Origin of the sequence: Streptomyces sp. NPDC126499, from assembly GCF_040302485.1 — a bacterium.
In the GTDB taxonomy this organism is placed as follows: domain Bacteria; phylum Actinomycetota; class Actinomycetes; order Streptomycetales; family Streptomycetaceae; genus Streptomyces.
The window spans coordinates 113,514-167,679 of sequence record NZ_JBEOUO010000013.1 but is presented as its reverse complement, the minus strand read 5'-3'; the positions used below and the strand labels follow the sequence as shown (position 1 = coordinate 167,679).

Here is a 54,166-nt window from a genome sequence, read left to right as displayed (position 1 = left end):
TCGGTGGCGGCGCTGGTGCACGGCTTCGCCTCGTGGGACCCGGAGGTGCGGCTGGGCGGGGTGATCCTCAACAAGGTCGCCACCGACCGGCACGAGGCGCTGCTGCGGGAGGCCCTGGAGGAGTCGGGCGTGCCGGTCCTCGGTGTGCTGCGGCGGGCGCCGGCCGTGGAGACGCCGTCGCGGCACCTGGGTCTGGTGCCGGTGGCGGAGCGGCAGGCGCAGGCCGTGGAGGCGGTGGCGGCGCAGGCGGAGCAGGTGCGGGCCGGGTGTGACCTGGACGCGCTGCTGGCGCTGGCGCGGAGCGCGCCGGAGCTGGGCGGCGCGCCGTGGTCGGCCGCCGGCGAGGTGCCGGCGCCGGTCCAGGGGGCGCCTCGGATCGCCGTCGCGGGCGGTGCGGCGTTCACGTTCTCGTACGCGGAGCACGCGGAGCTGTTGACGGCGGCGGGCGCGGAGGTCGTCACCTTCGATCCGCTGCGGGACGAGGCCCTGCCCGAGGGGACGAGCGGGCTCGTCGTCGGCGGTGGTTTCCCCGAGGTGTACGGGGAGGAGCTGTCGGCCAACGAGCCGCTGCGCAAGGCCGTGGCGGAGCTCGCCGCGGCGGGGGCTCCTGTCGCGGCGGAGTGTGCCGGGCTGCTGTATCTGGCGCGGTCGCTGGACGGGCGGCCGATGTGCGGGGTGCTGGACGCCGACGCGCGGATGTCGTCCCGCCTCACCCTGGGCTACCGGGACGCGGTGGCGGTCAGCGACAGCGTGCTGGCGGCGTCCGGGACGCGGATGCGGGGGCACGAGTTCCACCGGACGGTGATCGAGCCGGGTGCGGGCGAGCGGGCGGCCTGGGGGCTCTGGCAGCCGGAGCGCCGGGTGGAGGGCTTCGTGCGGGGCGGGGTGCACGCGAGTTATGTGCACACGCACTGGGCTGGGGCTCCGCAGGCCGCCGTGCGGTTCGTGGCGCACTGCGCGGGCGGGCCGGTCGCGTGAGCTCAGCCGCCGGACAGGCCCACCACGAGCCAGATGAAGGCCACGCCCGCGACCGTGCACAGCAGGGTGGTGCGGGCGGGGTGGTCGTGGTGGGCCTCGGGGAGGATCTCGGTGGCCGCGAGGTAGAGCAGGGCGCCGCCGAAGAAGCCGAGATAGCAGCCGAGCAGTTCCTCCGGAAGGGTGAACAGCAGGGTGGAGGCGGCGCCGGCGATCGGGGCGAGGGCGTCGGCGACGAGCATGGCGACGGCCTTGCGGCGGGCGTTCCCGTACAGGCTGGTGATCGTGTACGTGTTGAAGCCGTCGGCGAAGTCGTGGGTGATGACGGCGACGGCGACGGTGGCGCCCATGCCGCCGCCGACCTGGAAGGCGGCGCCCAGCGCGATGCCGTCCATGAGGCTGTGCAGCACCATGGCCGCGGCGGCGGTGAGTCCGACCTGCGGGACCCTGTCTCCGGCCTCGGCGCCGTGTGCGGCCTGGCGGGCGGCGAGGAGGCGTTCCACCACGTGGGCGAAGAGGAAGCCGCCGGCGAAGAGCAGCAGGGCCTCCGGGACGCCGAAGACGGGCGTGCCCGCGGCCTCCAGGGCCTCGGGCAGCAGGTCGAGTCCGACGACGCCGAGCATGAGGCCGCCGGCGAGGCCGAGGACGAGGTGACGACGGTCGGTGACGCGCTGGGCCGTCCAGCCGCCGAACAGCGTCATGAGGAACGCGCCGAGCGCGACGACGACAGCCATGGGGCTTTGCTATCGGATCGCGGTGCCCGCGCGCGCCTCGGCTCGGCGGTGGTGGTGGTCGGAGTCGGGGCCCGTTCGGGGGTCGCGGCCCGGGAGGTGCTCGGTCTGGTGGGCTCGGCCCTGCGGGAGGCGGGGCTGACCGGCGGGGACGTGGCGGCGCTCGCGACGCTGGACGCGCGGGCGGCGGAGCCGGGGATCGTGGCGGCGGCGGAGCGGCTCGGGGTGCCGGTGCGGGCGTTCGCGAGCGCGGAGCTCGCGGCCGTGGCCGTACCGCATCCCTCGGCCGCCGCGCTGGCGACGACGGGGACGGGTTCGGTGGCGGAGGCGGCGGCGCTGCGGGGGGCGGGGCCGGGGGCGGTGCTGGTGGTGCCGAAGCGGAAGACGCGGCGCGCTACCTGCGCTATCGCCCGTTCCGTACCGCTTTATCCGAACGAAGTTGCGCACACCACACGGTTGTTGCCCTCGACCCACGGGTACATCGCTGGCAAGCTCACCTCTCCCCCCACGTGCACCATCCCCATCCCCACCCCCCACACGACGGCGGCCATGGACACCCCAACATCTGCTGACGCGCACGATCTGAGACACCACGGCGACGCCGAGGTGCGGGACGAGAAGCTGATCGACCTCGCGGTCAACGTGCGGACGAACACGCCGCCGGAGTGGCTGCGGGCCCGTATCGCCGCTTCGCTGACCGGTCTGGCGGCCTATCCGGACGGCCGGGTGGCGCGGGCGGCGGTGGCCGAGCGGCACGATCTGCCGGCCCGGCGGGTGCTGCTGACGGCGGGTGCGGCGGAGGCCTTCGTGCTGCTCGCGCGGGCGCTTCCGGCGCGGCGGCCGGTGGTGGTGCATCCGCAGTTCACCGAGCCGGAGGCCGCGCTGCGGGACGCCGGTCACGAGGTGGAGCGGGTGCTGCTGCGCGAGGAGGACGGCTTCCGGCTGGATCCGGCGGCGGTGCCCGAGGACGCGGATCTGGTGGTGATCGGCAATCCGACGAATCCGACGTCGGTGCTGCATCCGGCGGCCGGAATCGCCTCCCTGGCCCGACCGGGGCGGACGCTGGTGGTCGACGAGGCGTTCATGGACGCGGTGCCGGGCGAGCGGGAGTCGCTGGCCTCGCGGACGGACGTGCCGGGTCTGGTGGTGCTGCGCAGCCTGACGAAGACCTGGGGTCTCGCGGGCCTGCGGATCGGCTATGTGCTGGCCGAGCCGGAGACGATCGAGGCGCTGGAGCGCGTGCAGCCGCTGTGGCCGGTGTCGACTCCGGCGCTGGTGGCGGCCGAGGCGTGCATGTCGCGGGCGGCGCTCGCGGAGGCGGAGGACGCGGCGCACCGGATCGGGGTGGAGCGGGCGCATCTGCTCGCGGGGCTCGCGGAGTTCGACGAGGTGCGGGTGGTCGCGGCGGCGGAGGGCCCGTTCGTTCTGGTCCGCATCGAGGGCGCGGACGCGGTACGGGACCGGCTGCGGGCGCTCGGCTTCGCGGCCCGGCGCGGTGACACCTTCCCGGGGCTCGACCGGAACTGGCTGCGGCTCGCGGTGCGGGACCGGGTGACGACGAATCGCTTCCTCCAGGCCCTGGACCAGGCGCTGTTGCTGCTGGGCTGAGCCGGGGCCGTGGACGCGCGCGGGGGGCGGTGCCGGGCCGGCACCACCCCCCGCGCCCCTTGCTTCTCCCCCTGGCGTTCCCCCTCGGGCCGGTCAGCCGCGGGCGCGGGCCCGGCCGCGGGCCAGGACGAGCGCGCCGCCGCCCGCGCCGAGGAGCAGGACCGCGCCGCCGGCGAGGTACGGGGTCAGGGAGCTGCCGCCGGTCTCGGCGAGGTTCTCGGTGGGCGCGCCGGTCTGGGGCCGCACGCCGGTGCCGCGGCTGGGCTCGGCGGTCGGCTCCTTGGTGGGCGGCTCGGAGGGCTGCTGCGAGGGCCGCTCGCTGGGGCGCTCGCTCGGCCGGGTGCCGGCCGGGGTGACGCAGGTGGCCTCGGCGAGGGTGACCTTGCCCTTGACCTCGGCGACGTTGAGTTGGAGCGGGTTGACCTCCACCGTCAGTTCGAGGGCGGTGGCGGCGGCGGTGCGGGAGGTGGTGGAGGTGCGGGAGAGGTCGAGGACGACCTCGCCGACACCGGGCACGGTCACCTTGGTCTGTCCGCCGGTCGACAGGGTGGTCTTCTTGCCGAGGACGGTGACGTGCCCGAGGAGGTTGGATGTGGCGACGGGCCGCTTGCCGGCCTCGCAGACCGCCTTGGAGGTGACCTTCTCCAGCTCGACGAGGGACAGCAGCGGCAGGCCGGGGACGTGGAGGCGGGCCTTGGCGAGGTTGACGTGGCCCTTGGCCGTGCCGCCCTCCACGGTCGCCTCGGCGGTGGCGACGTCCGCCTTCAGGATGTCGACGGGCTGCCCGCCCTCGGCTCCCTGCACCTTCACGCTGAGCGCGGTCTTCTCGGCGCTGGCCGGGGCCTCGACCTCGTTGAGGGAGGCGCGCACCGGCACGCTCACGGCCTTGTTCAGGAGGTGGACGTCGAGGGAGGTGCGCAGGACGACGGCGGTGGCGCGGCCTTCGCCGCCCTGGCCGTTCGTACCGCCGGTGCCGCCCGTGGCGTGGGCGGCGGGGGCCGCGAGGACCAGGGGTCCGGCGGTGAGGGCGGCGACGGCGGCCGCGGCGGCGGTGCGGCGTGCGGGCAGGCGGAAGGTGTTGCTGTTCAAGGTGGTGGAACCCCCACAGGAGACATGGCGTCGCCGGCCGCTCGCCACGGGGACTGCGGGTCACTGCGGCGTCGGCGACTCGAGACACCGGAATCTTTACGCACTGTGGGTGAACTGGCGGGCACCCGGCGTGAGTTCACTCCAAAGGGTGGTTTCCGCGTTCATATTCGAATCTTTCGGCACAGGCGTTCCCGCGCGCCTCGTGCGTTGCGGAGCGGGCGGGCGCGAAGGCACTCACCTGGGAGGGGGTGAGGAGGGTGAGAACGACCCGCACCCGACGGCGGTAACGGCTCGTCAACCCGCCGCGATCCCGATCCCCACGATCCTGTAGATTAATTTAGGTCAGCCTAACCTAAGAAGCGATGAGCGGATCGGGGTCGTACGCAGTGAGCATCGAGGTCTTCCGGGACGCCTTCGGCGTCCCGCATCTGCGCGCCGCCGACAGCCTCGAACTGGCCCGCGCCCAGGGCCTCGTGACCGCCCGGGACCGCGCCTGGCAGCTGGAGGTCGAGCGGCACCGGGCGCAGGGCACCACGGCCGCCTTCCTCGGTGCGGCGGAGACCGGCTGGGACACCTTCGCCCGGCAGGCCAGGCTGGCCGACACCGCGCGCCGCTGCCACGACCGGCTCGACCCGGAGACGGCGGCATGGGTGCGGGCGTACACGGACGGGGTCAACGAGGGCCTCGCGGACGGGGCCCGGCGGGCGCCCGAGTTCGCCGCGACCGGTCTGGAGCCGGGCCGCTGGGAGCCGTGGACGCCGCTCGCGGTGTGGTTGTCCACCCACATCCTCTTCGCCGGCTTCCCCACCAAGCTGTGGCGGGACCGGGTCGCGCGGACGCTCGGCGAGGAGTGGACGGAGCTCTTCGCCACGGACGGCCCCGGGACGGCCGGCTCCAACGGCTGGGTGGTCTCCGGCGCGCGGACGGCCAGCGGCGCGGCGATCGTCGCGGGCGACCCACACCGCTTCATCGAGGCGCCCGGCGTCTACCAGCAGATCCGCCTGTCCTGCCCCGAGTACGACGTGCTGGGCCTCGCGGTCCCCGGCGTGCCCGGCCTCGCCCACTTCGGCCACACCGGCCGGGTCGCCTGGGCCATCACCAACGCGATGGCCGACTACCAGGACCTCTACCGCGAACGCCTCCGCCGCCTCCCCGACGGCCGGGTCGAGGCCCTCGGCCCGGACGGCTGGGAACCGGCCACGGCGCACACGGAGACGGTCCACGTGAAGGGCCTGCCCGAGCCGGTCGCGATCGAGGTGATCGAGACGGCCCGCGGACCGGTGATCATCGGCGCGGAGGGCCCGGCGGGCGGGGCGCCGGGCGGCACCCCGGACGTCGCCCCGGTCGGGGACGCGGACGGGGACGGAGCCGCCGACGGGGGCCGGGTCCCGAGCGGAGCGGGCGCTCCGGAGGCCGGGCCGGTCGCCTCGCCGGCCACCTTGTCGGAGGCCGAGGGTGCCGGGGGTACCGGGGCCGCCGGGGACGCCGAAGGCATCCAGGATGCCGAGGGTACCGCGTACGCCGAAGGCGTCCAGGACGGCGAGGGGGCCAAGGCCGCCACGTACACCGAGGGCGTCCAGGATGCCGAGGGTGCCGCGTACACCGAGGGCATCCAGGGCGTCGAGGGTGCCCCGGGCGTCCCGGGTGGTGCCCCGGGTGCCGAGTGGGAGGCGATCAGCCTGCGCTGCCCGCCCCGGGTCACCGGTGAGCTCGGCTTCTCCGTGCTGCCCGCGCTGCTGCGGGCGCGCCGCGTCGAGGACGTCGACCGGGCGCTCGACCGCTGGGTCGAGCCGGTGAACGTCGTGCAGGCCGCCGACGTCGACGGCGGCCTGCTGCACCGGGTCGCCGGATACGTGCCCGTACGCGACCGGGCCAACCAGCTGCGGGTCGTACCGGCGTGGGAGGCGGACCACGCGTGGGAGCCGCGGGGCCGGGAGATGCCGAGGGCCGAGGTGGACGGCTACGCCGTGATGGCGAACGCGCGCGGGCTCGCCGCACCGCTGGGCGTCGAGTTCGCGCCGCCGCACCGGGCCGGGCGGATCGCCGCGCTGCTCGACGCCTCCTCGTCCTGGACGCCCGCCGCGACGGCCGCCGTCCACACCGACACCGACAACCCGTCCGCGCGCCGGCTGCTCGACGCGGTGCGGAGGACGGGGGACGGCGAGCTGTCCCCCGCCGCCCGCGCGGTGCGCGAGCGGCTGCTCGGCTGGGACCGGCGGATGGCCGCCGACAGCACCGACGCCGGGCTGTACGCGGCGGTGCGCGGGGCGGTCGTACGGCGCCTCGCAGGGCACGAGGTCTTCGCGGAGCTGCGCCAACCGGCCCCGTACCCCGCCCTGTTCCAGCCCTGGCTGGCCCTCGGCCCCCGGGTCGCGTTCGCCCTGGAGACGCTGCTCGTGTCCGGGCCGGTGCCGGCCGCGGACGTGGCGCGGATCGTCGGTGAGGCGCTGGAGGAGATCGGCGCGGAGGTCACGGCCGGCCGCACCCCGCCCGCGTGGGGGGTGACGCACCGGCTGGCGCCCTGGCAGGCCCTGCCGGACGAGGACGACGACCAGTGGCCGGGGCTCGGCGGCGACCACGACTGCGTGCTGTCCACCTCCAGCGTGCCCGGGTTCACCGACCGCAGCGCCCGCGCCTCGGCCGCCCGCTACGTCTGGGATCTCGCCGACCGCGACCGGAGCCTGTGGGTCGTGCCGTTCGGCGCCTCCGGAGTGGCCGGCGACCCGCACCACCGCGATCAGCTCCCCCTGTGGCTGCGGGGCGAGCTCGCCCCCGTCACCACCGACTGGAACCACCTCACCAAGGAAACCGCATGAGCAGAACCGAGTACGTCCGGACCGTCGAGGGCTTCGGCACCGTCCGGGTCGACCGCGTCGACCCCGAGCGCGACGCCCCGCTCCTCCACGCCTGGGTGAACGAGGAGCGCGCCCGCTTCTGGGGCATGAACGGCACCACCGTCGAGCAGGTGCGGGAGATCTACGCGCACCTCGACTCGCTCACCACCCACCACGGTTTCCTGGTGCACCGCGACGACGTGCCGGTCGCGCTCTTCCAGACGTACGACCCCGAGGCCGACCGGGTCTCCGAGTGCTACGAGGTACGGCCGGGGGACATCGGCGTGCACCTGTTCGTCGGGCCGTCGTCCGCGCCGGAGCGGGGCTTCACCGAGAGCCTGCTCACGGCCCTGATCGACTTCGCGCTGACCGGCCGCACCCGGATCGTGGGCGAGCCGGACGCCGCCAACGACAAGGCGATCGCCCGGCTCGTACGGGCCGGGTTCGAGCTGGGTCCGGAGGTCGTGCTGCCGGAGGTGGACCTGCCGGAGGTCTTCATCCCGGAGAAGAAGGCGCGCCTCGCGTTCTTCTCCCGCGCCTGAGGGGCGTCTCTCCTCGCGGGTCCCGCCCCCGCCCGGCGGCCGACGAGGGCGGGACCTAGCCGATCACCCGGCCGTTGACGATCACGCGGCGGGGTGCCGCGAGGACCCGGACGTCGGCGCGCGGGTCCTCGCCGTAGACGACGAGGTCGGCCGGCGCGCCCTCCTCCAGGGCGGGGCGGCCCAGCCAGGAGCGGGCGCGCCAGGTGGTGGCGGAGAGGGCGTCGAGGGCCGGGATGCCGGCCTTGGTGAGCTCCTCGACCTCGGCGGCGACCAGGCCGTGCGGCAGGGAGCCGCCCGCGTCGGTGCCGACGAAGACCGGGATGCCGGCGTCCCAGGCGGCGCGGACCGTGTCGTAACGGCGGGCGTGGAGCCGGCGCATGTGGGCCGACCAGCGCGGGAACTTCTCCTCGCCGCCGTCCGCGAGGTGCGGGAAGGTCGCGATGTTGACCAGGGTGGGCACGATGGCGACGCCGCGCTCGGCGAAGAGCGGGATGGTGTCCTCGGTGAGGCCGGTGGCGTGCTCGACGCAGTCGATGCCCGCCTCGACCAGGTCGCGCAGCGAGTCCTCGGCGAAGCAGTGCGCGGTGACGCGGGCGCCGAGCCGGTGGGCCTCGGCGATGGCCGCCTCGACCTCGGCGCGGGGCCAGGACGGGGCCAGGTCGCCGAGGCCGCGGTCGATCCAGTCGCCGACCAGCTTGACCCAGCCGTCGCCGCGCCGCGCCTCCCGCCCGACGTAGGCGACGAGCTCGTCGGGCTCGATCTCGTGGGCGTAGTTGCGGATGTAGCGGCGGGTGCGGGCGATGTGCCGGCCGGCCCGGATGATCTTCGGCAGGTCCTCGCGCTCGTCGATCCAGCGGGTGTCGGAGGGCGAGCCGGCGTCGCGGATGAGCAGGGTGCCGGCGTCGCGGTCGGTCACGGCCTGCTTCTCGGCGGTGACCTCGTCGACGGGGCCGTGCTGGTCGAGGCCGACGTGGCAGTGGGCATCGACCAGGCCCGGCAGCGCCCAGCCTTCGACGGTCACGGCGTCCCCGGCGAGCCGGGCCGGCCGCTCGAACGTGATCCGCCCGTCGACGCACCACAGTTCGTCCCGTACGTCCTCCGGGCCGACGAGCACCCGCCCCTTCACATGCAGCACCGCGTCATCGCTCATACCCGCACTCTACGAGGGTGCCCCGTTACGCTGGCCCGGAGCTCCACCCGTACCTCCTGGGTACCCCCGTACCCCCGTATGCGATGAGAAGAAGGCACCACCGTGACCGTGACACATCCGCTGCTCGACCTGGCCCCGCTGACCGCCGCGCAGTTCGCGTCGATCGAGCGGCGGGTCGCCGCGCTGCTCCGCACGGAGCAGGACGTGGTGATCACCCAGGGCGAGGCGCTGCTGCCGCTGGAGGGCTGCATCCGCAGCGGGGCGCGGCCGGGGTCGACGGCGCTGAACGTCGTCACGGGTCCGTACGGGCAGACCTTCGGCAACTGGCTGCGCGACTGCGGTGCGACCGTGGTCGACCTGGAGGTGCCCTTCCACACGGCGGTGACCGCCGAGCAGGTGGCGCGGGCCTTCGAGGAGCACCCGGAGATCGACTTCGTGTCGCTGGTGCATGCCGAGGCGGCGACCGGGAACACCAATCCGGTCGCGGAGATCGGCGAGGTGGTGCGGGCGCACGGCGCGCTGTTCTACCTGGACGCGGTGGCGTCGATCGGCGCCGAGCCGGTGCTGCCGGACGCCTGGGGCGTCGACATGTGCATCATCGGCGCGCAGAAGGCGATGGGCGGTCCGGCGGGCGTCTCGGCGGTGTCGGTGAGCGAGCGGGCCTGGGAGCGGTTCGCCGCCAACCCGGCCGCGCCGCGCCGCTCGTACCTCTCCCTCCTGGACTGGAAGGAGCGGTGGATCGACGGTGGCCGGAAGGCTCTGCTGCACGCCCCGGCGCAGCTGGAGATGCTGGCCCTCGAGGCGTGTCTGGAGCGGATCGAGGCGGAGGGCCTGGACGCGCTGATGGCCCGGCACGCCTCGGCCGCGGCGGCGACCCGCGCGGGTGCGCTGGCGCTCGGCGGCGGTCTGGAGCCGTACGTCCACGAGGCGAAGGACGCGGCCCCGGTCGCCACGACGCTGCGGTCCCCCGCCGGGGTGGACGCCTCGGAGCTGGTGGCGAAGGCGCTGGCCGCGGACCCGTCGCTGCCGCTGATCGCGGGTGGCGGGGCGCTGGCGAAGGAGATGATCCGGGTGAACCACTACGGGGTGGACGCGACCCGGGGCGCGGTGCAGTCCTCGCTGGCGGCGCTGGGCGCGGCGCTGGCGGACAGTGGGCGCCCGGTGGACCTGGAGGGCGCGCGCCGGGCGGTCACGGAGGCGTGGGCGTAGCCAGCCGGTACGTGCCTGTGGCCGCCCGACGTCGCGGAGGGGCCTGGGCGTAGCCGGTACGCGCCTGTGGCCGCCCGACGTCGCGGAGGGGCCTGGGCGCAGCCCGTACGGTCCCGTGGCCGCCGCCGGCAGGGGGGCGGCCCGGGCGCGGCCCGTGGGGGTTTCCCGTGGCCGCCCGCCGTGGCCGAAGGGTCGGGCAGGACTACAGCGTCGGGTAGTCGGTGTAGCCGCGGTGGTCGCCGCCGAAGTAGGTGGCCGGGTCCGGGGTGTTGTACGGGCCGCCGGCCTTAAGGCGGGCGGGCAGGTCGGGGTTGGCGAGGAACAGCGCGCCGAACGCGATCAGGTCGGCGGTGCCGTCCTCGATCAGGGCCAGGGACTCGGGGCCGGTCGGCCCGTCGGTGGCCGGGTTGAGGACGAAGGCACCGGAGAACCGCTTGCGCAGGGCGAGGGTGAGTTCGCGCCGTCCGGGCTGGACCTCGGTGACGTGGAGATAGGCGAGGCCGAGGGGTTCGAGGGCGTCGACGAGACGCGTGTAGGTCTCCTCGGTGTCGGTCTCGGTGATGTCGTTGTACGGGTTGGCCGGGGAGAGCCGGATCGCGGTGCGCTCGGGGCCGATCTCCTCGGCGACGGCGCGTACGACCTCGACGGCGAAGCGGATCCGGTTCTCGACCGGACCGCCCCACTCGTCGGTGCGCAGGTTGGAGCCGGTGGCGAGGAACTGGTGGACCAGATAGCCGTTGGCGCCGTGGATCTCGACGCCGTCGAAGCCGGCCTCGACGGCGTTGCGGGCGGCGGCGGCGAAGTCGGCGACGGTCTCGCGCACCTGGTCGGCGGTGAGCGCGCGCGGGGCGACGAAGTCGATGAGGCCGGTGCCGGCGAAGAGCTGTCCGGCGGGGGTGACGGCGGAGGGGGCGACCGGGTGGAGGCCGTCGCCGAGGACCTCGGGGTGGCTGATCCGGCCGGCGTGCATCAGCTGGGCGAAGATCCTTCCGCCGCGCTCGTGGACGGCGCCGGTGACCTCGCGCCAGGCGGCGATCTGCTCCCTGCTGTGCAGGCCCGGGGTGTTGGGGTAGCCCTGGCCGACGGCGCTGGGCTGGATGCCCTCGCTGACGATGAGGCCCGCGGAGGCGCGCTGGGCGTAGTACTCGGCGGTGAGCGGGGTCGGGACGCGGCGCTCGCCGTCGGCCCGGCTGCGGGTCATGGGGGCCATGGCGATGCGGTTGGCGAGGCGGGTGCCGGCGAGGTCGACAGGGTCGAAGGCGGTGGTCATGGCGGTTCCCTCACAGTTTATGTGGTCGGCCAACTATCTCCGTGCGAGCCACTGTAACGCATTGATTGGCCGACCAAGATAATCTGGGAGGAAGAGACCTCCCGAGGAGCCGCAGATGCCCGAGAAGGATCCCGCCTGTACCGCCGCGGCGGACAGCCTGCCGTCCGCCGCCCGCGGCGGCCCGCTGAGCTACGCCCTGTCCCGGGTGGCCCGGCTGCACCGGATCGCGGCGGGCCGGCGCCTGCGGGAGCTGGGCCTCTATCCGGGACAGGAGTTCCTGATGATGGCGCTGTGGGACTGCGGCCCGGTGCGCCAGTCCGCCCTGATCCAGTCGCTCGGGCTCGACCCGTCGACGGTCACCAAGATGCTCCAGCGCCTGGAGCAGTGCGGCCACGTCCGCCGCCGCCCCGACCCGGCCGACCGGCGGGCCGTGCTGGTCGAGGCGACGGAGGAGGGCGAGGCGCTGCGGGCCCGCGTCGAGGGGGTGTGGTCCGGCCTGGAGGAGGACTCCCTGGCCGGGCTCGGTACGGCCGACCGGGACGAGCTCATGCGGCTGCTCGGCCGCCTGGAGGAGAACCTGCGCCACGAGGCGGGCGACGGGGCGGGGGACGGGGCGGGCGACTGCCCGCCGCCGGGGGGCGGCGCGTAGACCGCGTACGGGCCGACCCTGGCGGTCGGCGCTCGACCCCAGGGCTCAGCCCCCGCGCCGGACGCCCATGCCCGGCCTTGAGGGTCGGCCCTGGCGGTCGGCCCGGGGGTCGGCCCTGGCGGTCGGCCCGGGGGTCGGCCCTGGTGCTCAGCCCGCCAGGACGTCGAGGGCGCGGTCGACGTCAGCCGAGGAGTTGTAGAGGTGGAAGGAGGCCCGCAGGTTGCCGGCGCGGGCCGAGAGCAGCACGCCGGCCTCGCGCAGGGCGGCACTGCGGTCGCCGAGGCCGGGGACGCCGACCACCGTCGAGTCGTCCCGCACCGGGGCGTGGCCGAGGGCGGTGACACCGGCCCGGAAGCGGGCGGCGAGGGCCTTGTTGTGGGCCTCGATGCGCTCGATGCCGATCTCCTCGAGGAGGGCGAGCGAGCGGGCCGCCCCGTGGTACGACAGGAAGGCGGCGGGCTCGTCGAAGCGGCGGGCCGAGCGGGCGAGTTCGCGCACGGGGCCGTAGCTGTTGACCCACAGTTGCTCACCGGTGACCCAGCCGGCGTGGATGGGCAGCAGCGTGTCCTGCGCCTCTTCGGTGACGGTGAGGAAGGAGGCGCCGCGCGGGCAGAGCAGGTACTTGTAGCCGCCGGAGACGGTGTAGTCCCACTCCCCCGCGTACAGCGGCAGCCAGCCCGCGGACTGGGTGGCGTCGAGCAGGGTACGGGCGCCGTGCGCCGCCGCGGCGGCGCGGATCGCCGCGAAGTCGGCCGTACGGCCGTCCGCCGACTGCACGGCGGAGAAGGCGACGAGCGCGGTCTCCGGCCGGACGGACTCGGCGAGCCGCTCCAGCGGCACGAAACGGGTCTTCAGGTCGCCGCGGACGGTGAAGGGGGTGATGACGGAGGAGAAGTCCCCCTCGGGGAACAGGATCTCGGCCCCGGCCGGCATCGACTGGGCCACCATGCCGACGTGGACGGAGACCGAGCTGCCGACGGCGACCCGGTCGGGGGTGACGTGGGCGAGCCGGGCGAAGGCGGAGCGGGCCTCGTCGACGACATCGAAGCTGCCCGCGCCGTCGGGGCGGCCGGCGGCGGTCTCCTCGGCGAGGAGGGTGACGGCCTCGACGGTGCGGCGGGGCAGCAGGGCACAGGCGGAGGTGTTGAGGTAGGCCTGCCGGGGGGCGAACTCGGCGCCGCCCAGGGGCTCCAGGGTTTCCGTGGCTTCCAGAGATTCCATGGCCACAGCCTGGATCCCCCGCGACTCAAAGTCAATTGCCTAAAGTCGCGGGCTGTCCCCAAGATTTACTTATAGCGTCAGCTCAGCAGTTGCCGCCGTCGACGTCGCAGGCGGCGGCGTCCCCGCCGACCGGCTGGAGGGTGCGGCCCTGCCATGCCTGCTCCAGGGCCTGGGTGAAGACCTCGGCGGGCTGGCCGCCGGAGACCCCGTACTTCCGGTCGAGGACGAAGAACGGCACCCCGTTGGCGCCGAGTTCGGCCGCCTCGCGCTCGTCGGCCCGTACGGCGTCGGCGTACGCGGACTCGTCGGCCAGGACCGCGCGGACCTCGCCCTCGTCCAGCCCGGCCTCCACGCCGAGGGCCACCAGCGTCCCGGCGTCGAAGACCGAGCGCTCCTCGGCGAAGTTGGCCCGGTAGGCCAGATCGAGCAGCTCGTTCTGCCGGCCGCGGTCCTTCGCCAGGTGCAGCAGACGGTGGATGTCGAAGGTGTTGCCGTGGTCGCGCCCCTCGCTGCGGTACTCCAGGCCCTCGGCGTGGGCGTTGGAGGCGACATGGGCCTCCATGGCACGCGCCTCGTCGAGGGTGCGCCCGTACTTCTTCGCCAGCATCTCCAGGACGGGGGCGGTGTCCCCCTTCGGCCGGTTCGGGTCGAGCTCGAAGGAGCGGTGCACGACCTCGACCTCGTCCCGGTGGGCGAAGGCCGCGAGCCCCTTCTCGAAGCGGGCCTTGCCGATGTAGCACCAGGGACAGGCGATGTCGCTCCAGATCTCGACGCGCATGGGGGCTTCTCTCCTCGACGGGGACGGCGGGCGGGCTGTTTCCGTGACGGGAACGCCCCGGCCCGCCGCGTTCATTCCACCGCCGGACCCGGTGTGAGGCGGCTGACACCGATCCTCTCGCCGACGGCGGCTATCAGGGCACCGGACTGGCCATCCCCCCCGGCTCGGCTTCGCCCGGATGCACAACCTCGCCCCCGCCGGGTGGCAACCGGGCCGCACGGTGGTTCACCATGGCCCGAGGCGACGAGACGATCGCGCACGGGTATGGCTGCGGGACTTCTCCGCATTTCGACTGCTGTGCGGACAGGAATGGAGGGAGACTCAGCCGAGATACGGTTGATCTCTGTTCTCCAGATAATGCGCCAGCCGTAGCCGCTGGGTGTGGTGCATGGGCAGCTTCTCCAGTTCCTCGGGGTCGACGAAGCGGAGTTCCGTCGACTCATCGGAGATGCCGAGTTCTCCGCCGATGATCCGGGCCCGAAAACATACGTTGAACTGTCGCCGCACTTCCCCGTCGCTGTACTCGATGATGTGACGCGGGTCCGTGTACGTACCGATGAGGCCCGTGACTTCGACGTCCAGCCCCGTCTCTTCCTTGACTTCCCGTACAGCCGCTCCGGGCAGTGAGTCGGCCATGTCCATTCCGCCACCAGGCAGTGCCCAGAGGTCGTTGTCCCGCCGGCGCTGTAGCAGGATGCGGCCTCGGTCGTCGGTCACGACGGCTGAGGCCGCCACGACCAGGCTGTTGGGCTCGGGGGCGTTCGGGTCGTCGTAGTACTCGGTGCGCGCCATGGGCTCAGCCTTCCACGAGTTGGGCGGTCTCCCACACGGCCGTGAAGCTCTCCGTGTAGGTGTCGAACATCCCTCCGTTGCCGTGCCGCCGAAGGTGCCAGACTGGCGCCCCGTAAGCGTTCACGCCCCAGACATGAGCGTTGACCAACATCTGATCGTCAGCGCGATAGAGGCTGTTGTAGAGCGTGGTTTCGTGCGTCCGCAGTTCCACCCCCGGAACACGCAGCAACGGTCGGTAGTGCATCAGGGCGAGTCGGCAGCGTGACTCAATGCCGTGCCCGAACCTCTCTTCCCTCCCGCGCTGTTGGACGTTCTCACTGTCGGCGTCTCCCAGCGCGATTCGGACCTTGCACCCTTCGGCAGCCCGCTCCCGCAGTAGGTCGTTGAGGCGGGGATACGCCTCATGCAGGAATACGGCCGCGTAGACGAGCACGTCGATTCGCTCGCTGGCGTGACTGAACAGATCAACGAACGTGGAAACGGGAAGGTCTGCCCGCTGGTCGTACAGGGTGACCAGTTCGGGGCTGACGGCCCGTGCCGCACGCGCCTGCCTGAGCGCCGGCCAGAGCGCGTGGACGTCTTCCCCCAGTGCTTCGGCAGCCTTGAGCGCCGTCACTCGCCGCGGCGTGCGTCCCAGGTTCGCCCATCGCTCAACGCTCTTCGGGTCAACGTCCGCTGCCTCGGCGAGGGCTGCGTATGTCCACCGGCCGGTTCCCTACACTCCGTGACTCCCTGGGGGACGTTCTACCTCATGCGGGACGTCCCGAAGTGGGAAATGTACGTAGTTCCCACGTCCCCGCGAGCGGCGCGACGATCAGGCAACGCGACCTGAGGGGACGACGCAGGATGACCAGCAAGAGACTGAATCAGTGCACCGACGCGAGGCAGTGGGAGTACGCGACCTACGCGGCTGGTAGTCGTTCAGCGGATCAGAGTCACGGTGTCGGGCGGGACAAGCCACTCACGCCCCCGCCCTCGGGGCGCAGGAACCAACACAGTTCGGGGGGTCAGACCCGCCCCGCCTGTGTGCCACCCGTCCGGCGCACGGGCGGGGCTTTCGTAGGTTTCGTCCCAGCAGGCCATGCCTTGCGATGACCTGCGGGAACGCCCCGGCCCGCCGCGTTCATTCCACCGCCGGACCCGGTGTGAGGCGGCTGACACCCGCGCCGACACCGGCACCGGCACCCGCCCCGACACCGGCACCGGCCCCCGCCCCCGCCGCCGCCCCAACCCCCGTCAGCCGGTTGAACGACGCCCGGTACGCGCTCGGCGTGAGCCCCGTTCTGCGCAGGAGGTGGTGGCGGAGGGAGTCCGCGCTGCCGAGGCCGGATTCGCGGGCGAGGCGGTCCATGGGGAGGGCGGTGGTCTCCAGGAGTTCCTTGGCCCGTTCGATGCGCTGGTGCAGCAGCCACTGGAGGGGGCTGACGCCGGTCTCGGCGAGGAAGCGACGGGACAGGGTGCGGACGGAGACGCCGGCGTGCCGGGCCAGGTCGGTGAGGGTGAGGGGTTCGTCGAGGCGTTCCATGGCCCACGCGCGCGTACCGGCGAAGGAGACGCCGCGCTCCGGCGGCAGCGGGGTCTGGGTGAACTGGGTCTGGCCGCCGGGCCGTACCGGTGCGACGAGGGCGAGCCGGGCCACGGTGTTGGCGACGGCGGCGCCGTGGTCGGTGCGGATGACGTGGAGGCACAGGTCGATGCCGGCGGCGTAGCCGGAGGAGGTCAGCAGCGGTCCGTCCTGCACGAAGAGGACGTCGTCCTGGAGGTCGACGGCCGGGTGGCGTTCGGCGAGGAGATCGCGGTAGGCCCAGTAGGTGGTGGCGCTGCGGCCGTCGAGGAGCCCGGCGGCGGCGAGCGCGAAGGAGCCGGTGCAGATCGAGGCGATCCGCTTGCCGTCGGCGGCGGCCCGGCGCAGCACGTCGAGGATGCGCGGATCGGGGTCGGTGTACGAGCCGCTGCCGGCGAGGACGACGGTGTCGGCGGCCGCCACGGCGTCGAGGGAGTGCGGCACGTGCAGGTCGAGGCCGCCGGTGGTGGCGACGGGGCCAGGGTCGGGCGCGCAGATGACGGTCTCGTAGCCGGGGCGGCCGTCGACCTCGACCTTGCCGAACAGCATCTCCGGAATGGCGAGGTTGAACATCGAGACGGGCGGGGCGGCGACGACGGCGACGCGCCGGAGACGGGTCATGGCCAGAACCTCCGGGGATATGGCATTCCGGCCACTACTGTACGGCCCCGCTGATCACCAGGCTGGACGCATGAGCACAACCGACCTCGTCACGCCCCGCGTCGACGCCCCCGAGTCCGTCCGCCCCCGCCCGCAGCACCGGTCCGGCCCCGCGCTCGCCGCCGCCATGCTGGGCTTCGCCCTCATCACCCTCGACACCTCGGTGGTGAACGTGGCCCTGCCCGCGATCGGTTCCGATCTGCGGACCGGGATGACCGGACTGCAATGGGTGGTCGACGCGTACACCCTGCCCTTCGCCGCGCTGCTGCTGTCCAGCGGCGCGCTCGCCGACCGGATCGGGGCGAGCCGCGCGTACGCGGCCGGGGTCGTCGTCTTCACCCTGGCCTCGGTCGCCTGCGGTCTGGCCCCGGGCCTTCCGTCGCTGCTCGCGGCCCGTACGGTGCAGGGCGCCGCGGCGGCGGTGATGCTGCCCGCCTCGCTCGCGCTGGTACGGGAGGCGTACGGCGATCCCGTACGGCGGGCCCGCGCGGTGTCGCTGTGGGCGGCGGGCGGCACGGTGGCGGTGGCCCTCGGCCCGGTCGCGGGCGGGGCCCTGACCACGGCGTGGAGCTGGCGCGGGATCTTCTTCGTCAACCTGCCGCTCGGCCTGCTGGCGCTCGCGCTGCTGACCCTCGTCGCCCGCTCGCCGCGGCGGCCCGCGCCGCTGGACCTGCCGGGTCAGCTGACCGCCGTGGTCGCGCTCACGGCGCTGACCTTCGCGGCGATCGAGCACGGCCCGCGGGCGTGGTGGGCGCTCGGGGCGGCGGTGGTCTTCTTCGCCGCCTTCCTGGTGATCGAGGCGCGGCGGAGGCATCCGATGGTGCCGCTGGGCCTGTTCCGCCGCACCACGGTGGTCGTCGCGGTGACGGCGGGCGCGGCCAACACGGTCGCCTTCTACGGCATGGTCTTCGTCTTCAGTCTGTTCTTCCAGCAGGTGCTCGACCTGTCGGCGCTCGGCGCCGGCCTGATGTTCCTGCCGATGACGGGGCTGCTCGCCGGGGTGAACGTGCTGTCGGGGAAGGTGGCGGCACGGTACGGGGCGCGGCTGCCGATCGTCGTCGGCCAGGTCGTCGCGGTGGCCGGGCTGCTCGGCCTGCTCACCGTGGACGCGGGCACGCCGCGGCCGGTACAGGCGCTGCTGCTGGTGCCGCTGGCGCTGGGCTGCGGCTTCTCCCTGCCGCCGCTGATCGCCGCCATGCTGGAGGCGGTGCCGGCGGAGCGCGCGGGCACGGCGGCCGGTCTGCTGAACGCGATCCGGCAGACGGCCGGGGCGCTTGCCGTGGCGGTCTTCGGCTCCCTCGCCGCCGACGGCGTGCGGACGGCCCTGCGCGACGCGCTGCTGATCAGCGCCGGGCTGCTCGCCCTGACCGCCCTCGGCTCCCTGCGACTGCCCCGCCACCGCGCCTAGTGTCGGCGCTCGGCGGCCCGGAGGGTCTTCAGGACGCCTTGCGGTACTGGCCCGGGGCCATCCCGTACTCCCGCTTGAAGGCCTTGGCGAAGGCGAACTCGGAGGAGTAGCCGGCGCGTTGGGCGACGGTGCGCAGGGGCAGGTCGTCGGTGCGCAGCAGCCGGCCGGCGGTGGTCATGCGCCACCAGGTGAGGTAGGCGAGCGGCGGGCGGCCCACGAGGGTGGTGAAGCGGCGGGCGAAGGCGGCGCGGGAGAGTCCGCCGAGGGCGCCGAGCTCCTCCACCGTCCAGGGGCGCGCCGGGTCGTCGTGGAGGGCGCGCAGGGCGGTGGCGACGGCCGGGTCGCCGAGCGCGGCGGACCAGCCGGTGGAGCGGTCGGCACGTTCGGTGAGCCACCAGGTGCGCAGCAGGTAGAGCAGCAGCGTGTCGAGGAGGGCGGGCACGATCGCGTCGGATCCTGGCTGGGGTTCGGCGAGTTCGGCGCCGAGCATCTCGACGGCGGCGCGCAGCCGGGGGTGGGCGCCGACCCGGGCGGGGATGTGGACGTACGGGGGGAGCTCGGTCAGCAGCGGGTGGGCGCGGTCCCGGCTCAGCTGGTAGGCGCCGCACAGGAGCAGGGTCTCCTCGGCGCCGACCGGGCCGCGGTCGGGCGGGGTGGGCCAGCTGCCGTCGGGCTCGGGGACCGCATCGACGAGCGGGGTGTCGGGGCGGTCGGCGAGGCCGTGGCCGGTGCCGTGGGCGAGCAGGACGACGTCGCCGGGGCCGAGCCGGACGGGTGCGGCGGCACCGCCGGGGGCGCGCGGGTCGGGCGGGGGCAGCAGCCAGGCGGTGCCCTGGAGGACGACGTGGAAGCCGGCGCCCTTGCTGGGCGGGAAGCGGAAGCCCCAGGGCGCGAACCTGACCGTGCGGGAGGAGTGGGGGCGGCCGGTGCGCATCGCGGCGATGGCATCGCTCAGTACGTCCATGCCCGGCACCGTACCGCCCCCCTCGGGGAGGTGAGACGATCGGACAGGAACGGGAGCCGGAGGGACATGGAGCGTCTCGCCGAGCGAGCCTAGCGTCGTGGCCATGGGAAACGACACGAAGACCACGGCGGTTCTGTTCCACGAGCTCGGCGGACCGGAGGTGCTGAGCGTCGAGGAGATCGCGCTTCCGGCGCCGGGGCCCGGCGAGCTGCGGATGCGGGTGGAGGCGATCGGCCTCAACCGCGCGGAGGCGCTGTTCCGTTCGGGAGCGTACTACTACCCGGCCACGCTGCCCGGCTCGCGGCTCGGTTACGAGGCGGCGGGCGTGGTGGAGGAGGTCGGCGAGGGCGTCACGGCGTACGCGCCGGGCGATCCGGTGATGGCGGCGGCCAACTTCGACTTCGGGGTGCACGGGGTGTACGCGGAGCGGGTGGTGCTGCGGGAGGAGTACGTGGTGCCGCGCCCGGCGGGTGTGGACGCGGTGGCCGGGGCGGCGGCCTGGCTGGCGTACTCGACGGCGTACGGCGGCATGGTGGAGGCGGGCGGGCTGCGGCCCGGCGGCCATGTGGTGATCACCGGGGCGTCGAGCGGGGTCGGCACGGCCGCGATCCAGACGGCGCTGCGGATCGGCGCGGTGCCGATCGCCGCGACCCGCGAGAGGGCGAAGCGGGACCGGCTGCTCGAACTCGGCGCCCCGCACGTGGTGGTCACCGACGAGGAGGACCTGGTCGCGGCGGTGCGGCGGATCACCGCCGACCGGGGCGCCGACGTCGTCTTCGACGCGGTCGGCGGCCCCGGCTTCGCCCGGCTCGGTGGGGCGCTGCGCCCGGAGGGCACGGCGGTGCTGTACGGCTGGCTGGACCGGCGGCCGGCCGAGGTGCCGATGCAGTGGCCGCTGACCGTGCGCGGTTACGCCAACGGCGCGGTGGTGCGCACGGCCGAGGGGCGCGCCCGGATGGCCGGTTTCATCGGCTCGGGGCTGCGCGACGGCTCGCTGGCGCCGGTCGTCGCGGAGACCTTCGAGGGTCTCGGGTCGATGGCCGACGCCCACCGGCTGATGGAGTCCAACGCGCACACCGGGAAGATCGTGGTGCGGGTGTAGTGGCCCGCCCGCGGGCCGGAGCGGTGCTCCGGCCCGCGGGCCCTCAAGGGCGCAGGGCCTTGCCTCGGGAGCGCGGGATCCCGGTCCCGGAAGCGGGGGATCCCGGTCCAGGGAGCGCGGGGTCCCGGATCTCAGAAGCGCGGGATCCGGTCCCGGAAGCGCGGGGTCCCGGATCTCAGAAGCGCGGGATGCCCAGCGGGTTGTCGTCCCGCAGCTCCGGCGGGAGCAGGTGCTGCGGGGTCGACTGGTAGGTGATCGGGCGGAGCCAGCGCTCGATCGCGGTGCCGCCGACCGAGGTGAAGGGCGTGGTGGTGGCCGGGTAGGGCCCGCCGTGGTGCTGGGCGTCGGCCACGGCCACGCCGGTGGGCCAGCCGTTGACGAGGAGCCGGCCGGCCAGCGGGGCGAGTTCGGCGAGCAGGGAGGCGGCCTCGGGGTCCTCGTCGGCCGTGTGGAGGGTGGCGGTGAGGTTGCCGGGGACCAGGGCGAGGACGGCGCTGATCTCCTCGCGGGAGGCGTAGCGGGCGACCAGGGTGACCGGTCCGAAGGTCTCCCGGAGGAGGACCTGACGGCCGCCCTGGAGCAGGGTGGCGGCGTCGGTGAGGAGATAGCCCGGCACGACGGTGTGCGGTCCGCCGGGTCCGGGCTGGACGGGGGCCTCGATCCCGTCCTCCTGGGCGTCCTCGTAGGTGGCGGTGAGGAAGTGGCCCCGCATCCGGGGGGCGAGCATCACGCCCGGTTCGGCGTCCTTGAGGGCGGCCGTCAGGGCTGCCGTGAAGCGCTCGCCCGCCGCGCCGGCCGGGGCCAGCACGAAGCCGGGCTTGGTGCAGAACTGGCCCTGCCCGAGGGTCATGGAGCCGGCGAGTCCGGCGGCGAGCTCCTCCGCGCGCTCCTCGGCGGCGGCCTCGGTGACGACCACCGGGTTGAGCGAGCCGAGTTCGCCGTGGAAGGGGATGGGTACGGGCCGGGCCGCGGCCGCGTCGAACAGGGCCCGGCCGCCGTTCACCGAACCGGTGAAGCCGGCGGCGGCGACCAGCGGGTGGCGGATCAGTTCGACTCCGGCGTCGAAGCCGTGCACGAGCACGACCACGTCCTCGGGGAGTCCGGCCTTGACGGCGGCGCGGCGCAGCAGGGCGGCGCAGAGCTCGGAGGTGGCCGGGTGGTAGGGGTGCGCCTTGATCACGACGGGGCAGCCGGCGGCCAGCGCGCTCGCGGTGTCACCGCCGGGGACGGAGAAGGCGAGCGGGAAGTTGCTGGCGGCGTAGACGGCGACGACGCCGAGCGGGATCTTCATGCGCCGCAGGTCGGGGGTGGGCGGCGTGGTGTCGGGGTCGGGGAGGGAGATCCGTACGTCGAGGAAGGCGCCCTCGTCGACGATGTCGGCGAAGTAGCGCAACTGGGCGGTGGTGCGGGCCAGTTCGCCGGTGAGCCGGGCCGGACCGAGGGCGGTCTCGGCGTCGGCGGTCTCGACGACCCGGGCTTGGGCCTCGTCCAGGAGCTCGGCCGCGGTGCGGAGCAGCGCGGCGCGGGCGGTCCGGTCGGCCAGGGCGCCACGGGCGGCGTGCGCGGCCCGTACGGCCCGGTCGACGTCCTCGGCGGTGGCCTCGACGGCGACCTGTTCCCGTGGCTTCCCCGTCCGGGGGTCCACGCTCCACACTGGTTCCGCCGTCACGGCTGATTCTGCTGCCACGCCACACCTCTCACCCATGTTGTTCGCTATTCTGAACACGGTCCTTGTAGGTGAACCCGACAGGGACTCTATGGACGGCCGAGCCGTCTCCACAAGAGGGATCCGGGAGAGGGGCGAGGGCGATGTCGACCAACGACGCGGGCGGGGCCCAGGTCAAGTCCGCCGTGCGGACCGTGGAGTTGCTGGAGTACTTCGCCGGACGGCCGGGCATGCACTCGCTCGCCGCCGTCCAGGAGGCGGTCGGCTACCCCAAGTCCAGCCTGTACATGCTGCTGCGCACCCTCGTCGAGCTGGGCTGGGTGGAGACGGACGCGACCGGCACCCGGTACGGCATCGGCGTGCGCGCCCTGCTCGTGGGCACCTCCTACATCGACGGCGACGAGGTGGTGGCCGCCGCCCGGCCCACCCTCGACCGGCTCTCCGACGACACCACCGAGACCATCCACCTGGCGCGGCTCGACGGCACCAACGTCGTCTATCTGGCGACCCGGCAGTCCCAGCACTATCTGCGGCCGTTCACCCGGGTGGGCCGCCGGCTGCCCGCCCACTCCACCTCCCTCGGCAAGGCGCTGCTCGCCACCCACAGCGACGAGCAGGTCCGCAAGCTGCTCCCGGAGACGCTCCCGGCGCTCACCGAGCACACCATCACCGACCGCGAGAAGCTGATCGAGGAACTGCACGTCATCCGCGAGCAGGGCTACGCGGTGGACCGCGAGGAGAACACCCTCGGGCTGCGCTGCTTCGGCATCGCGATCCCCTACCGCACCCCGGCCCGCGACGCCATCAGCTGCTCGGTGCCGGTGGCCCGGCTGACCCCGGGGCACGAACAGCTCATCAAGGACGCGCTGTTCGACGCCCGCGACCGCCTCACCCTCGCGACCCGCCGGCTCTGAGCGCGGCGACCCGACAACGGCTCTCGTCCCGGCGACCAGCCGACAGCTCTGATCCGCGCGACCTGCCGACAGCTCTGATCCGCGCGGCCCGACGACGGCTCTGGTCCAGCCGACGGCTCCGGTCCCTGCGGGTGGGCCGCCTCCCCCGCGCGGCGGAGGCGGTTCGTCGTACGGCAGGAGGCGCGAGGGCCGGTCCCGGCGGGACGGTGGGGGCATGACCACACCGACGCGCCCCGAACCCACCGCTCCGGCTCCGGCACCCGCACCCGCACCCGCGTCCGCACCCGCGAGCCGTCCGCGCCGGGTGCTGCGCGCCCTCGCCGTCCTCGGCACCGTGCCGTACATCGTCCTCAAGATCGCCTGGACGGCGGGCAGCGAGGTCGGCATCCCCGAGGGCAGCGTCCTCCTGGAGCACCCGACGCTGATGGCGGTCGCCAACGGGATCACCGTCGTCGCCGACGCGGCCGTCGTGCTCCTCGCCGTGCTCCTCACCCGGCCGTGGGGCCTCCGGGTACGGGCCTGGCTGCTCGCCTTCCCCGTGTGGGCGGCCATCGGTCTGCTCGCCCCGATCATGACGGCCTACCCCGTCCAGGTGGTCGTCGCCCTCCTCGGCGGGCCGGGCTCCGCCTCCGCCGGGCCGCCCGACGAGCCCTTCCTCGACGCCTGGGTCTTCCCCGTCGTGTACGGCGGGTTCATGATCCAGGGCCTGAGCCTCGGCATCCTCTTCGCCCTGTACGCCCGTGACCGCTGGGCCCCCGTGTGGCGCGGGCGCCTCGGCGAACTGCCCGCCGCCGTGAGCGGCCCCGGCGTGCGGACCTGCGCCGTCGCCGGTGCCGTGCTCGCCCTCGTACCCGCCGCCCTGCACCTGCTGTGGGCCTGCGGCATGACCGAGGACCTCTCGTTCGCACGCGCCACCTCCTACGACGCCGACAAGGCGGTCGTGGACGCCGCGCGCGCCGGCTTCCTGCTCGTCGCCGCCGCCACCGTGCCCGCCCTCGCGCTGCGCCGCCCGGCGAGCCTGCGGGTGGGCACCACCATGGCCCTGGCCTGGGTGTCCTCGGGTGCGGCCGCGTGCTGGGGCGCGTACATGTCACTGGTGGCGCTGCTGCCCCTGGCCGATCCGGGGAAGGAGCCGACGGGCCTGACGACCGCCGCGTACGCTGTCGAGATGATCACCGGATTCCTGCTGGCCGGCTGCCTGGCCGTGGTCCTGGGCCGGCGGAGCCGGACCGCATGAGACGGGCCTGGCGGGCCCTGTTCGGGCAGCGGTCCCGACGGCGCTGGCTCCATCTGATCCTCGGCGGCGCCCTGTTCATGCCGTACTGGCTGGTGGGCACCGTGGTGATGGGGCCGTTCGCGGACGGCGGGACGATGTTCGCCGACAGCCCGGTGGTGCAGTTCGGCGCGTACGCCGTGGGGCTGCCGCTGGCCGCGCTCACCTCGCTCTTCCCGCTGACCCGCCCGATGTCGGTGGCGGCGGCGCGGGCGCTGTGCGGGGTGGCGCCGGGGCGGTTCGCGGAGGGCCCCGCCCGGGGCCCGGACGCCAAGGCGCGGACCGCGGGCTGGTTCACGCTGCACCTCGGGGCGGGCGCCCTGGTCAGCGGTGCCAGCCTGGCCCTTCCGCCGTTCGCGCTCGCCGTGGCGGCGCTGCCGTTCTCGGCGGAGCTGCGGACCTCGGAGATCGGACGGTTCTGGCACCTGGACGAGCCCTGGCTCGCCTGGGCCGGACTGCCCCTCGGGCTGCTGATGCTGCTGGGTCTCGCCGCCGCCGCGGCGGGGACGGGCGCGCTCCTGGCGGGGGCGGCGCCCCGGCTGCTCGGGCCGAGTCCGGCGGACCGGCTGGCCGCCGCCGAGCGGCGCGCCGCCGAACTGGCCGTGCGCAACCGGCTCGCCCGCGAACTGCACGACTCGGTGGGCCACGCGCTGAGCGCCGTCACCCTCCAGGCGGGGGCCGCCCGCCGGGTCCTCGACTCCGGCGTGGCCGACCTCGCCTTCGTACGGGAGGCGCTCACCGCGATCGAGGAGACCACCCGGCGCACGGTCGGCGAACTCGACGCGGTCCTCGGCCTCTTGCGCAGCGGCGAGGACGACGGCGAGCTCGCCGCTCCCGGCCTGGACGCCCTCGACGCGCTGCTGCGGGGCGCGGGCCCCGCGGTGGAGCTGACGGTGCGGGGCGAACTGACGGGGCTGCCGGAGGCGGTGTCGCGGGAGGCGTACCGGATCGTGCAGGAAGGACTCACCAATGCCGTGCGGCACGCGCGCGGGGAGACGGTGACGGCGCGGATCGCGCTGTCGGGGGACGAACTGGAGATCAGCATGGAGAATCCGCTCACCACCGCGGCGCCGGTCGCCCGCCCGGACGGCGGGCGCGGCCTGCGCGGCATCACCGAACGGGCCCGGCTGCTCGGCGGCACGGCCGGGGCGGGCCAGGTCGACGGCCGCTGGCTGCTGTCCGCGCGTCTGCCGGTGGGACCGGCCGGGCCGACGGGAGTGACGCGGACGGCGGGACCGGTGCGGCCGGCGGGACCGGTGCGGCCGACGGGACCGCAAGGACCAGCGGGACCGGTGCGGCCGGCGGGACCGCACGGACCTGCGGAAGGACACGGACCGGCGGGAGGGGCCCGATGAGCGCCCCTGAGCCCGAGCCCTCGCCCGCCCCCGACCCCCAGCCCGCGCCCGCACCCGCGCCGGGACCCGCACTGGCACCCGCACCCGCATCCGACACCCCTCCCCTCAGGATCGTGCTCGCCGACGACGAGCGGATGGTGCGGACCGCGCTGCGCGTGATCCTGGACGCCGAGCCGGGCCTGGAGGTGGTCGGGGAGGCCGCGACCGGCGCCGAGGCCGTATCGGTGGTGCGGGCGCTGCGGCCCGACGTGGTCCTGATGGACGTGCGGATGCCCGGGATCGACGGCATCCAGGCGACCCGGCAGATCCTGTCCGGCCCCGACGGGCCCCGGATCGTGGCGGTCACCACCTTCGAGAACGACGCCTACGTGTACGACGCCCTGCGGGTGGGCGCGGCGGGCTTCCTGCTCAAGCGGTCCGCGCCGGAGGAGCTGGTGAGCGCGGTCCGCCTGGTCGCCCGCAGCGACTCCCTGCTGTACCCGGCGGCCGTTCGCGGCCTCGCCGCCGAGCACGCCCGCCGCCGTCCGCCGGCCCCGCCCGCCTGGGTGTCCCGCCTCACCGAGCGCGAGGCGGAGGTACTGCGGCACATGGCGAAGGGCCTGACGAACGCGGAGATCGCCGCCCTGCTGGGGGTCGGCCCGGCGACCGTGAAGACCCACGTGGCCGCCGTCCTCGCGAAGACGGGCGCCCGGGACCGTACGCAGGCGGTGATCGTCGCGTACGAGTCGGGGTTCATCCGGCCGAGCGCCTGAGGAGGCCCGCCCGTACATGAAGGTTCTCTGAGAAACCGGACACTTCCGGAACGCCGGCCGCCGGCCCGCTCGTCCCGCATATGGGATGAACAAGACGATCAGGCGCGCCTCGGTCTTCTCGCTGCTCCTGGTGCTCGCCCTCCTCGGGCGGGCCACCTGGGTGCAGGCGTACGAAGGCCGGGCCCTCGCGAACGACAAGAACAACCGGCGGCAGACCATCGCGCAGTACGCGCAACCGCTCGGGAACATCGTCGTGGCCGGCTCGCCGGTCACCGGATCGAAGGAGACGAAGGGCGGCGACCTCGCGTACAAGCGTTCCTACACCGACGGCGCGCTGTACGCGGCCGTCACCGGCTACAGCTCGCAGGCGTACGGGGCGACCCAGCTGGAGGGCATCTACGCCGATGTCCTGGACGGCACCGACACCCGGCTGAAGAACCCGCTGTCCGTGCTGACCGGCGAGAGCGCGAAGCCGGGGACCGTCCTGACGACGATCGACCCGGCCGTGCAGAAGGCGGGCTACCGGGCGCTCGGGAAGAAGAAGGGCGCCGCCGTCGCCATCGACCCGAAGACGGGCCGGATCCTCGGCATGGTGTCGACGCCCTCGTACGACCCGTCGAGGATCGCCGGTCTGACGGACGGGGACGCGTGGCGCGCGCTCACCGAGGACGAGGACAAGCCGCTGGTCAACCGGGCTTTGCGGCAGCCGCTGCCGCCCGGCTCGACGTTCAAGCTGGTGGTCGCGGCGGCGGCCCTGGAGGACGGGCTCTACGGCTCCGTGGACACGGCGACCGACAGCCCGAACCCGTACACGCTGCCCGGCACCCGGACCGTGCTGCGCAACGAGAACGCGTCCGCGCCCTGCGAGAACGCCACCCTCCGCACCGCGCTGCGCTACTCCTGCAACAACGTCTTCGCGAAGGCGGCCGTCGACCTCGGCCAGGACAAGGTGCGGGCGATGGCGGAGAAGTTCGGCTTCAACGACAAGGAGCTGGACGTGCCCGTGCGGGCGTACGCGAGCGTGTACCCGTCCGGCATGGACAAGGCGCAGACGGCTCTGAGCGGTATCGGCCAGTTCGATGTGACGGCGACCCCGCTCCAGATGGCGATGGTGTCGGCGGCCATCGCCAACGACGGTCTCATGGCGAGCCCCCACATGGTGTCGAAGGTCGTCGACTCCGACGGCGACGCCCTGCAGACGTACGAGGACGGGGACACCCGGCGGATCGTGTCCTCCTCGACGGCCGAGCAGCTGCGCAGCGCGATGCGGACCGTGGTCGACGAGGGCACCGGCACCAACGCGGCGATCGGCGGCGTGGAGGTGGGCGGCAAGACCGGCACGGCCCAGCACGGCGAGAACAACAGCAAGACGCCGTACGCGTGGTTCACGTCGTACGCGAAGGACCCGGCCACCGGCAAGGAGGTCGCCGTCGCGGTGATGATCGAGGATTCGGGCGCGGCGCGCTCGGAGGTCAGCGGCAACGGGCTGGCGGCGCCGGTGGCGCAGAAGATGATGAAGGCCGCGCTGAAGTAGGCCACACCCGAGCGGGGCGTCGCCGAGTGAGGTGGCGCCTCAGGGGAAGTGACGTGACGCGGGGGCCGGTTGAGGGCCGGTCGCCGTCGCACGAAATGCAGGGGGCATGCTCTCGAACGCACGCCTGCCCCGTTCCCCGTCCGGCTGGACGATGGCCGTCTTCGGCGTGCTGGCCGCCGCCCTCGGTCTGGTGGGCCTGGTCTCCCCCGACACCACGATCCGGCTGATGGGTCTGGCCCCGCGGGCGGGCCGGCCGGCCGACGACCACACCGTGCTGTTCCTGACCGCCTCCTCGATGGCGGCGCTCAACATGGGCGTGTACTACGTGCTGGCCGCCCTCGCCGACTGGAAGTCCTTCTTCCGCTGGACGGTTCCCTTCCGGCTGCTGACCTTCACGGTCTTCACCCTCGCCGTGCTGACCGGTCGCGCCCCGGCCGGCTTCCTCGGCGTGGGCCTGTGGGAGGCGGCGGGAGCCCTGGCGACGGGCCTGGCGCTGCGCCACGAGACGCGGCGGGCGGCCGAGGCCACGGCTTGAGGAGCGGCCCGGATCACGGCCTGACCCGGGTCAGGGCTTGACCCGGATCACGGCTTGACCCGGAACACGGCTTGACCCGGAACACGGCTTGACCCGGAACACGGCTTGACCCGGATCACGGCTTGAGGAGAGGCCCCGGTCACGGCTTGAGGAGCGCGTCCGACACCGCCGCCAGGTACTCCGGGTCCGTCGGGACCGAGCCCGGGACGGCGTGGGCGAGCTGGGCGTGGCCCACGTAGCTGGTGTAGGCGAGGACGCCGCGGCGGCGGGCCTCGGGCGGCGGGAAGCCGAGCAGTTCGAAGAGGTGGGCGAGGTAGCCGACCCGGCGTTCGGTGACGCGGGCGAGGGCCGCCGCGACCTCGGGGTGGTCGCCGGCGGCGAGCAGCCGCACCTCCAGGGGGTCGTCCGCGGCCGAGGCGGTCGCCGCGCGCAGGAGCGCGCCGAGGCGGGCGGCGGGGTCGGGTTCGGCGGCCTCCATGGCCGTGATGATCCGCTCGGTGGACAGTTCCTCCCAGCGGGCGAGGGCGGCCGCGACGAGCGCGTCACGGTTGGCGAAGTGCCAGTAGAAGCTGCCCTTGGTGGCGCCGAGGCGGGCCGCGAGCGGCTCCACCGCGACTCCGGCGAGACCGCGCTCGGCGAGTGCGGCGAGGGCCGCGTCCGCCCAGTCGTCGGCGGTCAGGCGCTTGCGGCCGGCTCCTCGCGTCCCGCTCCGCCGGGTGCCGCCCGGCTCTCCTCCGCCCTTCCGGCGGGCTTGCCGTTCCTGGGGGTCCTCGTGCTCGCGCATATCACCGTACGGTACCGTACGGTGAACATACGCTCCCGTATGGAGGTGCGGTATGCGCGGTATGCGCACGGTGCGCAACGTCCACCAGAGGATCGTCGAGGCCCCGGCCGAGACCGTCGGCGCCCTCGTCGACCGGCTCTCCGCGCCGGACGACCCCCTGTTCCCCACCCCGGTCTGGCCGGCCATGGTCCTCGACCGGCCCCTCGGCATCGGCGCGGACGGCGGCCACGGGCCGGTCCGCTACCACGTCACCGCCTATGAACCCGGACGGTCCGTCCGCTTCGACACCGACGACGAGCTCGGCGCGGGCTTCCACCGGCTGGACGTCGAGCCGCTCGGGCCCGACCGGTGCCGGATCTCGCACGTCCTCGACGTGGCCATGCCCCCGGTGGCGTACGTCCTCTTCAAGCTGGTGATCGAGCCGGTGCACGACACGATGGTCGAGGAGATCTTCGACAACGCCGAGCGGGCCGCCCTCGGTTCGCTGCCGCACCCGCCGGCCCGCCGCTCCCGGCGCGCCCTGCTGGCCAACCGGCTCCGCTGGGTGAAGCCGGCCGCCGTCCCGGTCCCGGACGGGGCCCGGCTGCTCAGGGGGGCCTTCGAGCGGCCCGACTTCACCGATGCCTGGCGCCTGCCGCTCGCCCCGGGGATGCCCCGCGACCCGCGGGCCTGGCGCCATCTGCTGCCCTTCCCCGAGCGGGGCGCCGAGGGCCGTGAGCTCATGCTCGGCGAGGACGCGTCCCACCTGGACTTCCGCGCCTCGCTGGTGGTCGACGACGAGAGCGTGACCCTGGCGACGGCGGTACGGCTCCACAACACCTACGGCCGCCTCTACTTCGGGGTGGTGCGCCGGCTCCATCCGTACGTCGTCCGCCGGATGATGCGCCGCGCGCACCGGCGCGTCGCGTTCGCGACCCCGCCCGCGGGCGAACGGAACCGGGAACTCCGCAGCGCCGCCTAGGGAAGGTGACCGATCCGGACCGCGCTCCTCAGGCGCCAGCCTGCGGTCATGCGTGTTCCTCTCTATCTCACCGCAGTGCTGGTGTCGGGGTTCGGCACGACGGCGATGTGGCTGGTCTCCGGGATCTGGGTGAAGTCCCTCACCGGTTCGGACGCTCTGGCGGCCCTGACCGCCTTCGCCCTGTGGGCGCCCGCGCTCCTCGGTCCGCTGCTCGGCGCGGTGGTGGACCGGGTGCGGCGGCGGCCGCTGCTGGTGGCGGTGAACCTGGCCATGGCGGCGCTGCTGCCGCTGCTGCTGTGGGTCGACCGGGCCGACCGGATCTGGCTGATGTTCGCGGTCCTCGTCCTGTACGGGGCGCACGGCGCGGTCCACGAGGCGGCGGAGGCCGCGCTGGCGGCCGAGGCGCTCGACCGGGAGCGGCTGGGGGACCTCAACGGGCTGCGGATGACGGTCAACGAGGCCATGAAGCTGATCGCCCCGCTCCTTGCGGCGGGACTCTTCGCCCGGTACGGCGGCGGCCCTGTCGCACTCCTGGACGCGGTGACCTTCGCCGTGGCGGCGGGGGTGTTCGCGCTGCTGCGGGTGCCGGAGGAGCGGCCGGTGCCCGGGCGGCGGCCCCGGGTGGCCGAGGGCGCGCGGCTGCTGTGGGCGTCGGCGGCGCTGCGGCCGCTGGTGCTCGCGGGCGGCTTCACGATGCTGCTCGCGGGGCTCAACGGGGCCGCGGTCTACGCCGTGGTGGACCGGGGTCTCGGTCACTCCCCCGCGTACGCGGGCGTGCTGTACGCGGCCCAGGGCGCCGGGTCGGTGGCGGCCGGGCTCGTCGCGGGTCCGCTGCTGCGGCGGGTCCCCGAGCGGGGGCTCGCGGCGGCGGGCCTCGCGCTCTTCGCGGTGGGCGCGGCGGCCAGGGCGCTGCCGTACGACGCGGTGGCGCTCGGCGCGAGCGTGCTGATCGGGGTGGGGCTGCCGTGGGTGCTGATCGCCACGATGACGGCGGTCCAGCGCCGTGTTCCGGCGGAGGCGGTGGGCCGGGCGGCGGGCACCGCGAACACCCTGGTGTTCGTGCCGAACGCGGTGGCCCTGGGTGTGGGCGCCGGTCTGACGGCGCTGGTGGACGTGCGGACGCTGCTGGTGGCGCTCGGCGTCGCCGGGACGGCGGGCGCCGGGGTCCTGGCGGCGGCCAGGACCCGGCCCCGTCCCGGCCGGGTCACGGCGCCGTGAGGGTCCCCGTCACCGCGCCGCGAGGCCCCGCCACCGCGCCGCGAGGGTCCTCGTCACGGCGCCGTGAGGGCCCCCGTCACCGCGCCGCGAGGCCCCGCCACCGCGCCGCGAGGGTCCTCGTCACGGCGCCGTGAGGGCCCGTCACCGCGCCCTGAGGGTCCCCGTCACCGTGCCGTGAGGGCCGGGCTGCCAGGGCCTCCCTCACCGTGCCGTGAGGGCCTTCCGTACGGCTTCCAGGTCGGCGTCCGACGCCAGCCCCGCGTGGTAGAGCCGGAGTTCGGTGGCGCCCTGCCCGGCGGCCCGCGCGGCGTCCTCGGCCAGGGTGTGCGGGGAGCCGCCCATGCCGGTGACGACGGGGAGGTTGGCGGCGAGGACGGTTCGCACGCGCGCGTGGGCGGCGAAGGGGGCCACGGTGGCGGCCGGGGTCACCACCCCGTCGGCGACCGACAGGATGTGCGCCGGGTCGGTGCCGGCGTTGGCCCCGCAGCGGTACGGGACCGGGTCCGCGTGCAGCAGGACGCGGAAGCCGGGCGGGGCGGCGGCCCGTACGGCGGCGACGGCGGCCTCCTGGAAGGTGCGGGCGGCCGCAAGGCGCCAGGCGAGGGCCGCGTCGGCGAGGCCGGAGTCCCAGACCGCGGGAGCGCCGCGCCAGACCGGTTCGAGGGCGGCCCGCACCGCGCCGGCCAGTTCGTCGGGGTCGGCGCCGTGTCTGCCGTAACCCTCCCGGCAGGAGGCGCAGAAGCACAGGGACATCAGGTACTGGGCGGTGTCGTCGAGCGGGACGCCGGCCGTCTTGTCGTGCGCGTGCAGGTGCGCGAGGCCGTACCAGCCGCAGGACTCCAGCTCGGTCCCGGCCGCGCCGGGCCGGACCGCCGCCTCGGCCGCGAGCTCCACCAGGAGCTCGCGGACGGCGTCCTGGCCGACGCAGGGCGCCCAGGGGTAGCGGTCGCCGTAGGCGTTGACGACGGAGGTCTCGGGATGTTCGGCGCCGAGCCGGGAGTTGTGGGCCAGGACCACCCAGCTGTGGACGGCGAGCCCCGTGCCGGCGAGCGCGTCCGCGGCTCGCGCGTAGGCGTCGCCCGGTGCCCAGTCGCCCGAGGGGTACGGGGTGAGGGCGCGGCCCGCCCAGCGGGCCGGGTCCGGCGGGTAGAGGACCGCCGCGTGGGCCGCCGTGACGATCCGGTGGCGGGGGTGGCGGGGGGTGAGCGCGCGCGTGGAGTGGTAGGCGGCGGCGAGGGTGACCTGGTCGAGGCCGAGTTCGGCGAGGCGGGCGGGGGCGGCGGGGTCGCCGTCGACGTCCCAGGGGTAGAGGAAGGCGCCGGCTCTCATCGGGTCTCCCCGGCGTCCCGGGTGAGGGCGGCCCGGCCGCGCTCGACGAGGGCGGCGAGCTCCTTCAGGTGTTCGGGGGCCGGCTCGCTGAGCGGGGGCCGTACCTCCCCGACGGGCAGGCCGTTCATCCGTACCGCCGCCTTGACCAGGGAGACGGCGTAGCCCCGGCCCTTGGCGCGCAGTTCCACCAGCGGACGGTAGAAGGCGTCGATGAGGCGGTGCGCGGTCGGGTCGTCGCCGGTGGCGAGGGCGCGGTGGAAGGCGAGGGCGATGTCGGGGGCGAAGCAGAAGACGGCGGAGGAGTAGAGGGTGACGCCGATGCCGCGGTAGGCGAGGCCGGTGAGTTCGGCGGTGGGCAGGCCGTTGAAGTAGAGCAGGTCGAGGCCGGCCGAGCGGACGGCGCTGACGATCCGCTGCATGAGGTCGAGGTCGCCGAGGCCGTCCTTGAGGCCGATGACGCCGGGGGTGCGGGCGAGGGCGACGGCGGTCTCGGGGGTGAGGACGGCGTTGTCGCGCTGGTAGACGATGACGTCGAGCCGGGTGGCGGCGGCGAGTTCGGTGTAGTGGCACAGGAGTCCGGCCTGGTCGGGGACGACGAGGTACGGGGGCATGGCGAGCAGTCCGTCGGCGCCGGCCTCCTCGGCGAGCCGGGCGTAGCGGACGGCGAGTGCGGTGCCGTATCCGGCGCCGGCGAGGACGGGGACGCGCCCGGCGGCCTCGTCGACGGCGGCGGCCACGCAGTCGCGGAACTCCTCGGGGGTGAGCGCGTGGAACTCGCCGGTGCCGCAGCAGGCGAAGACCGCGCCCGCGCCCGCGTCGAGACCGGCGCGGACATGGGCGCGGAAGGCGTCGAGGTCGACGCCGCCGTCCGGGCCGAAGGCGGTGACGGGGAAGAAGAGCAGGCCGTCGAGCCGGTCGGCGAGCGGGGGTGTGGTCACGGGCACTCCCTGTCGTACAAGATGCTGACTCGTACAGAATTCTGACTGCTGTCCATATTCTTGAACATGCTCACGCTAGGGCAGGAGGGAAGAGCCGGTCAAGGATCCGTGAGGCGGCGAAGTGGCTTCCGGTATCCGGTTCTTGACGGTGCGAGAGCCCAGTCCCTAGCGTGGCGGCTCTTCCGTGTGTGTGAATACGGTCTATGGACGGAGATGCCTCCTTGAACCCCGCACCCCGAACCGTTCTGCTCACCGGCGCCGCCGGCGGCGTCGGCACCCTGATGCGGGAGCTGCTGCCCGGCTACGGCTACGCGCTCCGGCCGCTCGACCTGGTCCCCGTCCCCGGCGCCCCGGACGCGATCGTCGCCGACCTCGCCGACCGCGAGGCGCTGCGGGAGGCCGTGCGGGACGTGGACGCCGTCGTCCACCTCGCCGGGATCTCCCTGGAGGCCGGGTTCGACGCGATCGTGGCCGCCAACATCACCGGCCTGCACCACCTCTACGAGGCCGTACGCGAGGAGGGCGTGCCCCGGGTCGTCTTCGCGTCCAGCAACCACGCCGTCGGCTTCACTCCCCGGCCGCGGGCGGGCGAGCCGCCGGTCCCCGTCGACACCCCGCACCGGCCCGACACCTACTACGGCCTGTCCAAGGCCTTCGGGGAGGACCTGGCGCAGTTCTACTGGGACAAGCACGGCGTCGAGACGGTCTCGGTACGGATCGGCTCCTGCTTCCCCGAACCCACGTCGGTGCGGATGCTGTCGATGTGGCTCAGCCCGGCCGACTGCGCCCGGCTGCTGCACGCGGCGCTCACCGCGCCCCGGGTGGGGCACACGGTGGTGTACGGCTCCTCCGCCAACACGCGCGCGTGGTGGGACCTGTCGTCGGCGCGGGCGCTCGGCTACGAACCGAAGGACGACTCCGAGGTGTTCGCGGAGCGGCTGATCGCGGAGAAGGGCCTGCCCGCTCCCGGGAGCGCGGACGACCTCTATCTGGGCGGCCACTTCTGCGTGGACCCGCCGCGCTGGCCGCACTGACCGGCACCGGAAGGCGGCGGGACGCGGACGGAAGTACACAGGCCCGGCCGACGATGCGGGGGAGCCGGCCGGGGCCCGGGTCGACGCGGGCGACGCATGACGCACGCGGACGGTCCGACGATAGGGTCCGGTCAAGATCATCGCGAGCCGGGGAGCGCGGCGACTGTCCGCGAAACGCGGCGGATCCGGACACGGCGGACCGGAAGACGGACGGCGGGAGGCGGACTGCGGAAGGCGGAAGGCGGTCGACGGGAGGCGGACGGCGGACGGCGGACGGCGGACGGCGGAAAGCGCACGACCGGAAGGCGGACGACCGGGAGGCAGTCGACCGGAAGGCGAACGACCGGGAGGCAGTCGACCGGAAGCGGACGACCGGAAGGCGGCCGGTTCCGCCCGGTCAGCCGCGCAGGGTGCGCGACGGCGCCTCGCCGAAGCGGGCCCGGTACTGCGCCGCGAACCGGCCCGGGTGGGTGAACCCCCAGCGCCAGGCCACGTCGCCGACGCTCAGCCCGTCCGGATCGCCCGCCCGCAACTCCTCGTGGACCCGCTCCAGGCGGACCTCGCGCACGTACGCCATCGGGGACATCCCCACGTACTGGCGGAACGACTCCTGCAGGCGGCGCACGCTCACCCGGGCGAGCGCGGCCAGCTCGGTGCTGGTGAAGGGGTGTTCGGGGCGGGCGCGGACCGCGTCCATCACCCGCTTGACCGGCGCGGGCCTCACCGGCCCGCCCGGGTGCGCCAGCTCGTCCCGCCAGGGGTGCTCGGCCGCGAGCAGCAGGCCGTTGAGCAGCGCCTCCTGGAGCGGCCGCGCGACCAGCTCGTGCGTGGCGAGACCGTCCCCCGCGAGCGCGCCGGCCGCCACCTGCCGGGCGAAGGTCACCCAGCTCAGGCCGGGGCCGCGGGAGATGTCGAGGACGGAGCCCAGGGCGAGCCGGCGGCCCGCCGGGCGGCCGAGCAGCTGCTCCAGACGGTCCTGGAGCGCCGCCGCGTCGATCTTGACCGAAAGGGTGCGGCAGTCCCCGCTCCACCGGTCGAGGACGGTGTCCCCGGCCGGGTCGAGCAGCACCGCCTCCCGGGAGGTGGCGATCAGCCGGCGCCCGCCCGCGCCCTGGCACAGCTCCATGGTGCCGCTCATCGGCGCGTTGACGTGGAACGCGCCCAGCTCCCCGAACCGCATCCGCACGTCCGCGCCGCAGCTGAGGTCGCCGATCATCAACGGCCCGAGCCCGACGGTGTCGAAGCGCGCGGCGAAGGGACGGTCCCGAGCGTCGATGACGTCCATGAAGTTCGCGTAATAGCGCGCGTCGATCTCCTGGCGCGCCTCGTCCACGTCCCGCGTCCGGAAAGAACTCCCACCCACGGTCCGAAAGAATATTCATATGACGGACCTGGGCGGGAACGGCAGGATGCCCGTCATGCCACAGCCACGGGGATTCGTCTACGCACAGCGCGCGGACGGCAGCGTCGTCATCACCCACCAGGGCCGGGCGGCCGCCACCCTGCGCGGAGCCCGCGCCGAGAAGTTCCTCGCGGAGGCCGCCTCCGGGGACCAGCAGCTGGTGATGGCCCGCTGGACGGGCGCGTACCGCTTCGGCAACGAGCGCGCCGCCCGGGACCATCCGCGTAACCGGAGTGGCCGAACCCGGGGAAGGTAAGGGAACGGCAAAGGGGTCCCGCTCGTTAACCCGGGCATGACCGCTATGACCCCCGGCTCGAACATCCCTCTCAGCGCCGCGCGCGTGGCGGTGGACGTCGCCGCCCCGGTGCGGCTGGACGTCTCGGGCCTGCTGCTCGGCGCCGACGGCAAGGTGCGCTCCGACGACGACTTCATCTTCTACAACCAGCCCGCGGGCCCCGGCGTCACCTACCGCTCCGGCGGCGGCAGCGCGCCCGACGCCATCGTGGTCGACACCGGCGCGGTGCCGGCCGGCATCGAGAAGATCGTGGTGACCGCGAGCCCGGACGCCGCGGGCCAGACCTTCCAGGGCATCGAGCCCACCGCCACCCTGCGCAACGCCGACGACGGCAGCGTGCTCGCCACCTTCACCCCGCCGCGGCTCGGCACGGAGACGGCGCTGGTGGTCATGGAGATCTACCTCCGCAACGGGGCGTGGAAGGCCCGCGCGGTGGGCCAGGGGTATGCGAACGGCCTGGCCGGCATCGCGACCGACTTCGGCGTCTCCGTCGACGAGGAGCCCGCTCCCACGCCCACGCCCGCGGCGGCCCCCGCGCCCGCCGCCCCGCCGGCGGCGTCCGCCGCTCCCCCGGTGGACCCGCGCCTCGGGGCGACCCTCCCGTCCATGCCGGCCGCTCCCCCGGCCGCCCCGCCCGCCCCCGCGGCGCCGGCCGCCGGCGCCGGGAAGATCAACCTGGACAAGGGCCGGGTCAGCCTCCAGAAGAACCAGACCGTCTCCCTCGTCAAGGGCGGCCGCCCGCTGCTCTCCCAGGTGAAGATGGGCCTCGGCTGGGAGCCCGCCTACCGCGGCAAGGACATCGACCTCGACGCCTCCGTCATCGCCTACGGCCCCCAGCGCAACCACCTGGACAGCTGCTACTTCGGCAAGCTGTCCATCCTGAACGGGGCGATCAAGCACTCCGGCGACAACCTGACCGGCGAGGGCGCGGGCGACGACGAGGTCATCGTGGTCGACCTGGGCCGGCTGCCCGCCGACGCCACCGGCCTGGTCTTCACCGTCAACTCCTTCTCCGGGCAGAAGTTCACCGAGGTCGCCAAGGCGTACTGCCGGCTCATGGACGCCGCCACGGGCGAGGAGCTGGTCCGCTTCGACCTGACCACGGCCGAGCCGCAGACGGGCGTCATGATGGCCAAGCTCATCAAGCAGTTCTCCGGCGAGTGGGAGATGACGGCACTGGGCGAGTTCGTGAAGTCCCGGACCGTCCGGGGCATGGTGAAGCCCGCCGCGCAGGCCCTGTGAGGCCGCGGCTCCCCCCGCGGTCCTAGAAGAGCGCGCTGTACGCGTTGAGGGCCGGCTGGCCGCCCAGGTGGACGTAGAGCACGGTCGAGTCCCGGCCGATCTCGCCCCGGTCCACCAGGTCGATCAGCCCGGCCATCGACTTCCCCTCGTACACCGGGTCGGTGACCATGCCCTCCGTACGGGCGGCGAGCCGCATCGCGTCCAGGGTGGCCTCGTCCGGGATGCCGTACACCCCCGCGTGGTAGCGCTCGTCCAGCTCGACGTCGTCCGCGCCGAGCGGGCGCTCCACCCCGATCAGGGCGGCGGTGTCCCGGGCGATCCGGGTGATCTGCTCGTGGGTCGGGCCGGGCTTCGCGGAGGCGTCGATCCCGACGACCCGGCGGGCCGGGCCGCCCTCCTCGGTGAGCGCCGCGAAGCCGGCGACCATGCCGGCCTGGGTGGAGCCGGTCACCGAGCAGACCACCACCGTGTCGAAGAAGACGCCGAGCTCCCGCTCCTGCTCGGCGACCTCGTACGCCCAGTTGGCGAAGCCGAGCCCGCCGAGCGGATGGTCGGAGGCGCCCGCCGGGATGGCGTACGGCCTGCCGCCGGCCTCCTCGACCTCGCGCAGCGCCTGTTCCCAGCTCTCCTTGAAGCCGATGCCGAACCCGGCCCTGACCAGCCGCACGTCGGCGCCGGCGAGCCGGCTGACGAGGATGTTGCCGACCTTGTCGTAGACGGGGTCCGGCCAGTCGACCCAGCTCTCCTGCACCAGCACGCACTTCAGTCCGGCGCGGGCGGCGACGGCGGCGACCTGCCGGGTGTGGTTGGACTGCACGCCGCCGATGGACACGAGCGTGTCGCAGCCCTGCGCGAGGGCGTCGGCGACCAGGTACTCCAGCTTGCGGGTCTTGTTCCCGCCGTACGCGATGCCGGAGTTGCAGTCCTCCCGCTTGGCCCACAGGGCGGCGCCTCCGAGATGGGCGCTGAGCCGCGGCAGGGGGTGGACGGGCGAGGGTCCGAAGAGGAGCGGATAGCGCTCGAAGTCGGCGATCGTCGGCATGCGTGCTCCCGGGGTGAGATGACAGGCGGCGAGGGCCGGGCTCCTGGGGAGGGACCCGGACTCCTGAGGGGTCCCGCCGGTCAGGACGGGAGCGGTCGTGCGGAAGGCCGCCGCCCCGGCCTGGCCGGCGGGACCTCTCAGGAGTCGGTGGCCTCGTCCGCGAGCTCTTCGAGGGCCCGCCATATCTCCGTGGTCACCCGGACCGCCTCCTCCGTGTCGCCCGCCTCGCAGGCGTCGATGAGCCGGGTGTGCAGGACGGCGGAGACGCAGGTGCCGGCGTCGCCGAAGAGATGCCGTTCGACGCGGCGGATCAGCGGGGTGTAGCGCTCGATGGTGGCGGCGAGGGCGTGGTTGCCGCTCGCGCCGACGAGGACGTCGTGGAGTTCGTCGTCGGCGCGCAGGGCGGCGTCGACGTCCGCGGCGAGCACCGCCGCGGCGAACCGCTCGTTGGCCTCGCGCATGGCCCGGATGCCCTCGGGGCCGAGCAGCGGGACGGCGGTGCGGGCGGCGAGTTCGTGCATCACCCGCACCACGGAGGCGGCGTCCCGCACGACCCGGCTCACCAGCCGGGTGACCCGGGTGTAGCTCTGCGGTTTGGTCTCGACGAGACCTTCGTCGCCGAGCCGGGCCAGGGCCTCGCGCACGGGCGCGCGCGAGAGCCCGAGCCGTTCGGCGAGTTCGCTGTCCTTGACCACGGAACCGGGCGGGAGGTCACCGCGCACGATGGCCTCGCGCAGCGTGTCGTACGCCCGGTCGCGCAGCAGGGTCCGGCCCACCGGCCGTAAGACGTCCATGGACTGACATGTTAGATGTCAGTCACCCGGACGGTAAGAGCCGCCGGTTACGGGTGCGGGTCAGCGGCGGGGCTGGCGGCGCCAGGGGCCGGTGATCGCGAGCATGATGCCGGGATTCTGGATGCAGGCGTACAGGGTGTCTCCGTCGGGCGAGAAGACGACGCCGGCGAACTCGCTGTCGTTCAGGTCGTTGCGGGCGATCGGATAGGTACGGCCGCTCTCGGTCGCGCCGAACAGGTGCTGGACGCCCTCGCCGTCCTCGGCGATGACCAGGCCGCCGTACGGCGAGACGGTGATGTTGTCCGGGCCGTCGTAGGCGCCGTCCTGGTCCGGGGCGGCGTTGACGCCGAGCAGGACCTTGAGGGTGAGGGTGCGGCGCCTCGGGTCGTAGAACCAGACCTGGCCGTCGTGCGGGGCGCCGGGGCTCTCCGCACGGGCGTACGAGGAGACGATGTACGCGCCGCCGTCGGCCCACCACATGCCCTCCAGCTTGCGCCCGCGGGTGACCTCGCCGGGCCCGAACTGGCTGCGCACGGCGGTGGTGCGGGCGTCGCGGTCCGGGACGTCGACCCAGTCCACGCCGTAGACGGTGCCGACCTTCGGGGCGCGGGAGAGGTCGTCGACGAAGCGGCCTGCCGCGTCGTAGCACTTGGGCGCCTGGAGGCGGCCGGCGTCGTCGGCGAGCGTGGCCAGCCGCCCGCGGCCGTGCGTGAAGCCCTGGGGCGGGACCCAGCGGAAGAAGAGGCCGTTGGGACCGGAGGCGTCCTCGGTGAGGTAGGCGTGGCCGCGCCGGGGGTCGATGACGACGGCCTCGTGGTCGTAGCGGCCGAAGAACTTCAGCGGCTTCGGGTCGCGGTTGGCACGGCGGTCGTACGGGTCGACCTCGAAGACGTAGCCGTGGTCCTTGGTCATGCCGTTGACACCGGCGCGGTCGGAGTTCTCTTCACAAGTCAGCCAGGTGCCCCAGGGGGTGCGACCGCCGGCGCAGTTGGTGGAGGTGCCGGCGATGCCGACCCACTCGGCGACGGTGCCGTCGCGGTGCACCTCGACGACCGTGCAGCCGCCGGAGGCCGCCGGGTCGTAGACCAGGCCCTCGGCGAGCGGGACGGGGTGCTTCCACTTCGCGCGGGGGCCCTTGAGCTCGTGGTTGTTCACGAGGTACGTGGTGCCGCGCGGGCCCTCGAACGTGGCGGTGCCGTCGTGCTTCTCGGGCGTGAACTCGCCGGACTCCAGGCGGGTCACGCCGCTGTGGGTGACGACGCGGTAGGCGAAGCCCTCGGGCAGGGCGAGGATGCCGTCGGGGTCGGCGACGAGGGGCCCGTATCCGAGCGTGTGCCCGTGACCGTACCGGTCCTGCTGCCCGTCCTGCCCGTCCTGTCGGTCCTCCTGCGGGTCCTCGGCGGCCAGCGCCTGCGGTGCGGTGGCGAGCGCGCCGACGGCGCCGCTCAGGGCGAGTCCGGCGCCCGCGACGGCGGACTGCCTGGCGAAGTCTCTGCGGTTGAGGGACATAGACGGTTCTCTCCCTGTCGTCACCCGGTGTCGCGGCACACGGTCGCGCCCCCGTATAAACGGCGGTTGAACAGAAAGGCGAACTCCCATGAACCTGCCCGCCCATGGACGGCGCGTCCTCGTCAGCGGCGCCTCGCGCGGTCTCGGCCGCGCGGTGGCCCGCGCCTTCGCGGCCAACGGCGACCGGGTGGCCGTACACTACGGCTCCCGCGCCGAGGAGGCCCGCGAGACCCTGGCCTCCCTCGACGGCACCGGCCACGGCCTCATCTCCGGCGACCTCGCCGACCCCGCGGAGGCGGCGCGCGTCGCGGACGCGGCGGCGGAGGCGCTCGGCGGCATCGACGTGCTGGTGAACAACGCGGCGGTGAACCTGCCGCATCCGCCGGCGACGACGCCGTACGAGGAGTGGGTGGCCCTGTGGCAGCGGCACGTGAACGTGAACCTGCTGGGTACGGCCTGGCTGAGCCAGCTGGCGGCGCGGCGGATGATCGACGCGGGGCAGGGCGGCCGGATCGTCAACATCGGCTCGCGCGGCGCCTTCCGCGGTGAGCCGGACCATCCCGCGTACGGGGCGACCAAGGCCGCCGTCCACGCCCTCGGCCAGTCCCTGGCCGTCGCCCTCGCCCCGCACGGCATCGCCGTGGCCTCCGTCGCCCCCGGCTTCTTCACCACCGAACGCGTCGCCCCCCGCCTGACGGGCCCGGAGGCCGAATCCATCCGCACCCAGAGCCCCTTCGGCCGCGTCGCCACCCCCGAGGAGATCGCCGCGGCGGTGCTGTGGCTCGCGTCCCCGGAGGCGGAATGGGCGTCGGGGACGGTGCTGGACATGAACGGGGCGTCGTACTTGCGGACGTGAGGGGGTGGGCCTTGGGCCAAGGGCGGCGGTGCCTGCCGGCGCTCGACGCGAGCCATCGGGCATGGGCCTGTGCCCCCTGCTTGCGGGCAGTCGCCCCGCTGGGGCAGCCCCCACCCACGGGCGGCCCCCCGGCCGGTTGCGAACCCCAGCCCGCCGTCGCGGGCAGTCGCCCCGCTGGCACAGCCCCCACCCACGCGCGGCGCGGGACGCGCCTTTGGGGGGCGCCTTCGCCCACGCCGTTGTGGGCACGAGGGCACACGCCGTCGGGGCGCAGCCCCCAGCGGGCGCAGCCCCGTACCCCGCGCACGACGTCAGGCGCGGGACCTCGCCTTGAAGGCCGCCTTGCGGGCCTCCTTCGCCGTGGGCTTGTCGCGGTGGAGGCGGCCCATCGCGTCGAGGACGTCGGCCGTGGCCGGGTGGTCGACGCGCCAGACCGCTTCGAAGAAGCCGCCGTGGCGGCCCGTCAGGCCCTCGATGAGGTCCTGGAGTTCCTCCAGGTCGCCGTCGGCGTCGAGGTGGGCGGCGATGGTGTCGACGGCCAGCCAGTAGATCATCGACTCCGGCGGGGCCGGCACGTCGGCCGCGCCGCGCTCGGCGAGCCAGACCCGGGCGAGGCCGCCGAGTTCCCGGTCGTCCAGGACCTCCCGTACGGCCGGTTCGGCGTCGGGTCCGACGAGGGACAGGGCCTGCTGGGCGTGCAGGCGGCGCACGGGCGCGCCCGGGTCGGTGCCGCGGGCGGCGGCGAGGAGTTCGCGGGCCGCGGCGGCGGCGTCGCGGCCGGCGAGCCAGCCGACGGTCTCGGCGCGGGCCGCGTCCTGCGGGTAGGACGCGATGCCGTCGAGCAGCGCGTCGGCGCCCTTGTCGGCGAGGTCGCCGACCGCGGGCACGACGAGACCGGCCTCCAGCATCCGGGCGCGCACCCCGTACAGGCCGAGCGGCGTGAGCCGGACCAGGCCGTAACGGCTCACGTCCTCGTCGTCGAGCGCCGCCCCGGTGTCCTCGGCGGCTCCGGCCGCCTCGCCCTCCTCGACCATCAGGGCCTCGTCCACGGGCCGGTACTCGACGAGCCCGATCGGTTCGAGGATCCGGAACTGCTCGTCGAGCCGCATCATCGCGTCGGAGACCTGCTCCAGGACGTCGTCGGTGGGCTCGCCCATGTCGTCGGGGACGACCACGGACGCGGCGAGCGCGGGCAGCGGCACCGGCCCCTCGCCGGCCCCGCCCTCGCTGACGGTCAGCAGGTAGAGGTTGCCGAGGACGCGCTCCAGGAACTCGGCCTCGCCCTCGGGATCCCAGTCGAGCGCCTCGAAGTCGATCTCGCCGTCGGGTCCGACGAGCGCGTCCAGGTCGTCGAAGTAGGGCGCGGAGGCGTCGGCGAAGACGGTCTCCAGGGCATCGAGCCAGAGCGCGAGGACATCCTGGGGCGAACCGCCCGTGAGGAGCTTGAGGTTCTCGCCGGGAGCGGCGGCGCCGGCCTCGTCCCCGGTGCCGTCGCCGTCCTCCGTCCCCTCCGACTCGTCCGACTCGTCCGTCTCCTCCGGGTCCTCGACCTCGACGAGCCCCGTGTCGACGGCGACCCGCCACGCCTCGCTGGCGTACGCCTCGCCGTCCTCGTCGTCAGCGAGGCCGAGGACCTCGGCGGCGGCCGGCAGCTGCTCGTCGACGAGTTCGCCGCCCGCGCCGACCCGGGTCTCGGGGCCGGCCCAGCGGGCGAGCCGGACGGCGCGGACGAGGAGGGGTGCGGCCAGGGCGTCCCGCGCCAGTTCCGCGTCCGAGGGCAGTCGAACGGGGGGCAGGGTCGGACGGTCCGGTGCCATCTGGGGTGTTCTCCTCGGCGGGCGGTGGGCGTGGGCTTGCTGTGCGAAGCCTTCAGCGTAGACGCATTCGGGGGGCGCTCCGCCGGTTCACGGAGGCGTCAGCCTTCGTACATCCGTCAACCCTTGACAAGGGTGGTGCTGTGCCACGAAATTGACGCGCGTAGATCGTTGGATCGTTTCTCCAAACCCTCACGGAGCACCTTGATGTCTTCCTCCATACCGAGATCGGCCGCCGTCGCCGCCGTCGTTTCCGCCGCCCTCGCCGCCGGTCTGCTGGGCGGCGCGGCCGCCTCCGCCGACGACGCGGCCACGGCCACCGCCTCCGCCACGGCCGCGGACACGGCCACCGGCGCGGCGGCCCCCGTCCGGATCCACGACATCCAGGGCACCACCCGCGTCTCGCCGCTCGCCGGCAAGCAGGTCACGGGCGTCACGGGCATCGTCACCGGTGTACGGACGTACGGTTCGCGCGGATTTTGGATCCAGGATCCGATATCCGATGACGACCCGGCCACCAGTGAGGGCATCTTCGTCTTCACCAGCTCCGTCCCGACCGTCGCCGTCGGCGACGCGGTGAGCGTCAACGGCACCGTCACCGAGTACGTGCCGGGCGGCCTGAACTCCGGCAACCAGTCCCTGACGCAGATCTCCCGGCCGGCGATCACCGTCCTGTCGAAGGGCAACGCGGTCCCCGCGCCGGTCACCATCGACGCCGGCTCCGTGCCCGACGCGTACACCCCGGCGGGCGACCCGGCGGCCGGCGGCTCCATCAACGGGCTCACCCTGCGGCCGGACACCTACGCCCTGGACTACTACGAGTCCCTGGAGGGCACCCGCGTCCGCATCGGCTCCTCGCGGGTGGTGGGTGCGACCGACCCGTACTCCGAGCTGTGGGTGACGGTGAAGCCGTCCGAGAACGCCAACCTCCGCGGCGGCACGGTCTACGGCTCGTACGACGCGCAGAACACCGGCCGGCTCCAGATCCAGCAGCTCGCGCCGATCTCCCAGAAGCCGTTCCCGAAGGCGAACGTGGGCGACTGGCTGGCCGGCACCACCGAGGGCCCGCTGGACTTCAACCAGTTCGGCGGCTACACCCTGGTCGCGAACACCCTCGGCGAGCACGTGGACCTCGGTCTGGAGCGCGAGGTGACCGAGCGGCAGCACAAGAACGAGCTGGCCGTCGCCACGTACAACGTGGAGAACCTCGACCCGGGCGACCCGCAGGACAAGTTCGACGCCCTCGCCAAGGCGGTCGTCGACAACCTCGCCTCGCCCGACATCCTCGCCCTGGAGGAGATCCAGGACGACAACGGCGCCAAGAACGACGGCACGGTCACGGCCGGCGAGACGCTGAAGAAGTTCACGGCCGCGATCACGGCGGCCGGCGGCCCGGCGTACGAGTGGCGTTCGGTCGACCCGCAGAACAACAAGGACGGCGGCGAGCCCGGCGGCAACATCCGTCAGGTCTTCCTCTTCAACCCGGCGCGGGTCTCCTTCGTCGACCGCCCCGGCGGCGACGCCACCACCGCGACCGCGGTGACCGGCACGAAGGGCGACGCCCACCTGACCGTCTCGCCCGGCCGGATCGACCCGGCGAACACGGCCTGGGACAACAGCCGCAAGCCGCTCGCGGGCGAGTTCCGCTTCCGCGGCCGTACGGTCATCGTGGTCGCCAACCACTTCGGCTCCAAGGGCGGCGACGAGTCGATCGTCTCGCACCACCAGCCGCCGAACCGTTCCTCCGAGGCCAAGCGCCTGCTCCAGGCCCAGGCCGTCAACGCCTTCGTCAAGGACGTCCTGGCCGTCGACAAGCAGGCCGACGTGGTGGTCCTCGGCGACATCAACGACTTCGAGTTCTCCGGCACGACGCAGGCGCTGACCGACGGCGGCGCCCTGCGCGCGGCCATCACCTCGCTGCCGCGCGGCGAGCGCTACTCGTACGTCTACCAGGGCAACAGCCAGGTCCTCGACCAGATCCTGACCAGCCCCGGCGTGCACCACTTCGAGTACGACAGCGTGCACATCAACGCCGAGTTCGCGGACCAGAACAGCGACCACGACCCGCAGGTGCTGCGCTTCCACCCGTAACGGCGCACGCGGGACGGCGCCTCACGCGCCCGCGCTCAGGCTGAGCGCGGGCGCGTACCCGCGGGTGCGGTCGTCGGCGATCCCCGGGCAGGGACCCGTCGCGGCCTGCCGGCGGACGTGCGCCGTCTCGCTCTCCCACTCGGCGTAGTGGAAGAGATGGGTGCCGTCGGCGGAGAGGTGCGCGTACGCGGCGATCTGGCCGGCGTCGCCCGCGCGGCCCGCCTCCAGGGCGTCGGCCAGGGCCTCCGGTCCCTCGGGCCCGATCTCGACGAGGACGGCGGCCACGCACCCGGGCACCGCGTCGCCCGCGCCCTCCCCTTCCCCGTACACCGTCGCACGGAAGGGCGGTGCCAGGCGCCGCAGTCCGACGCGCTCGATGCCCGGGACCGCCGCGTCGATCTCGGCGTTGCGGTCGTCCCGGAAGGTGCGGAAGAAGTGCTGGTGCGCCTCCTCGCTCGTCCACTGCGAGTAGTGCAGGAGGGTGTCGCCGTCGCTGCCGACCAGGACGCTGTACGAGAGCAGTCCCCCGTCCGGCCAGTCGCGGTTCAGCCACGCCTTGCGGATGGCCCGTACGGTCGCCTGCTGCCGCTCGGGCGTGCCGACCCGCCAGCGGCTGGCCAGGACGAGGCCGACTCCGGGGCGGACCAGATTGGGACGGGCGTGCGGATTCTCGATGGTGTGCATGACTCCCAGACTGATTGCTCAAGCACACTTGAGGTCAAGGCAGGAGCACGCACGTGCGAGACTTCCGGCCATGATCCTGCGTCCCGCCACCCGTGCCGACCTGCCCGCCGTCCTGGCGCTCCTCGCCGACGAGGAGCGGGTGACGGACCCGGCGACGGTGACCGTCACCGCCGCCTACGAGCGCGCGTTCGCGGACATCGAGGCCGATCCGCGCAACGAGGTGCTGGTGCTCGTGGCGGAGGAGGGCGGCCCGGTCGTGGGCTGCCTCCAGGCCACGTACATCCCCGGGCTCGGCAAGGGCGGCGCCGAGCGGGCCCTGATCGAGGCGGTCCGGATCAGGGCCGACCGCCGCGGCGGCGGGCTCGGCCGGGAGCTGATGGCCCGTGCCGTCGAACGGGCCAGGGCCCGCGGCTGCGCGCTCGTCCAGCTGACCAGCAACAAGGACCGGACCGACGCCCACCGCTTCTACGCGTCCCTGGGCTTCGCCCGCAGCCACGACGGCTTCAAGCTGGCGCTCTGAGCCGTACCTCCGGGCCGCGCCTCTGAGCTGCGCCGCGCCGCGCCGGTCAGCCCAGCAGGTGGCCGCCGCCGTCCACGAGCAGCACCTCGCCCGTGATGTACGAGGCGTTCGCCAGGTCGTGGACGGCCTCGGCGATGTCCTCGGGACGGCCGACGCGGCGCAGCGGCACGACCGAGGCGACGTGCTCCTTGGCGGCGTCGGCGCCCTCGACACCGTCGAACCAGGGGGTGTCGATGAGTCCGGGCGCGACGGCGTTGACCCGCACTTCTGGCCCGAGGGTCTTGGCGAGCAGCTTGGTCAGGTGATTGACGGCGGCCTTGGTCACGGCGTACGGGATGGAGCTTCCGCCGGGCCGGACGCCGGCCTGCGAGGAGATGTTCACGATGGCGCCGCCCGTCCGGCGCAGATGCGGGACGGCGGCGGTGACGGTCTGCCAGACGCCGATGACGTTGACGTCGTAGAGCCGTCGCCACACGTCGGGGGAGGCGGCGGCGAAGTCGTCGTGCGGGATGAAGCGGGTGGTGCCGGCGCTGTTGACGAGGAGGTCGAGGCGGCCGAAGCGGGCGACCGTCTCCTCGACGAGCCGGCCGGCCTGGGCCTCGTCGGAGACGTCGGCCTGGATGTAGTGGGCGCCGGGGAGTTCGGCGGCGAGCTTCCGGCCGGCCTCCACGGAGCGGGCGGAGTTGACGGCGACCCGGTAGCCGGCGGCGGCGAGGCGGCGGGCGACGGCGGCTCCGATGCCGGAGGACGAGCCGGTGACGAGGGCGACGCGCTGTTCAGCAGTCATGTGCGGGATCCTTTTTCGCTGGCCTCCTGTCGCGCAGGGCGATCATGCCAGAGACGCGGACGGCCCGGCGCCCCGGGGAGGGGCGGCGGGCCATCGGCGAGGAGCGGATTCAGGCGGCGTCGGTCGTGTGGGTCCGGCTGTTGAGGATGGCCGCGTGTTCGAGGACGTCCTCCAGCGGGTCGTCGATCTGGCCGGTGTGGAGGGAGAGGCTGGGGCCGTTGGTGACCTGCGGGCCGTTGTGGGTGCGCGTGTGCGTCTCGTCCGCCGAAGCGACTCCGGCCGGCAGCAGAAACGCCGCGGTCGTGAGCACCCCGACAACCGTGGGCCTCGTCCTCATGTCGACTCCTCGCCTTATCCGATGATTGACTCCGCGTCACCTGGATAACGCGGAGTCGACCTCATCAGTTGTGGCTGTGGAGGATCTCGTTGAGGCCGCCCCAGACCGCGTTGTTCGGGCGGGCCTCGACGGCGCCGGTGACCGAGTTGCGGCGGAAGAGGATGTGGGAGGCGCCCGAGAGGTCACGGGCCTTGACGATCTGGCCGTCGGGCATGGTGACCCGGGTGCCGGCGGTGACGTACAGGCCCGCCTCGACGACGCACTCGTCGCCGAGCGCGATGCCGACGCCCGCCTCGGCGCCGATGAGGCAGCGCTCGCCGATGGAGATGACGACGTTGCCGCCGCCGGAGAGGGTGCCCATGGTGGAGGCGCCGCCGCCGATGTCGGAGCCGTCGCCGACGACGACACCGGCCGAGATGCGGCCCTCGACCATGGAGGTGCCGAGGGTGCCGGCGTTGAAGTTGACGAAGCCCTCGTGCATGACCGTGGTGCCGGCGGCCAGGTGGGCGCCGAGACGGACCCGGTCGGCGTCGGCGATGCGGACACCGGCGGGCGCGACGTAGTCGGTCATGCGGGGGAACTTGTCGATCGAGGTCACCGAAAGGTGCAGGCCCTCGGCGCGCGCGTTGAGCCGCACCTTCTCGACGTCGTCGACGGCGACCGGGCCGAGCGAGGTCCAGGCGACGTTGGCGAGGTGGCCGAAGATGCCGTCCAGGCTCAGTCCGTGCGGCTTGACCAGGCGGTGGCTGAGCAGATGCAGCCGCAGGTAGGTGTCGTGCGCGTCGAGCGGCTTGTCGTCGAGGGAGGCGATGACGGTGCGGACGGCGACCACCTCGACACCGCGGCGGGCGTCCACGCCGAGGGCCTTGGCGGCGCCCTCGCCGAGGGCGTTCACGGCCGCGTCGGGGGTGAGCCGCTCGGTGCCGGCGGGGCCGGGGGCGTCGGTCAGCTCGGGGGCGGGGTACCAGGTGTCGAGAACGGTGCCGTCACCGGCGATGGTGGCAAGGCCGGCGGCGACGGCGCCGGTGGTGCGAGGAGCAGTGGTCATGACGGAAAACCTAACCGGCCGGGCGGCGCGCGGGCCAACCGGTCTCAGGTGTCGGGCCGGCGGTCCGTGGCTTCCGACGAGCCGGCGGCGCCCGCCTTGGAGCCTTCGATCCGCACGCCCGTGCGTTTACTGCGTAGGGCGCCCACGCCTGCCCGGCTACGGTGTGCGCATGACATACGCCTCGGGGCCGTACGGATACGGCTATCCCTCTCCGCCACCGCCGCCGAAACCCGGTGTGATACCCCTGGCGCCGCTGAACTTCAGCGAGATCCTCACCGGCGCCTTCACCACGTACGGCCGCTACTGGAAGCCGCTGCTCGGTGTGGCCGTGGCCGCCTACGCGGCGGCCACGGTCGTGATCGGCCTGGCGTGCCTGGCCGCCTGGGCCGTGGTCGGGGACGACATACACCGGCTGATCGAGCTGCCCAGCGGCCGGAGCCCGGACTTCGCCGACTTCCAGCCGCTGATCGTGGCCTTCGTCTGCGTCTGGCTCGTCGCCATGGCCGCCTACGTCGTCTCCAGCGGTCTGGTCTACGCGGCCGCTCCGGCCGTGGTCCAGGAGGCCGTGCTCGGGCGTCCGATCGGCTTCGGTGCCGTGTGGCGGCGCGCCTGGTCGCGGCTCGGCGCGGTCGTCGGCTCGGTCTTCCTGTCGATGCTGGCCATGCTCCTCCCGATGCTTCTCTTCGTGGTCGGCTTCGCCTTCCTGATGGCGGCCCTGGTGGGGGGCCTCGCCGCCTCCGAGGGCAGCGGCGACGACGGATCGGGCTTCGCGGTCGTGGGACTGCTGATCTTCCTCGCGTCCCTCGGGCTCGTGCCGCTGGCGCTGTGGATCTGGATCAAGTTCAGCCTCGCGCCGACGGTCGCCGTCATCGAGCAGCAGGGCCCGATGGCCTCCCTGCGCCGCTCCTCCGCCCTGGTCAAGGGCTCCTGGTGGCGCATCTTCGGCTGCACCTTCGGCACGACCATGATCGTGGGCATGATCAGCGCCGTGATCCAGCAGGTCATCTCCCAGATCGGCGCGCTTCCGATGGCCGCGGTCGACTTCGGTGAGAACCCGACCCCGGGCGAGCTGATCGCCGCCTTCGGCGGCCTCATGGTGGTCCTCGTCATCGCCCAGCTCCTCGTCCAGGCCGTCGCCGCGCCGTTCCCGCCCGTGGTCTCCGGCCTCCTCTACGTCGACCAGCGCATCCGCAAGGAGAACCTGGCCCCGGTCCTGGCCCAGACGGCCGCCACGCCCTGAGTACGCCGGTCCTACGCCGGTGATACACCGCCGGTGATACGCCGATGGGCCGCACCCCCGCGGGGGTGCGGCCCATCCAGGACGTCATCAGACGTTGAAGCCCAGCGCGCGCAGCTGCTCGCGCCCGTCGTCCGTGATCTTGTCCGGGCCCCACGGCGGCATCCAGACCCAGTTGATCTTCAGCTCGTTGACGATGCCGTCGGTGGCGGCCTTCGCCTGGTCCTCGATCACGTCGGTCAGCGGGCAGGCCGCCGACGTCAGGGTCATGTCCAGCGTGGCGACGTTGGAGTCGTCGACGTGGATCCCGTAGATCAGGCCCAGGTTGACCACGTCGATGCCCAGCTCGGGGTCGACGACGTCGTACAGCGCCTCGCGGATCTCTTCCTCGGAGGCCGGCTTCATCGTGGCCTCGGCGTTCTCGGTCATGCCGACTTCCTCACAGACTTTTCGGAGTCCCCCAGCGCCTGGGCGGTCGCGTCCTTCCACGCCATCCAGCTGAGCAGGGCGCACTTGACGCGGGCGGGGTACTTCGAGACACCGGCGAACGCGACCGCGTCCTCCAGGATCTCCTCCATCGCGTCGTCCGGCTCGATCTGGCCCTTGGACTGCATCAGCTCCAGGAAGGTGCCCTGGATCTTCTGCGCCTCGGCCAGCTCCTTGCCGACGAGCAGCTCGTTGAGGACGGAGGCCGAGGCCTGGCTGATGGAGCAGCCCTGGCCCTCGTACGACACGTCCTCGACGCGGGAGCCGTCGTACTTCACGCGGAGCGTGATCTCGTCGCCGCAGGTCGGGTTGACGTGGTGCACCTCGGCGTCGCCGTCCCGAAGACCGCGCCCGTGCGGGTGCTTGTAGTGGTCCAGGATGACGTCCTGGTACATCGAATCCAGCTTCACGAGCGGTCCCCTAGCCGAAGAAGTTCCGTACGTGCTCCAGTCCCTCGACCAGGGCGTCGACCTCGGCCGGAGTGGAGTACAGATAGAACGACGCTCGCGTGGTCGCGGGAATTCCGTACCGCAGGCAGACCGGCCGCGCGCAGTGGTGGCCGACCCGGACCGCGATGCCCTGCTCGTCCAGCACCTGCCCCACATCGTGCGGGTGGATGTCCCCGAGCGTGAAGGAAATCGCGGCGCCGCGGTCCTCGGCCGTGGTGGGGCCGATGATCCGCAGGTCCGGAACCTCCTGGAGGCGGCGGACGGCGTACTCGGTGATCGCGTGCTCGTGGCGCCAGATGTTGTCCATGCCGATCGCCGACAGGTAGTCCACGGCCGCGCCGAGGCCGACGGCCTGGGCGATCGGGGGCGTACCCGCCTCGAACTTGTGCGGGGCCGGCGCGTACGTCGAGGAGTGCATCGAGACGGTCTCGATCATCTCGCCGCCGCCGAGGAAGGGCGGCAGGTCCTCCAGGAGCTCCTGCCGTCCCCACAGCACGCCGATGCCGGTCGGGCCGCACATCTTGTGGCCGGTGAAGGCCACGAAGTCGGCCTGGAGCGCCTGCACGTCCAGGACCATGTGCGGGGCCGCCTGCGAGGCGTCGATGCAGACGAGCGCACCGACCTCCTGGGCGCGGCGGATGATCGTCTCGACCGGGTTGACCGTGCCCATGAGGTTCGAGACCAGCGTGAACGAGACGATCTTGGTCTTCTCGGTGATGACCTCTTCGATGTTCGAGAGGTCGAGACGGCCGTCGTCGGTGAGGCCGAACCACTTCAGCTTCGCGCCGGTGCGCTGCGAGAGCAGCTGCCACGGGACGATGTTGGAGTGGTGCTCCATCTCCGTGATGGCGATCTCGGTCTCGTGGTCCACGCGGTAGGGCTCGTCGGCCCAGCCCAGCATGTTGGCCACGAGGTTGAGCGACTCCGAGGCGTTCTTGGTGAAGATCACCTCGTCGCGGCTCGGCGCGTTGACGAAGGCGGCGACCTTGTCGCGGGCGCCCTCGTACAGCGCGGTGGCCTCCTCGGCGACCGTGTAGACACCGCGGTGGACGTTGGCGTTGTGCCGCTCGTAGTAGGCGTTGAGCGCGTCGAGGACCTGGCGCGGCTTCTGCGAGGTGGCCGCGGAGTCCAGGTACACGATCTTCTTGCCGTCGTGGACCGTGCGATCCAGGAGCGGGAAGTCCTTGCGGATCGCCTCGGTGTCGAGGAGGCCGGTCAGCCCCTGATGGGCGGAAGTCACGCGGATGCGCCACCCTTCACGTACTTGTCGTAGCCCTCGTTCTCCAGCTGGTCGGCGAGCTCGGCACCGCCGGACTCGACGATGCGGCCGTTCGCGAAGACGTGCACGAAGTCGGGCTTGATGTAGCGGAGGATCCGCGTGTAGTGCGTGATCAGCAGGGTGCCGACCTCACCGGTCTCGCGGACGCGGTTGACGCCCTCGGAGACGATGCGAAGGGCGTCGACGTCGAGGCCGGAGTCGGTCTCGTCGAGGATCGCGATCTTCGGCTTGAGCAGTTCGAGCTGGAGGATCTCGTGGCGCTTCTTCTCGCCGCCGGAGAAGCCCTCGTTGACGTTGCGCTCGGCGAAGGCCGGGTCCATGTGGAGCTTCTCCATGGCCTCCTTGACCTCCTTCACCCAGGTGCGGAGCTTGGGGGCCTCGCCGCGGACGGCGGTGGCGGAGGTGCGCAGGAAGTTGGAGACCGAGACACCGGGGACCTCGACCGGGTACTGCATGGCCAGGAACACGCCGGCGCGGGCGCGCTCGTCGACCGACATCTCCAGGACGTCCTCGCCGTCGAGGGTGACGGTGCCGCCGGTGACCGTGTACTTCGGGTGGCCGGCCAGCGAGTACGCCAGGGTCGACTTGCCGGAGCCGTTCGGGCCCATGACGGCGTGGGTCTCGCCCTGCTTGATGGTCAGGTCGACACCCTTGAGGATCTCACGCGGACCGTTCTCGGCCTCGACGGAGACGTGCAGGTCGTGGATTTCAAGCGTTGCCATGGGTGACTCAGGACTCCTGGGTGACGGAGACGAGCACATCGTCCCCTTCGATCTTTACGGGGTATACGGGGACGGGGCGCGTCGCGGGGAGGCCGGACGGCTTGCCGGTGCGCAGGTCGAACGCGGAGCCGTGCAGCCAGCACTCGATCTGGCAGTCCTCCACCTCGCCCTCGGAGAGGGAGACGTTCGCGTGCGAGCAGATGTCGTGGATCGCGAACACCTCGCCCTCGGTGCGGACGAGGGACACCGGCGTGCCGTCGAGTTCCACCCGCTTCGGGGTGTCCTCCTCCAGCTCGCTCAGCGCACAGGCGCGGACGAAGGCCATCAGACGGACGCCTCCAGCTCCGCCTCGATCTTGGCGATGAGGCGCTCCTCGACGTCCGGCAGACCGATCTGCTGGACCAGCTCCGCGAAGAAGCCGCGGACGACCAGGCGGCGGGCCTCGGCCTCCGGGATGCCGCGCGACATCAGGTAGAAGAGCTGCTCGTCGTCGAAGCGGCCGGTCGCGGAGGCGTGGCCGGCGCCGGCGATCTCACCGGTCTCGATCTCCAGGTTCGGCACGGAGTCGACCCGGGCGCCGTCGGTGAGGACGAGGTTCCGGTTGAGCTCGTAGGTGTCGGTGCCCTCGGCCTTGGCCTCGATGAGGACGTCGCCGATCCACACGGCGTGGGCGTCCTGGCCCTGCAGCGCGCCCTTGTAGGCCACGTTGGACTTGCAGTGCGGCACGTTGTGG

General features: G+C 73.6%; 52 protein-coding genes (2 of these 52 only partly in view). 23 read left to right on the top strand and 29 right to left on the bottom strand.

What is annotated here, in order from left to right; translation table 11 throughout:
• Nucleotides 1-978 carry the 3' portion of a cobyrinate a,c-diamide synthase gene (locus tag ABTZ91_RS21005; protein WP_352078694.1) on the top strand. Its footprint begins 381 nt before the window's first position, so 978 of the gene's 1,359 nt are visible here — the last part of the coding sequence; its start codon lies off the left edge, out of view; its stop codon occupies nt 976-978.
• A gap of 2 nt (nt 979-980) precedes the next feature.
• Here ABTZ91_RS21005 and ABTZ91_RS21000 read toward each other — a convergent pair whose 3' ends face one another.
• Entirely contained in the window at nt 981-1,709 is a 729-nt protein-coding gene (locus ABTZ91_RS21000; RefSeq protein ID WP_352078693.1) for a ZIP family metal transporter, read from the bottom strand.
• A 54-nt stretch (nt 1,710-1,763) separates the two neighbouring features.
• Here ABTZ91_RS21000 and cobC point away from each other — a divergent pair, with 54 nt between their 5' ends.
• Nucleotides 1,764-3,314 (top strand): Rv2231c family pyridoxal phosphate-dependent protein CobC, encoded by a 1,551-nt coding sequence (cobC, locus tag ABTZ91_RS20995; protein ID WP_352078760.1) that lies wholly within the window; start codon nt 1,764-1,766, stop codon nt 3,312-3,314.
• A gap of 93 nt (nt 3,315-3,407) precedes the next feature.
• On the opposite strand, the gene ABTZ91_RS20990 is transcribed toward cobC, so the two are convergent.
• Nucleotides 3,408-4,403, bottom strand: a complete 996-nt coding sequence (locus tag ABTZ91_RS20990; protein WP_352078692.1) for an SCO1860 family LAETG-anchored protein — start codon at nt 4,401-4,403, stop codon at nt 3,408-3,410.
• 362 nt (nt 4,404-4,765) lie between these two features.
• Here ABTZ91_RS20990 and ABTZ91_RS20985 point away from each other — a divergent pair, with 362 nt between their 5' ends.
• On the top strand, nt 4,766-7,219 hold the full coding sequence (locus tag ABTZ91_RS20985) for a penicillin acylase family protein (RefSeq protein ID WP_352078691.1): 2,454 nt from the start codon (nt 4,766-4,768) through the stop codon (nt 7,217-7,219).
• Nucleotides 7,216-7,779: a GNAT family N-acetyltransferase gene (locus tag ABTZ91_RS20980; protein ID WP_352078690.1), complete on the top strand. Its 564-nt coding sequence runs from the start codon at nt 7,216-7,218 to the stop codon at nt 7,777-7,779. The genes ABTZ91_RS20985 and ABTZ91_RS20980 overlap by 4 nt, the downstream gene beginning before the upstream one ends.
• A gap of 55 nt (nt 7,780-7,834) precedes the next feature.
• On the opposite strand, the gene ABTZ91_RS20975 is transcribed toward ABTZ91_RS20980, so the two are convergent.
• Nucleotides 7,835-8,929: an amidohydrolase family protein gene (locus ABTZ91_RS20975; protein ID WP_352078689.1), complete on the bottom strand. Its 1,095-nt coding sequence runs from the start codon at nt 8,927-8,929 to the stop codon at nt 7,835-7,837.
• A gap of 108 nt (nt 8,930-9,037) precedes the next feature.
• Here ABTZ91_RS20975 and ABTZ91_RS20970 point away from each other — a divergent pair, with 108 nt between their 5' ends.
• The gene (locus ABTZ91_RS20970) at nt 9,038-10,138 is read left to right on the top strand and encodes an aminotransferase class V-fold PLP-dependent enzyme (protein WP_352078759.1); all 1,101 of its coding nucleotides are present in this window, start codon (nt 9,038-9,040) and stop codon (nt 10,136-10,138) included.
• 202 nt (nt 10,139-10,340) lie between these two features.
• Here ABTZ91_RS20970 and ABTZ91_RS20965 read toward each other — a convergent pair whose 3' ends face one another.
• Nucleotides 10,341-11,408, bottom strand: a complete 1,068-nt coding sequence (locus tag ABTZ91_RS20965; RefSeq protein WP_352078688.1) for an alkene reductase — start codon at nt 11,406-11,408, stop codon at nt 10,341-10,343.
• A 115-nt stretch (nt 11,409-11,523) separates the two neighbouring features.
• Here ABTZ91_RS20965 and ABTZ91_RS20960 point away from each other — a divergent pair, with 115 nt between their 5' ends.
• A complete protein-coding gene (locus ABTZ91_RS20960; RefSeq protein WP_352078687.1) occupies nt 11,524-12,057 on the top strand; it encodes a MarR family winged helix-turn-helix transcriptional regulator in 534 nt (177 codons plus the stop codon).
• Nucleotides 12,058-12,204: 147 nt separating this feature from the next.
• Here the strand turns inward: ABTZ91_RS20960 and ABTZ91_RS20955 are convergent, their stop codons facing one another.
• The 5 genes from ABTZ91_RS20955 to ABTZ91_RS20935 all read right to left on the bottom strand — a co-directional run bounded on the left by ABTZ91_RS20955 (nt 12,205) and on the right by ABTZ91_RS20935 (nt 17,033).
• Nucleotides 12,205-13,278, bottom strand: a complete 1,074-nt coding sequence (locus tag ABTZ91_RS20955) for an aminotransferase class V-fold PLP-dependent enzyme (RefSeq protein WP_352078686.1) — start codon at nt 13,276-13,278, stop codon at nt 12,205-12,207.
• Between the two features lie 82 nt (nt 13,279-13,360).
• Nucleotides 13,361-14,056: a DsbA family oxidoreductase gene (locus ABTZ91_RS20950; protein ID WP_352078685.1), complete on the bottom strand. Its 696-nt coding sequence runs from the start codon at nt 14,054-14,056 to the stop codon at nt 13,361-13,363.
• Between the two features lie 321 nt (nt 14,057-14,377).
• Nucleotides 14,378-14,848, bottom strand: coding sequence for an NUDIX domain-containing protein (locus tag ABTZ91_RS20945; RefSeq protein WP_352078684.1), 471 nt, complete (start codon nt 14,846-14,848; stop codon nt 14,378-14,380).
• A 4-nt stretch (nt 14,849-14,852) separates the two neighbouring features.
• Entirely contained in the window at nt 14,853-15,464 is a 612-nt protein-coding gene (locus ABTZ91_RS20940) for an XRE family transcriptional regulator (protein ID WP_352078683.1), read from the bottom strand.
• A gap of 507 nt (nt 15,465-15,971) precedes the next feature.
• Nucleotides 15,972-17,033, bottom strand: a complete 1,062-nt coding sequence (locus ABTZ91_RS20935; RefSeq protein ID WP_352078682.1) for a DJ-1/PfpI family protein — start codon at nt 17,031-17,033, stop codon at nt 15,972-15,974.
• Nucleotides 17,034-17,103: 70 nt separating this feature from the next.
• Between ABTZ91_RS20935 and ABTZ91_RS20930 the strand changes: the two genes are divergently transcribed.
• Nucleotides 17,104-18,480, top strand: a complete 1,377-nt coding sequence (locus ABTZ91_RS20930) for an MFS transporter (RefSeq protein WP_352078681.1) — start codon at nt 17,104-17,106, stop codon at nt 18,478-18,480.
• Between the two features lie 28 nt (nt 18,481-18,508).
• Here the strand turns inward: ABTZ91_RS20930 and ABTZ91_RS20925 are convergent, their stop codons facing one another.
• A complete protein-coding gene (locus tag ABTZ91_RS20925) occupies nt 18,509-19,444 on the bottom strand; it encodes an AraC family transcriptional regulator (protein ID WP_352078680.1) in 936 nt (311 codons plus the stop codon).
• A gap of 103 nt (nt 19,445-19,547) precedes the next feature.
• On the opposite strand from ABTZ91_RS20925, the gene ABTZ91_RS20920 reads away from it, so the two are divergent.
• Nucleotides 19,548-20,546 (top strand): zinc-dependent alcohol dehydrogenase family protein, encoded by a 999-nt coding sequence (locus tag ABTZ91_RS20920; protein ID WP_352078679.1) that lies wholly within the window; start codon nt 19,548-19,550, stop codon nt 20,544-20,546.
• Between the two features lie 175 nt (nt 20,547-20,721).
• Here ABTZ91_RS20920 and ABTZ91_RS20915 read toward each other — a convergent pair whose 3' ends face one another.
• Nucleotides 20,722-22,215, bottom strand: coding sequence for an aldehyde dehydrogenase family protein (locus ABTZ91_RS20915; protein WP_352078758.1), 1,494 nt, complete (start codon nt 22,213-22,215; stop codon nt 20,722-20,724).
• A 140-nt stretch (nt 22,216-22,355) separates the two neighbouring features.
• Here ABTZ91_RS20915 and ABTZ91_RS20910 point away from each other — a divergent pair, with 140 nt between their 5' ends.
• The 6 genes from ABTZ91_RS20910 to ABTZ91_RS20885 all read left to right on the top strand — a co-directional run bounded on the left by ABTZ91_RS20910 (nt 22,356) and on the right by ABTZ91_RS20885 (nt 28,575).
• Nucleotides 22,356-23,126 (top strand): IclR family transcriptional regulator, encoded by a 771-nt coding sequence (locus ABTZ91_RS20910; protein WP_352078678.1) that lies wholly within the window; start codon nt 22,356-22,358, stop codon nt 23,124-23,126.
• A gap of 214 nt (nt 23,127-23,340) precedes the next feature.
• Complete coding sequence (locus ABTZ91_RS20905; RefSeq protein WP_352078677.1) at nt 23,341-24,363, top strand: hypothetical protein; 1,023 nt, start codon at nt 23,341-23,343, stop codon at nt 24,361-24,363.
• Entirely contained in the window at nt 24,360-25,754 is a 1,395-nt protein-coding gene (locus tag ABTZ91_RS20900) for a histidine kinase (RefSeq protein ID WP_352078676.1), read from the top strand. The genes ABTZ91_RS20905 and ABTZ91_RS20900 overlap by 4 nt, the downstream gene beginning before the upstream one ends.
• The gene (locus ABTZ91_RS20895; RefSeq protein WP_352078675.1) at nt 25,751-26,506 is read left to right on the top strand and encodes a response regulator transcription factor; all 756 of its coding nucleotides are present in this window, start codon (nt 25,751-25,753) and stop codon (nt 26,504-26,506) included. The genes ABTZ91_RS20900 and ABTZ91_RS20895 overlap by 4 nt, the downstream gene beginning before the upstream one ends.
• Before the next feature lie 85 nt (nt 26,507-26,591).
• On the top strand, nt 26,592-28,040 hold the full coding sequence (locus ABTZ91_RS20890) for a penicillin-binding protein 2 (RefSeq protein WP_352078674.1): 1,449 nt from the start codon (nt 26,592-26,594) through the stop codon (nt 28,038-28,040).
• 106 nt (nt 28,041-28,146) lie between these two features.
• On the top strand, nt 28,147-28,575 hold the full coding sequence (locus tag ABTZ91_RS20885; protein WP_352078673.1) for a hypothetical protein: 429 nt from the start codon (nt 28,147-28,149) through the stop codon (nt 28,573-28,575).
• A gap of 139 nt (nt 28,576-28,714) precedes the next feature.
• Here the strand turns inward: ABTZ91_RS20885 and ABTZ91_RS20880 are convergent, their stop codons facing one another.
• Complete coding sequence (locus tag ABTZ91_RS20880) at nt 28,715-29,359, bottom strand: TetR/AcrR family transcriptional regulator (RefSeq protein WP_352078672.1); 645 nt, start codon at nt 29,357-29,359, stop codon at nt 28,715-28,717.
• 52 nt (nt 29,360-29,411) lie between these two features.
• Between ABTZ91_RS20880 and ABTZ91_RS20875 the strand changes: the two genes are divergently transcribed.
• Together ABTZ91_RS20875 and ABTZ91_RS20870 are read left to right on the top strand one after the other, a co-directional pair.
• On the top strand, nt 29,412-30,320 hold the full coding sequence (locus ABTZ91_RS20875; RefSeq protein ID WP_352078671.1) for a DUF2867 domain-containing protein: 909 nt from the start codon (nt 29,412-29,414) through the stop codon (nt 30,318-30,320).
• A gap of 48 nt (nt 30,321-30,368) precedes the next feature.
• Entirely contained in the window at nt 30,369-31,538 is a 1,170-nt protein-coding gene (locus ABTZ91_RS20870) for an MFS transporter (protein WP_352078670.1), read from the top strand.
• 201 nt (nt 31,539-31,739) lie between these two features.
• Here ABTZ91_RS20870 and ABTZ91_RS20865 read toward each other — a convergent pair whose 3' ends face one another.
• Nucleotides 31,740-32,867 carry a hypothetical protein gene (locus ABTZ91_RS20865; RefSeq protein ID WP_352078669.1) on the bottom strand — a complete coding sequence of 376 codons (1,128 nt, stop codon included), beginning with the start codon at nt 32,865-32,867 and terminating at the stop codon, nt 31,740-31,742.
• On the bottom strand, nt 32,864-33,805 hold the full coding sequence (locus ABTZ91_RS20860) for a 5-dehydro-4-deoxyglucarate dehydratase (protein ID WP_352078668.1): 942 nt from the start codon (nt 33,803-33,805) through the stop codon (nt 32,864-32,866). The genes ABTZ91_RS20865 and ABTZ91_RS20860 overlap by 4 nt, the downstream gene beginning before the upstream one ends.
• Nucleotides 33,806-34,026: 221 nt before the next feature.
• Between ABTZ91_RS20860 and ABTZ91_RS20855 the strand changes: the two genes are divergently transcribed.
• The gene (locus tag ABTZ91_RS20855) at nt 34,027-34,839 is read left to right on the top strand and encodes an NAD-dependent epimerase/dehydratase family protein (protein ID WP_407077999.1); all 813 of its coding nucleotides are present in this window, start codon (nt 34,027-34,029) and stop codon (nt 34,837-34,839) included.
• A 397-nt stretch (nt 34,840-35,236) separates the two neighbouring features.
• On the opposite strand, the gene ABTZ91_RS20850 is transcribed toward ABTZ91_RS20855, so the two are convergent.
• Complete coding sequence (locus ABTZ91_RS20850) at nt 35,237-36,202, bottom strand: AraC family transcriptional regulator (protein ID WP_352078666.1); 966 nt, start codon at nt 36,200-36,202, stop codon at nt 35,237-35,239.
• 55 nt (nt 36,203-36,257) lie between these two features.
• Here ABTZ91_RS20850 and ABTZ91_RS20845 point away from each other — a divergent pair, with 55 nt between their 5' ends.
• Both ABTZ91_RS20845 and ABTZ91_RS20840 read left to right on the top strand, forming a co-directional pair.
• Complete coding sequence (locus ABTZ91_RS20845; protein WP_352078665.1) at nt 36,258-36,497, top strand: hypothetical protein; 240 nt, start codon at nt 36,258-36,260, stop codon at nt 36,495-36,497.
• 45 nt (nt 36,498-36,542) lie between these two features.
• Nucleotides 36,543-37,778 (top strand): TerD family protein, encoded by a 1,236-nt coding sequence (locus ABTZ91_RS20840; RefSeq protein ID WP_352078757.1) that lies wholly within the window; start codon nt 36,543-36,545, stop codon nt 37,776-37,778.
• 22 nt (nt 37,779-37,800) lie between these two features.
• Here the strand turns inward: ABTZ91_RS20840 and ABTZ91_RS20835 are convergent, their stop codons facing one another.
• The 3 genes from ABTZ91_RS20835 to ABTZ91_RS20825 all read right to left on the bottom strand — a co-directional run bounded on the left by ABTZ91_RS20835 (nt 37,801) and on the right by ABTZ91_RS20825 (nt 41,123).
• Nucleotides 37,801-38,820 (bottom strand): 1-aminocyclopropane-1-carboxylate deaminase, encoded by a 1,020-nt coding sequence (locus tag ABTZ91_RS20835; protein WP_352078664.1) that lies wholly within the window; start codon nt 38,818-38,820, stop codon nt 37,801-37,803.
• A 137-nt stretch (nt 38,821-38,957) separates the two neighbouring features.
• The gene (locus tag ABTZ91_RS20830) at nt 38,958-39,614 is read right to left on the bottom strand and encodes a GntR family transcriptional regulator (protein WP_352078663.1); all 657 of its coding nucleotides are present in this window, start codon (nt 39,612-39,614) and stop codon (nt 38,958-38,960) included.
• A 60-nt stretch (nt 39,615-39,674) separates the two neighbouring features.
• Nucleotides 39,675-41,123, bottom strand: a complete 1,449-nt coding sequence (locus ABTZ91_RS20825; RefSeq protein WP_352078662.1) for an alkaline phosphatase PhoX — start codon at nt 41,121-41,123, stop codon at nt 39,675-39,677.
• Between the two features lie 88 nt (nt 41,124-41,211).
• Between ABTZ91_RS20825 and ABTZ91_RS20820 the strand changes: the two genes are divergently transcribed.
• Nucleotides 41,212-41,979 (top strand): SDR family oxidoreductase, encoded by a 768-nt coding sequence (locus ABTZ91_RS20820; RefSeq protein WP_352078661.1) that lies wholly within the window; start codon nt 41,212-41,214, stop codon nt 41,977-41,979.
• A gap of 311 nt (nt 41,980-42,290) precedes the next feature.
• Here ABTZ91_RS20820 and ABTZ91_RS20815 read toward each other — a convergent pair whose 3' ends face one another.
• Complete coding sequence (locus ABTZ91_RS20815) at nt 42,291-43,796, bottom strand: hypothetical protein (RefSeq protein ID WP_352078660.1); 1,506 nt, start codon at nt 43,794-43,796, stop codon at nt 42,291-42,293.
• 204 nt (nt 43,797-44,000) lie between these two features.
• On the opposite strand from ABTZ91_RS20815, the gene ABTZ91_RS20810 reads away from it, so the two are divergent.
• Entirely contained in the window at nt 44,001-45,884 is a 1,884-nt protein-coding gene (locus tag ABTZ91_RS20810) for an endonuclease/exonuclease/phosphatase family protein (protein WP_352078659.1), read from the top strand.
• Between the two features lie 21 nt (nt 45,885-45,905).
• Here ABTZ91_RS20810 and ABTZ91_RS20805 read toward each other — a convergent pair whose 3' ends face one another.
• On the bottom strand, nt 45,906-46,568 hold the full coding sequence (locus ABTZ91_RS20805; RefSeq protein WP_352078658.1) for an antibiotic biosynthesis monooxygenase: 663 nt from the start codon (nt 46,566-46,568) through the stop codon (nt 45,906-45,908).
• A 70-nt stretch (nt 46,569-46,638) separates the two neighbouring features.
• Here ABTZ91_RS20805 and ABTZ91_RS20800 point away from each other — a divergent pair, with 70 nt between their 5' ends.
• Nucleotides 46,639-47,088 carry a GNAT family N-acetyltransferase gene (locus ABTZ91_RS20800; protein ID WP_352078657.1) on the top strand — a complete coding sequence of 150 codons (450 nt, stop codon included), beginning with the start codon at nt 46,639-46,641 and terminating at the stop codon, nt 47,086-47,088.
• Between the two features lie 46 nt (nt 47,089-47,134).
• On the opposite strand, the gene ABTZ91_RS20795 is transcribed toward ABTZ91_RS20800, so the two are convergent.
• From ABTZ91_RS20795 to dapD, 3 genes are all read right to left on the bottom strand, one after another.
• Nucleotides 47,135-47,875, bottom strand: a complete 741-nt coding sequence (locus tag ABTZ91_RS20795) for an SDR family NAD(P)-dependent oxidoreductase (RefSeq protein ID WP_352078656.1) — start codon at nt 47,873-47,875, stop codon at nt 47,135-47,137.
• 109 nt (nt 47,876-47,984) lie between these two features.
• Nucleotides 47,985-48,212 carry a hypothetical protein gene (locus ABTZ91_RS20790; RefSeq protein WP_352078655.1) on the bottom strand — a complete coding sequence of 76 codons (228 nt, stop codon included), beginning with the start codon at nt 48,210-48,212 and terminating at the stop codon, nt 47,985-47,987.
• A gap of 64 nt (nt 48,213-48,276) precedes the next feature.
• Complete coding sequence (gene dapD, locus ABTZ91_RS20785; protein WP_352078654.1) at nt 48,277-49,260, bottom strand: 2,3,4,5-tetrahydropyridine-2,6-dicarboxylate N-succinyltransferase; 984 nt, start codon at nt 49,258-49,260, stop codon at nt 48,277-48,279.
• A 169-nt stretch (nt 49,261-49,429) separates the two neighbouring features.
• On the opposite strand from dapD, the gene ABTZ91_RS20780 reads away from it, so the two are divergent.
• Entirely contained in the window at nt 49,430-50,500 is a 1,071-nt protein-coding gene (locus tag ABTZ91_RS20780) for an oxidoreductase (RefSeq protein WP_352078653.1), read from the top strand.
• A gap of 87 nt (nt 50,501-50,587) precedes the next feature.
• Here ABTZ91_RS20780 and ABTZ91_RS20775 read toward each other — a convergent pair whose 3' ends face one another.
• The 6 genes in view from ABTZ91_RS20775 to sufD are tightly spaced (at most 10 nt apart) and all read right to left on the bottom strand, a layout consistent with a single transcriptional unit that may run on beyond the window.
• Nucleotides 50,588-50,926 carry a metal-sulfur cluster assembly factor gene (locus tag ABTZ91_RS20775; protein WP_345489555.1) on the bottom strand — a complete coding sequence of 113 codons (339 nt, stop codon included), beginning with the start codon at nt 50,924-50,926 and terminating at the stop codon, nt 50,588-50,590.
• Entirely contained in the window at nt 50,923-51,393 is a 471-nt protein-coding gene (sufU, locus tag ABTZ91_RS20770; protein ID WP_352078652.1) for a Fe-S cluster assembly sulfur transfer protein SufU, read from the bottom strand. Before sufU ends, ABTZ91_RS20775 begins: the two co-directional genes overlap by 4 nt.
• 10 nt (nt 51,394-51,403) lie before the next feature.
• The gene (locus tag ABTZ91_RS20765; protein ID WP_352078651.1) at nt 51,404-52,672 is read right to left on the bottom strand and encodes a cysteine desulfurase; all 1,269 of its coding nucleotides are present in this window, start codon (nt 52,670-52,672) and stop codon (nt 51,404-51,406) included.
• Complete coding sequence (sufC, locus tag ABTZ91_RS20760; RefSeq protein ID WP_352078650.1) at nt 52,669-53,433, bottom strand: Fe-S cluster assembly ATPase SufC; 765 nt, start codon at nt 53,431-53,433, stop codon at nt 52,669-52,671. Before sufC ends, ABTZ91_RS20765 begins: the two co-directional genes overlap by 4 nt.
• A 7-nt stretch (nt 53,434-53,440) precedes the next feature.
• Nucleotides 53,441-53,758: a non-heme iron oxygenase ferredoxin subunit gene (locus ABTZ91_RS20755; RefSeq protein ID WP_128984892.1), complete on the bottom strand. Its 318-nt coding sequence runs from the start codon at nt 53,756-53,758 to the stop codon at nt 53,441-53,443.
• Nucleotides 53,758-54,166, bottom strand: partial view of a Fe-S cluster assembly protein SufD gene (gene sufD / locus ABTZ91_RS20750; protein WP_352078649.1) — the end only. The gene runs 773 nt beyond the window's last position; only the last 409 of its 1,182 coding nucleotides appear in the window; its start codon lies beyond the right edge, outside the window — the gene reads right to left on this strand; the stop codon is at nt 53,758-53,760. The genes ABTZ91_RS20755 and sufD overlap by 1 nt, the downstream gene beginning before the upstream one ends.

Bases quoted from the DNA above. Each gene is read 5' to 3' on its own strand.
- ABTZ91_RS20930 (WP_352078681.1), top strand. From the start codon at position 17,104: ATGAGCACAACCGACCTCGTCACGCCCCGCGTCGACGCCCCCGAGTCC.
- dapD (WP_352078654.1), bottom strand. From the start codon at position 49,260: ATGACCACTGCTCCTCGCACCACCGGCGCCGTCGCCGCCGGCCTTGCC.
- ABTZ91_RS20880 (WP_352078672.1), bottom strand. From the start codon at position 29,359: ATGCGCGAGCACGAGGACCCCCAGGAACGGCAAGCCCGCCGGAAGGGC.
- sufC (WP_352078650.1), bottom strand. From the start codon at position 53,433: ATGGCAACGCTTGAAATCCACGACCTGCACGTCTCCGTCGAGGCCGAG.
- ABTZ91_RS20865 (WP_352078669.1), bottom strand. From the start codon at position 32,867: ATGAGAGCCGGCGCCTTCCTCTACCCCTGGGACGTCGACGGCGACCCC.
- ABTZ91_RS20945 (WP_352078684.1), bottom strand. From the start codon at position 14,848: ATGGCGCGCACCGAGTACTACGACGACCCGAACGCCCCCGAGCCCAAC.
- ABTZ91_RS20965 (WP_352078688.1), bottom strand. From the start codon at position 11,408: ATGACCACCGCCTTCGACCCTGTCGACCTCGCCGGCACCCGCCTCGCC.
- ABTZ91_RS20780 (WP_352078653.1), top strand. From the start codon at position 49,430: ATGACATACGCCTCGGGGCCGTACGGATACGGCTATCCCTCTCCGCCA.
- ABTZ91_RS20825 (WP_352078662.1), bottom strand. From the start codon at position 41,123: ATGTCCCTCAACCGCAGAGACTTCGCCAGGCAGTCCGCCGTCGCGGGC.
- ABTZ91_RS20885 (WP_352078673.1), top strand. From the start codon at position 28,147: ATGCTCTCGAACGCACGCCTGCCCCGTTCCCCGTCCGGCTGGACGATG.
- ABTZ91_RS20805 (WP_352078658.1), bottom strand. From the start codon at position 46,568: ATGCACACCATCGAGAATCCGCACGCCCGTCCCAATCTGGTCCGCCCC.
- ABTZ91_RS20810 (WP_352078659.1), top strand. From the start codon at position 44,001: ATGTCTTCCTCCATACCGAGATCGGCCGCCGTCGCCGCCGTCGTTTCC.
- ABTZ91_RS20795 (WP_352078656.1), bottom strand. From the start codon at position 47,875: ATGACTGCTGAACAGCGCGTCGCCCTCGTCACCGGCTCGTCCTCCGGC.
- ABTZ91_RS20755 (WP_128984892.1), bottom strand. From the start codon at position 53,758: ATGGCCTTCGTCCGCGCCTGTGCGCTGAGCGAGCTGGAGGAGGACACC.
- ABTZ91_RS20835 (WP_352078664.1), bottom strand. From the start codon at position 38,820: ATGCCGACGATCGCCGACTTCGAGCGCTATCCGCTCCTCTTCGGACCC.
- ABTZ91_RS20845 (WP_352078665.1), top strand. From the start codon at position 36,258: ATGCCACAGCCACGGGGATTCGTCTACGCACAGCGCGCGGACGGCAGC.
- ABTZ91_RS20890 (WP_352078674.1), top strand. From the start codon at position 26,592: ATGAACAAGACGATCAGGCGCGCCTCGGTCTTCTCGCTGCTCCTGGTG.
- ABTZ91_RS20820 (WP_352078661.1), top strand. From the start codon at position 41,212: ATGAACCTGCCCGCCCATGGACGGCGCGTCCTCGTCAGCGGCGCCTCG.
- ABTZ91_RS20875 (WP_352078671.1), top strand. From the start codon at position 29,412: ATGCGCGGTATGCGCACGGTGCGCAACGTCCACCAGAGGATCGTCGAG.
- ABTZ91_RS20830 (WP_352078663.1), bottom strand. From the start codon at position 39,614: ATGGACGTCTTACGGCCGGTGGGCCGGACCCTGCTGCGCGACCGGGCG.
- ABTZ91_RS21000 (WP_352078693.1), bottom strand. From the start codon at position 1,709: ATGGCTGTCGTCGTCGCGCTCGGCGCGTTCCTCATGACGCTGTTCGGC.
- ABTZ91_RS20935 (WP_352078682.1), bottom strand. From the start codon at position 17,033: ATGACCCGTCTCCGGCGCGTCGCCGTCGTCGCCGCCCCGCCCGTCTCG.
- ABTZ91_RS20815 (WP_352078660.1), bottom strand. From the start codon at position 43,796: ATGGCACCGGACCGTCCGACCCTGCCCCCCGTTCGACTGCCCTCGGAC.
- ABTZ91_RS20925 (WP_352078680.1), bottom strand. From the start codon at position 19,444: ATGGACGTACTGAGCGATGCCATCGCCGCGATGCGCACCGGCCGCCCC.
- ABTZ91_RS20960 (WP_352078687.1), top strand. From the start codon at position 11,524: ATGCCCGAGAAGGATCCCGCCTGTACCGCCGCGGCGGACAGCCTGCCG.
- ABTZ91_RS20895 (WP_352078675.1), top strand. From the start codon at position 25,751: ATGAGCGCCCCTGAGCCCGAGCCCTCGCCCGCCCCCGACCCCCAGCCC.
- ABTZ91_RS20955 (WP_352078686.1), bottom strand. From the start codon at position 13,278: ATGGAATCTCTGGAAGCCACGGAAACCCTGGAGCCCCTGGGCGGCGCC.
- ABTZ91_RS20900 (WP_352078676.1), top strand. From the start codon at position 24,360: ATGAGACGGGCCTGGCGGGCCCTGTTCGGGCAGCGGTCCCGACGGCGC.
- ABTZ91_RS20910 (WP_352078678.1), top strand. From the start codon at position 22,356: ATGTCGACCAACGACGCGGGCGGGGCCCAGGTCAAGTCCGCCGTGCGG.
- ABTZ91_RS20905 (WP_352078677.1), top strand. From the start codon at position 23,341: ATGACCACACCGACGCGCCCCGAACCCACCGCTCCGGCTCCGGCACCC.
- ABTZ91_RS20840 (WP_352078757.1), top strand. From the start codon at position 36,543: ATGACCCCCGGCTCGAACATCCCTCTCAGCGCCGCGCGCGTGGCGGTG.
- ABTZ91_RS20920 (WP_352078679.1), top strand. From the start codon at position 19,548: ATGGGAAACGACACGAAGACCACGGCGGTTCTGTTCCACGAGCTCGGC.
- ABTZ91_RS20950 (WP_352078685.1), bottom strand. From the start codon at position 14,056: ATGCGCGTCGAGATCTGGAGCGACATCGCCTGTCCCTGGTGCTACATC.
- ABTZ91_RS20985 (WP_352078691.1), top strand. From the start codon at position 4,766: ATGAGCGGATCGGGGTCGTACGCAGTGAGCATCGAGGTCTTCCGGGAC.
- ABTZ91_RS20975 (WP_352078689.1), bottom strand. From the start codon at position 8,929: ATGAGCGATGACGCGGTGCTGCATGTGAAGGGGCGGGTGCTCGTCGGC.
- ABTZ91_RS20800 (WP_352078657.1), top strand. From the start codon at position 46,639: ATGATCCTGCGTCCCGCCACCCGTGCCGACCTGCCCGCCGTCCTGGCG.
- ABTZ91_RS20775 (WP_345489555.1), bottom strand. From the start codon at position 50,926: ATGACCGAGAACGCCGAGGCCACGATGAAGCCGGCCTCCGAGGAAGAG.
- ABTZ91_RS20790 (WP_352078655.1), bottom strand. From the start codon at position 48,212: ATGAGGACGAGGCCCACGGTTGTCGGGGTGCTCACGACCGCGGCGTTT.
- ABTZ91_RS20980 (WP_352078690.1), top strand. From the start codon at position 7,216: ATGAGCAGAACCGAGTACGTCCGGACCGTCGAGGGCTTCGGCACCGTC.
- ABTZ91_RS20870 (WP_352078670.1), top strand. From the start codon at position 30,369: ATGCGTGTTCCTCTCTATCTCACCGCAGTGCTGGTGTCGGGGTTCGGC.